This is a genomic window from Nocardiopsis akebiae, assembly GCF_018316795.1.
Lineage (GTDB): Bacteria > Actinomycetota > Actinomycetes > Streptosporangiales > Streptosporangiaceae > Nocardiopsis > Nocardiopsis dassonvillei.
Genome location: NZ_CP074132.1, coordinates 6,314,604 through 6,369,236, shown reverse-complemented (window position 1 = coordinate 6,369,236; position 54,633 = coordinate 6,314,604). Strand labels below are relative to the sequence as shown.

General features: G+C 73.4%; 57 protein-coding genes and 1 pseudogene (2 of these 58 running past the window's edge). 27 read left to right on the top strand and 31 right to left on the bottom strand.

Annotated features, from left to right (window positions below; all coding sequences use genetic code 11):
• Positions 1–242 carry the 3' end of a DUF418 domain-containing protein gene (locus KGD83_RS27335; protein ID WP_249352044.1) on the top strand. 1,060 nt of this gene lie to the left of the window's left edge, so the window shows 242 of its 1,302 coding nt (coding positions 1,061–1,302); its start codon lies off the left edge, out of view; its stop codon occupies positions 240–242.
• A 71-nt stretch (positions 243–313) separates the two neighbouring features.
• Here KGD83_RS27335 and KGD83_RS27330 read toward each other — a convergent pair whose 3' ends face one another.
• Both KGD83_RS27330 and KGD83_RS27325 read right to left on the bottom strand, forming a co-directional pair.
• Positions 314–598 (bottom strand): MoaD/ThiS family protein, encoded by a 285-nt coding sequence (locus tag KGD83_RS27330; RefSeq protein ID WP_212641777.1) that lies wholly within the window; start codon positions 596–598, stop codon positions 314–316.
• A gap of 1 nt (position 599) precedes the next feature.
• Positions 600–1,703, bottom strand: a complete 1,104-nt coding sequence (locus tag KGD83_RS27325; RefSeq protein ID WP_212641776.1) for a WD40/YVTN/BNR-like repeat-containing protein — start codon at positions 1,701–1,703, stop codon at positions 600–602.
• Between the two features lie 446 nt (positions 1,704–2,149).
• On the opposite strand from KGD83_RS27325, the gene KGD83_RS27320 reads away from it, so the two are divergent.
• Positions 2,150–2,755: a TetR/AcrR family transcriptional regulator gene (locus KGD83_RS27320; protein WP_212641775.1), complete on the top strand. Its 606-nt coding sequence runs from the start codon at positions 2,150–2,152 to the stop codon at positions 2,753–2,755.
• A gap of 109 nt (positions 2,756–2,864) precedes the next feature.
• Here the strand turns inward: KGD83_RS27320 and KGD83_RS27315 are convergent, their stop codons facing one another.
• Complete coding sequence (locus KGD83_RS27315) at positions 2,865–3,257, bottom strand: nuclear transport factor 2 family protein (RefSeq protein ID WP_249352043.1); 393 nt, start codon at positions 3,255–3,257, stop codon at positions 2,865–2,867.
• A gap of 689 nt (positions 3,258–3,946) precedes the next feature.
• Positions 3,947–4,435: a GreA/GreB family elongation factor gene (locus KGD83_RS27310; RefSeq protein ID WP_094800571.1), complete on the bottom strand. Its 489-nt coding sequence runs from the start codon at positions 4,433–4,435 to the stop codon at positions 3,947–3,949.
• 197 nt (positions 4,436–4,632) lie between these two features.
• Between KGD83_RS27310 and KGD83_RS27305 the strand changes: the two genes are divergently transcribed.
• From KGD83_RS27305 to KGD83_RS27285, 6 genes are all read left to right on the top strand, one after another.
• Complete coding sequence (locus tag KGD83_RS27305; RefSeq protein WP_212641773.1) at positions 4,633–6,201, top strand: PucR family transcriptional regulator; 1,569 nt, start codon at positions 4,633–4,635, stop codon at positions 6,199–6,201.
• 197 nt (positions 6,202–6,398) lie between these two features.
• Positions 6,399–6,728 carry a hypothetical protein gene (locus tag KGD83_RS27300; RefSeq protein WP_212641772.1) on the top strand — a complete coding sequence of 110 codons (330 nt, stop codon included), beginning with the start codon at positions 6,399–6,401 and terminating at the stop codon, positions 6,726–6,728.
• 168 nt (positions 6,729–6,896) lie between these two features.
• Positions 6,897–7,733 carry a GAF domain-containing protein gene (locus KGD83_RS28895; protein ID WP_249352042.1) on the top strand — a complete coding sequence of 279 codons (837 nt, stop codon included), beginning with the start codon at positions 6,897–6,899 and terminating at the stop codon, positions 7,731–7,733.
• A gap of 119 nt (positions 7,734–7,852) precedes the next feature.
• On the top strand, positions 7,853–8,233 hold the full coding sequence (locus KGD83_RS28890) for a hypothetical protein (RefSeq protein WP_249352041.1): 381 nt from the start codon (positions 7,853–7,855) through the stop codon (positions 8,231–8,233).
• 110 nt (positions 8,234–8,343) lie between these two features.
• Entirely contained in the window at positions 8,344–9,867 is a 1,524-nt protein-coding gene (exaC, locus tag KGD83_RS27290) for an acetaldehyde dehydrogenase ExaC (RefSeq protein WP_212641771.1), read from the top strand.
• Positions 9,867–10,256 (top strand): DUF779 domain-containing protein, encoded by a 390-nt coding sequence (locus tag KGD83_RS27285; RefSeq protein ID WP_212641770.1) that lies wholly within the window; start codon positions 9,867–9,869, stop codon positions 10,254–10,256. Before exaC ends, KGD83_RS27285 begins: the two co-directional genes overlap by 1 nt.
• A gap of 69 nt (positions 10,257–10,325) precedes the next feature.
• Here KGD83_RS27285 and KGD83_RS27280 read toward each other — a convergent pair whose 3' ends face one another.
• From KGD83_RS27280 to KGD83_RS27270, 3 genes are all read right to left on the bottom strand, one after another.
• Entirely contained in the window at positions 10,326–10,679 is a 354-nt protein-coding gene (locus tag KGD83_RS27280; RefSeq protein WP_212641769.1) for a MerR family transcriptional regulator, read from the bottom strand.
• A gap of 709 nt (positions 10,680–11,388) precedes the next feature.
• Positions 11,389–11,712, bottom strand: coding sequence for a hypothetical protein (locus KGD83_RS27275; RefSeq protein ID WP_212641768.1), 324 nt, complete (start codon positions 11,710–11,712; stop codon positions 11,389–11,391).
• 77 nt (positions 11,713–11,789) lie between these two features.
• Positions 11,790–12,218: an Hsp20/alpha crystallin family protein gene (locus tag KGD83_RS27270; RefSeq protein WP_274975958.1), complete on the bottom strand. Its 429-nt coding sequence runs from the start codon at positions 12,216–12,218 to the stop codon at positions 11,790–11,792.
• Between the two features lie 145 nt (positions 12,219–12,363).
• On the opposite strand from KGD83_RS27270, the gene KGD83_RS27265 reads away from it, so the two are divergent.
• Positions 12,364–12,648 (top strand): MerR family transcriptional regulator, encoded by a 285-nt coding sequence (locus KGD83_RS27265; protein WP_212641767.1) that lies wholly within the window; start codon positions 12,364–12,366, stop codon positions 12,646–12,648.
• A 105-nt stretch (positions 12,649–12,753) separates the two neighbouring features.
• On the opposite strand, the gene mnhG is transcribed toward KGD83_RS27265, so the two are convergent.
• The 6 genes from mnhG to KGD83_RS27235 are packed head-to-tail and all read right to left on the bottom strand — an operon-like array spanning position 12,754 to position 19,570.
• Positions 12,754–13,158: a monovalent cation/H(+) antiporter subunit G gene (mnhG, locus tag KGD83_RS27260; protein ID WP_212641766.1), complete on the bottom strand. Its 405-nt coding sequence runs from the start codon at positions 13,156–13,158 to the stop codon at positions 12,754–12,756.
• The gene (locus KGD83_RS27255) at positions 13,155–13,520 is read right to left on the bottom strand and encodes a monovalent cation/H+ antiporter complex subunit F (RefSeq protein ID WP_212641765.1); all 366 of its coding nucleotides are present in this window, start codon (positions 13,518–13,520) and stop codon (positions 13,155–13,157) included. Before KGD83_RS27255 ends, mnhG begins: the two co-directional genes overlap by 4 nt.
• A complete protein-coding gene (locus tag KGD83_RS27250; protein WP_212641764.1) occupies positions 13,517–14,134 on the bottom strand; it encodes a Na+/H+ antiporter subunit E in 618 nt (205 codons plus the stop codon). The genes KGD83_RS27255 and KGD83_RS27250 overlap by 4 nt, the downstream gene beginning before the upstream one ends.
• A complete protein-coding gene (locus KGD83_RS27245; protein WP_212644630.1) occupies positions 14,131–15,789 on the bottom strand; it encodes a Na+/H+ antiporter subunit D in 1,659 nt (552 codons plus the stop codon). The genes KGD83_RS27250 and KGD83_RS27245 overlap by 4 nt, the downstream gene beginning before the upstream one ends.
• 2 nt (positions 15,790–15,791) lie before the next feature.
• Complete coding sequence (locus tag KGD83_RS27240; protein WP_130396182.1) at positions 15,792–16,622, bottom strand: Na(+)/H(+) antiporter subunit C; 831 nt, start codon at positions 16,620–16,622, stop codon at positions 15,792–15,794.
• Positions 16,619–19,570, bottom strand: coding sequence for a Na+/H+ antiporter subunit A (locus KGD83_RS27235; protein WP_212644629.1), 2,952 nt, complete (start codon positions 19,568–19,570; stop codon positions 16,619–16,621). Before KGD83_RS27235 ends, KGD83_RS27240 begins: the two co-directional genes overlap by 4 nt.
• A 239-nt stretch (positions 19,571–19,809) precedes the next feature.
• Between KGD83_RS27235 and KGD83_RS27230 the strand changes: the two genes are divergently transcribed.
• From KGD83_RS27230 to KGD83_RS27220, 3 genes are all read left to right on the top strand, one after another.
• Complete coding sequence (locus KGD83_RS27230) at positions 19,810–20,286, top strand: MarR family winged helix-turn-helix transcriptional regulator (protein ID WP_212641763.1); 477 nt, start codon at positions 19,810–19,812, stop codon at positions 20,284–20,286.
• 162 nt (positions 20,287–20,448) lie between these two features.
• Positions 20,449–21,108: a ClpP family protease gene (locus KGD83_RS27225; protein ID WP_212641762.1), complete on the top strand. Its 660-nt coding sequence runs from the start codon at positions 20,449–20,451 to the stop codon at positions 21,106–21,108.
• Positions 21,105–21,728 carry an ATP-dependent Clp protease proteolytic subunit gene (locus KGD83_RS27220; RefSeq protein ID WP_212641761.1) on the top strand — a complete coding sequence of 208 codons (624 nt, stop codon included), beginning with the start codon at positions 21,105–21,107 and terminating at the stop codon, positions 21,726–21,728. The genes KGD83_RS27225 and KGD83_RS27220 overlap by 4 nt, the downstream gene beginning before the upstream one ends.
• Positions 21,729–21,946: 218 nt before the next feature.
• Here KGD83_RS27220 and KGD83_RS27215 read toward each other — a convergent pair whose 3' ends face one another.
• On the bottom strand, positions 21,947–22,330 hold the full coding sequence (locus KGD83_RS27215) for a helix-turn-helix domain-containing protein (protein ID WP_212641760.1): 384 nt from the start codon (positions 22,328–22,330) through the stop codon (positions 21,947–21,949).
• Positions 22,331–22,518: 188 nt separating this feature from the next.
• On the opposite strand from KGD83_RS27215, the gene KGD83_RS27210 reads away from it, so the two are divergent.
• Positions 22,519–23,118: a hypothetical protein gene (locus tag KGD83_RS27210; protein ID WP_212641759.1), complete on the top strand. Its 600-nt coding sequence runs from the start codon at positions 22,519–22,521 to the stop codon at positions 23,116–23,118.
• Positions 23,119–23,238: 120 nt separating this feature from the next.
• Entirely contained in the window at positions 23,239–23,508 is a 270-nt protein-coding gene (locus KGD83_RS27205) for a GlsB/YeaQ/YmgE family stress response membrane protein (protein ID WP_019609367.1), read from the top strand.
• A 275-nt stretch (positions 23,509–23,783) separates the two neighbouring features.
• On the opposite strand, the gene KGD83_RS27200 is transcribed toward KGD83_RS27205, so the two are convergent.
• The 5 genes from KGD83_RS27200 to KGD83_RS27180 form a co-directional block, all read right to left on the bottom strand.
• Positions 23,784–24,698: a Gfo/Idh/MocA family protein gene (locus tag KGD83_RS27200; protein ID WP_212641758.1), complete on the bottom strand. Its 915-nt coding sequence runs from the start codon at positions 24,696–24,698 to the stop codon at positions 23,784–23,786.
• 103 nt (positions 24,699–24,801) lie between these two features.
• The gene (gene galK / locus KGD83_RS27195) at positions 24,802–25,941 is read right to left on the bottom strand and encodes a galactokinase (RefSeq protein ID WP_212641757.1); all 1,140 of its coding nucleotides are present in this window, start codon (positions 25,939–25,941) and stop codon (positions 24,802–24,804) included.
• A gap of 31 nt (positions 25,942–25,972) precedes the next feature.
• Complete coding sequence (gene galE / locus KGD83_RS27190) at positions 25,973–26,935, bottom strand: UDP-glucose 4-epimerase GalE (RefSeq protein WP_212641756.1); 963 nt, start codon at positions 26,933–26,935, stop codon at positions 25,973–25,975.
• Entirely contained in the window at positions 26,932–28,014 is a 1,083-nt protein-coding gene (gene galT, locus KGD83_RS27185) for a galactose-1-phosphate uridylyltransferase (RefSeq protein ID WP_212641755.1), read from the bottom strand. The genes galE and galT overlap by 4 nt, the downstream gene beginning before the upstream one ends.
• Positions 28,011–28,808 (bottom strand): DeoR/GlpR family DNA-binding transcription regulator, encoded by a 798-nt coding sequence (locus KGD83_RS27180; protein WP_212641754.1) that lies wholly within the window; start codon positions 28,806–28,808, stop codon positions 28,011–28,013. Before KGD83_RS27180 ends, galT begins: the two co-directional genes overlap by 4 nt.
• A gap of 388 nt (positions 28,809–29,196) precedes the next feature.
• Here KGD83_RS27180 and KGD83_RS27175 point away from each other — a divergent pair, with 388 nt between their 5' ends.
• Positions 29,197–30,240, top strand: coding sequence for a ferric reductase-like transmembrane domain-containing protein (locus KGD83_RS27175; RefSeq protein ID WP_212641753.1), 1,044 nt, complete (start codon positions 29,197–29,199; stop codon positions 30,238–30,240).
• A gap of 123 nt (positions 30,241–30,363) precedes the next feature.
• Here the strand turns inward: KGD83_RS27175 and KGD83_RS27170 are convergent, their stop codons facing one another.
• Both KGD83_RS27170 and thiD read right to left on the bottom strand, forming a co-directional pair.
• Entirely contained in the window at positions 30,364–30,555 is a 192-nt protein-coding gene (locus KGD83_RS27170) for a CsbD family protein (protein ID WP_212641752.1), read from the bottom strand.
• A 228-nt stretch (positions 30,556–30,783) separates the two neighbouring features.
• Positions 30,784–31,584, bottom strand: a complete 801-nt coding sequence (gene thiD / locus KGD83_RS27165) for a bifunctional hydroxymethylpyrimidine kinase/phosphomethylpyrimidine kinase (RefSeq protein ID WP_212641751.1) — start codon at positions 31,582–31,584, stop codon at positions 30,784–30,786.
• A gap of 256 nt (positions 31,585–31,840) precedes the next feature.
• Here thiD and KGD83_RS27160 point away from each other — a divergent pair, with 256 nt between their 5' ends.
• Both KGD83_RS27160 and KGD83_RS27155 read left to right on the top strand, forming a co-directional pair.
• Positions 31,841–32,461 (top strand): TetR/AcrR family transcriptional regulator, encoded by a 621-nt coding sequence (locus KGD83_RS27160; protein ID WP_212641750.1) that lies wholly within the window; start codon positions 31,841–31,843, stop codon positions 32,459–32,461.
• 32 nt (positions 32,462–32,493) lie between these two features.
• On the top strand, positions 32,494–33,699 hold the full coding sequence (locus KGD83_RS27155; protein ID WP_212641749.1) for a DUF418 domain-containing protein: 1,206 nt from the start codon (positions 32,494–32,496) through the stop codon (positions 33,697–33,699).
• 91 nt (positions 33,700–33,790) lie between these two features.
• On the opposite strand, the gene KGD83_RS27150 is transcribed toward KGD83_RS27155, so the two are convergent.
• Positions 33,791–34,441 carry a pyridoxamine 5'-phosphate oxidase family protein gene (locus tag KGD83_RS27150; RefSeq protein ID WP_212641748.1) on the bottom strand — a complete coding sequence of 217 codons (651 nt, stop codon included), beginning with the start codon at positions 34,439–34,441 and terminating at the stop codon, positions 33,791–33,793.
• 168 nt (positions 34,442–34,609) lie between these two features.
• On the bottom strand, positions 34,610–35,203 hold the full coding sequence (locus tag KGD83_RS27145) for a globin domain-containing protein (RefSeq protein ID WP_212641747.1): 594 nt from the start codon (positions 35,201–35,203) through the stop codon (positions 34,610–34,612).
• Positions 35,204–35,909: 706 nt separating this feature from the next.
• On the opposite strand from KGD83_RS27145, the gene KGD83_RS29055 reads away from it, so the two are divergent.
• The 6 genes from KGD83_RS29055 to KGD83_RS27120 all read left to right on the top strand — a co-directional run bounded on the left by KGD83_RS29055 (position 35,910) and on the right by KGD83_RS27120 (position 41,730).
• Positions 35,910–36,350, top strand: coding sequence for an ATP-binding cassette domain-containing protein (locus tag KGD83_RS29055; RefSeq protein ID WP_275956938.1), 441 nt, complete (start codon positions 35,910–35,912; stop codon positions 36,348–36,350).
• Entirely contained in the window at positions 36,239–36,871 is a 633-nt protein-coding gene (locus tag KGD83_RS29050) for an ATP-binding cassette domain-containing protein (protein ID WP_275956937.1), read from the top strand. The genes KGD83_RS29055 and KGD83_RS29050 overlap by 112 nt, the downstream gene beginning before the upstream one ends.
• A 114-nt stretch (positions 36,872–36,985) precedes the next feature.
• The gene (locus KGD83_RS27135; RefSeq protein ID WP_212641746.1) at positions 36,986–39,298 is read left to right on the top strand and encodes a polyprenyl synthetase family protein; all 2,313 of its coding nucleotides are present in this window, start codon (positions 36,986–36,988) and stop codon (positions 39,296–39,298) included.
• Positions 39,299–39,334: 36 nt separating this feature from the next.
• Positions 39,335–40,003: an ATP-binding cassette domain-containing protein gene (locus KGD83_RS27130; RefSeq protein WP_212641745.1), complete on the top strand. Its 669-nt coding sequence runs from the start codon at positions 39,335–39,337 to the stop codon at positions 40,001–40,003.
• Positions 40,003–40,812: an ABC transporter permease gene (locus KGD83_RS27125; RefSeq protein WP_212641744.1), complete on the top strand. Its 810-nt coding sequence runs from the start codon at positions 40,003–40,005 to the stop codon at positions 40,810–40,812. The genes KGD83_RS27130 and KGD83_RS27125 overlap by 1 nt, the downstream gene beginning before the upstream one ends.
• A 420-nt stretch (positions 40,813–41,232) precedes the next feature.
• Positions 41,233–41,730, top strand: coding sequence for a phage antirepressor KilAC domain-containing protein (locus KGD83_RS27120; RefSeq protein ID WP_212641743.1), 498 nt, complete (start codon positions 41,233–41,235; stop codon positions 41,728–41,730).
• A 222-nt stretch (positions 41,731–41,952) separates the two neighbouring features.
• Here KGD83_RS27120 and yicI read toward each other — a convergent pair whose 3' ends face one another.
• The 5 genes from yicI to KGD83_RS27095 all read right to left on the bottom strand — a co-directional run bounded on the left by yicI (position 41,953) and on the right by KGD83_RS27095 (position 48,576).
• Entirely contained in the window at positions 41,953–44,286 is a 2,334-nt protein-coding gene (gene yicI, locus KGD83_RS27115; RefSeq protein WP_212641742.1) for an alpha-xylosidase, read from the bottom strand.
• 55 nt (positions 44,287–44,341) lie between these two features.
• Positions 44,342–45,253, bottom strand: coding sequence for a carbohydrate ABC transporter permease (locus KGD83_RS27110; RefSeq protein ID WP_212641741.1), 912 nt, complete (start codon positions 45,251–45,253; stop codon positions 44,342–44,344).
• Positions 45,250–46,179 carry a carbohydrate ABC transporter permease gene (locus KGD83_RS27105; RefSeq protein ID WP_212641740.1) on the bottom strand — a complete coding sequence of 310 codons (930 nt, stop codon included), beginning with the start codon at positions 46,177–46,179 and terminating at the stop codon, positions 45,250–45,252. The genes KGD83_RS27110 and KGD83_RS27105 overlap by 4 nt, the downstream gene beginning before the upstream one ends.
• The gene (locus KGD83_RS27100; RefSeq protein ID WP_212641739.1) at positions 46,176–47,435 is read right to left on the bottom strand and encodes an ABC transporter substrate-binding protein; all 1,260 of its coding nucleotides are present in this window, start codon (positions 47,433–47,435) and stop codon (positions 46,176–46,178) included. Before KGD83_RS27100 ends, KGD83_RS27105 begins: the two co-directional genes overlap by 4 nt.
• Positions 47,436–47,553: 118 nt before the next feature.
• Positions 47,554–48,576: a LacI family DNA-binding transcriptional regulator gene (locus tag KGD83_RS27095; protein WP_212641738.1), complete on the bottom strand. Its 1,023-nt coding sequence runs from the start codon at positions 48,574–48,576 to the stop codon at positions 47,554–47,556.
• A 254-nt stretch (positions 48,577–48,830) separates the two neighbouring features.
• On the opposite strand from KGD83_RS27095, the gene KGD83_RS27090 reads away from it, so the two are divergent.
• Complete coding sequence (locus tag KGD83_RS27090; RefSeq protein WP_212641737.1) at positions 48,831–50,789, top strand: aconitate hydratase; 1,959 nt, start codon at positions 48,831–48,833, stop codon at positions 50,787–50,789.
• Between the two features lie 51 nt (positions 50,790–50,840).
• On the opposite strand, the gene KGD83_RS27085 is transcribed toward KGD83_RS27090, so the two are convergent.
• Positions 50,841–51,800, bottom strand: a complete 960-nt coding sequence (locus KGD83_RS27085) for a sulfite exporter TauE/SafE family protein (RefSeq protein ID WP_212641736.1) — start codon at positions 51,798–51,800, stop codon at positions 50,841–50,843.
• Positions 51,801–51,991: 191 nt separating this feature from the next.
• Between KGD83_RS27085 and KGD83_RS27080 the strand changes: the two genes are divergently transcribed.
• Both KGD83_RS27080 and KGD83_RS27075 read left to right on the top strand, forming a co-directional pair.
• Positions 51,992–52,171 (top strand): hypothetical protein, encoded by a 180-nt coding sequence (locus KGD83_RS27080; RefSeq protein WP_212644647.1) that lies wholly within the window; start codon positions 51,992–51,994, stop codon positions 52,169–52,171.
• Positions 52,105–52,394, top strand: a pseudogene (locus KGD83_RS27075) (cytochrome P450); the annotation flags it as partial. The gene KGD83_RS27080 and the pseudogene KGD83_RS27075, both read left to right, overlap by 67 nt.
• Before the next feature lie 81 nt (positions 52,395–52,475).
• On the opposite strand, the gene KGD83_RS27070 reads toward KGD83_RS27075, so the two are convergent.
• Entirely contained in the window at positions 52,476–53,612 is a 1,137-nt protein-coding gene (locus tag KGD83_RS27070) for a sensor histidine kinase (protein WP_212641735.1), read from the bottom strand.
• Entirely contained in the window at positions 53,609–54,283 is a 675-nt protein-coding gene (locus tag KGD83_RS27065; RefSeq protein ID WP_212641734.1) for a response regulator transcription factor, read from the bottom strand. The genes KGD83_RS27070 and KGD83_RS27065 overlap by 4 nt, the downstream gene beginning before the upstream one ends.
• A gap of 255 nt (positions 54,284–54,538) precedes the next feature.
• Here KGD83_RS27065 and KGD83_RS27060 point away from each other — a divergent pair, with 255 nt between their 5' ends.
• Positions 54,539–54,633, top strand: the beginning of a protein-coding gene (locus tag KGD83_RS27060; RefSeq protein ID WP_212641733.1) for a trypsin-like serine protease. It continues 1,450 nt past the right edge of the window; 95 of the gene's 1,545 nt are visible here — the first part of the coding sequence; it begins with the start codon at positions 54,539–54,541; the stop codon falls past the right edge of the window.

The window sequence follows — 54,633 nt, the reverse complement described above, 5'->3', positions numbered from 1 at the left end:
GCAGCACGGCGGTGTTCCTGGCGGTCATGGGTCCGTTCGAGGGGACGATCCCCACCCTGGCCCAGTACGCCCTGGCCGCCGCCTACTTCGCCGCGACCGCCGTACTCGCCCACCTGTGGGCGCGCCGGTTCCGGCTCGGCCCGCTGGAGTGGGTGTGGCGGAGCCTGACCCACCTGCGCCCGGTGCCCCTGCGCGCCGGTAGCTCCGGCCCCCCGGCCGCCGACGGGGGCACGGCCCGGTAACGGAACCCGGCCGCCTCCGACGGCGGTGGCGCCCGCCCGCCGACCGCCCGCGTCCCCTCCGCGCGGGTTCCTCAGCCCCCGGCGACCGAGGGCAGCACGCGCACGTCCGCGCCGTCGCGGACCGGCGCCGCCAGTCCGCCTACCCCGCGGCACTCGTCATCGTCCACGAACACGTTGACGTAGCGGCGCAGCCGCCCCTGCTCGTCGCGGATACGCCGGTCCAGCCCCGGATACCGGGCGGCGAGCGCGTCCAGCACCCCGCCCAGCGCGGTCCCGTCCCCGACCTCCACCGGGACGTGGGCCGCGCCGTCGGCGTCGGCCCTCAGCAGCCCCGGCAGGTGTACCGTCACCCGCATCTCACACCTCCACGGCGCGTACGCACAGGACGTCGGGCAGGTGCCGCACCACCGGGTGCCAGCCGTCACCGTCGTCGGTGGCGGCGTAGACGTCGCCCGAACGGGTGCCGAAGTAGAACCCGGGCACGTCCGCCCCGTCGGTGCAGGCGCCGTCGCGCAGCACGATCCCGAAGTAGGGCTCCCGCGGCAGGCCCTCCGTGAACGGCCGCCAGCCGCCGCCCCCGTCGTCGGTCCGGTACACGCCCAGCCGGTGGTCGGGCGGCAGGTGCACCTCCTGGCTCACCACCGGGAAGTTGAGCGCGGTCTCCGGCCGGTGCGGGTGGGCGACCACCGCGAACCCGAAGTCGGTGGGCAGGCCGGTCTCCACGGCCGTCCACCCCTTCCCCGCGGGGTCCGAGCTGCGGTACACCCCGTGGTGGTTCTGCGCGTAGAGGACGCCGCCCGGCCCGGCGGCCACCTTGTGCACGCACTGGCCGTACTCGGGCTCCTCGTCGGGCAGGAACACCGCCGAGATCCCCCGGTTGGCCGGAGCCCAGCTGGCACCGTCGTCGCGGGTCTGGTAGACACCACCGGTGGACATGGCCACCGTCACGGCTCCGGGTACGCGCCCGCCCGCGCCGAGGACGCCGGGCAGGATCGTGTGGACCGCGCCGCCGCCCGCCCCGGGGAACCAGTCGGCGCGGTGGGGGTGGTCCCACAGGGCGCGGACGAGTTCGAAGCTCAGCCCGCCGTCGGAGGACCGGAACAGGGCGTGCGGCTCCACCCCCGCGTACACGGTGTCGGCGTCGTCGCCGAAGGCGAACTGCCAGGCCCGGACGAGGGAGGCGTCGGTGTCCCCGGGGAAGGCGATGGGCGCCGCCCCGGGCTCGTGCCAGGTGGCGCCCCCGTCGTCGCTGTACCAGACGCTCGGTCCGAAGTGCGAGCTCTCCGCTCCGGCGAGGACGCGGCCGCTGTGCGGGTTGACGCCGACCGCGTACACCGCGCTCATGCTGGCGTAGTCCGCGGAGTCGAGCCGGTGCGGGCCGCTCACCTCCCACGCCCGCCGATCCTCGCTGCGGGCGGTGAAGAGCCCCTTGCGTGTGCCGATGACCAGGAGATATGCCATGACCAGCTCCAGAATGGGATCGAGGTCTCCACTGTGGCACAGGTCACTGACAATCGGCGGTCGCGCGTTCCGGCGGACCCCGTACCCCGGCCGGGAAACAGTAAGGAAACCGAACGTTTTCCCGGAAGAGGTTCAATGGGGGTCGATCCGGAATGGCACCCGCTCCGGCCGCTCGGAAGGCGAAATCCGGTGGGAGGGGAACCGCTTTCCGGGTAGATGTTCCGCACGGTCCGGAAGGCGGTTGTCAGACGAACCCCGCTCTGCAATAAAATTCCGGGCCAACCAGTGCGCCCGCGTGGGTTTCGGCCTGTGCCCACCGGATGCGTTTCCGCTACAACAGGACAGACGACTTCCCGCTCCCCGATCTCGCGGTGCGTTTCAGGACTACCGTCCCAATGGTCCCGCGTACCAAAGAGAACCGGGTTCCCACTCGATAGGGTCGCCTCATGCACCACCCCCCCGACACGCTCCACGCCCGCAAACGGCGTAAGGCCCGGGCCATGATCGTGTCAGCAGCCTTCCAGCTCTTCGCGGAGCACGGATTCGACAACGTCACGGTCGCCGCGATCGCCGAACGCGCGGAAGTCGGCCGGACCACCTTCTTCAGGTACTTCGGCGACAAACAACAGGTGCTGTTCGCCGACGACGGCGCCGAAGCCGACCGCATGTGCGCCTACGTGCTGGAGAAGGCCCCCCGGCCGCTGGGCGAGGACCTCGGCGCCGCCGTCGAACTGCTCAGGGAGGCCGACGCCGCCGTCAGGCCGCACACCGCGCTCTCCCCGGCCCACTCCGCCGTCCTGGCGCGCCTGCTCCGGGAGAGCGGTGAGCTGCGCTCGCGCTACCTGCTCACCCGCCAGCAGCGCGCCCACCGGTTCGCCGGAGCCCTGGTGGAGGCGGGCGCGACCGAGAAGGCCGCCGTGCTCGCCGCCCACACCGCCATGGCCTGCGAGCTGACCGCCATGCGGCTGGCGGAGAACCCGGAGGCCTTCCCCGGCCGCCTCGACGAGGCGCACGTCCTCCTCCGCACCATCGGCAGACCGGCGGCCCCCTGACCCGGGCCCCCACCCCACACCGACCCGGGGCGCACCGATACCGGCACCGGCCGCCCCGGGCCGTGTCGCGAGGCCGGCGTGCCTGCGGCGCCCCGGCACGTACGCGGCGTCAGGAGGTGAGCCGGGCCGCGTCGAGGGCCGCCTCCAAGCCCTCGTCGTAGCGGAGCGCGGCGGTGATCAGGCCGTGGCGCACCTCGAACAGGGTCGCGGTGCGCACCGGGGCCGCCTCGGGGCCCGAGTCGGCGCGACCGGGCCAGGCGGCGTCCTGCTCGACCACGACGCGGTGCTCGTCCACGGTGTGCCAGCCGACCGGTTCGACGCGGATGCCCGAGTCGCGGACCCAGTCCAGGAAGGCCTCCACTCCATGCGCGGAGCCCCGGGGGCCGCCGATCCTGATGTCGGGGTCCACGACCGCCTTCGCCGCCGTCAGGTCCCGTGCGCTCACCGCCGCGTGCCAGTCCCTGACCGGCGCCCAGCGCGCGTCGTCGGTGTCCGCGCTCATGTGCATCGCCCTCTCCGCTTCGGGGTGTCCGTTCCTTACGCCCGCGTGTCCCCGCGGGGTCCCCCTCCCCGCTACCCGGAACCGGGCGGTCGTGACCGTCCCCCTCCGGAAACGGTGCGCGCGGGCGGCGGGGAAAACCCTCGGGCCTTCGGGGCGGTCCGCTTCTCCGGTCGGAGGGAAACGGCGTTTCCCGGGAGAAGAGGAAGCCGGGATCCTTTCCACCCTCTCCGGTATGACCGTTCCACCGGGGTCCGGATGCGCCGGGAACGCCGTTCGGAAGCCGTGCGCGACGGGTGGCGCCCCGGCAGGTCGCGCGCCCCGGCCGCGCACGGGCGGCCGGGACGCGGGCGCCGACGGGGAAGGGAGCCCCGGAACCGGCGCTACGCGTGTCCGGCGCGCCCCCGGAGGGAGCCCGGGACGGAACCTCCCCCGTGTCATCCGCCGACGGCCCCCGGCGCGGAACCGGGCGCGGCGAGGACGCGCGGGAAAGCGCGTCGAAAGGAGCGCGGGAAGACGAGGGGAAAAGCCCGGGAACACGCTGCGGGAAAATCCCGCGGTGAATTCCCGGGCCGAAACCGGAAGGCGCGCGGCGGGCCCCTCCCCGGTCCCCGCCCTCCCCGCGCCTCTCCGCCCCCTGCGGTCCGTCCCGACCGGGGCCCGCCCCCCACTGCGGGCCCCCGAGACCGGGGTCAGTGCACGACGGCGGCCCGGTACGGCTCGGCCCTGAGCAGGGTGACCCCGATGACCGTGCCCCGGGGCGCGGTGAACGTGCGCCGCTCGCCCTGGCGGGCGCCCACGAGCGCCGCGCCCAGCGGGGACTCCGGGGAGTACACCGTCATCCGGTCCGCCACGGACGCGTCCCGGACGCCGAGGAGGAACACCTCGTCCTCCTCCTCGCCGTCGTAGCGGATGGTGAGCACCTTGCCGGGCGCGGCGATCCCGTCGTCGGGCGCGGCCTCGTCCACGACGGCCTCGCTGAGCAGCCGCTCGATGGTGTGCACGCGCGCCTGCCGCACGGCGGGGTCGTGAATGTAGCGGGGCGCGGGGAGTACGTCCCCCGCGCCCCGGTCCGCCCCGGTGCCGGGGTCGTCGTCGGGGAGCGCGCGCAGCGTCCGGAGCTCCTCCCGGAGCCGCTCGTAGGCCTCCCGGGTCATCCATCGGTCGGTGGTCCTGGCCATGAACGTTCCTTGTCTTCAGGGCCCGCGCCGCGAAAGCGGGTCCGCGGACGGGGCGAGCACAGCGGTGGCCGACGCGGGGGCCGTCGCCTACCACGAGTGTGTCCACCGGGACGGGACCCGGCGTTATCCTCGGGCGACAATCAGATGAGGTCCCTTTGTGGCCGCGGAACAACTCCGCCGCCGGGAAAGGAGCGGGCGTGATCCACCTCGACCGTCTCGTCAACGTCCTGGGCGGCTACGGAGCCCGGCTCGTCGGCCCCGAGCCGCCGCGCCGCAGGGAGCTGCGCAGCGTCGCCATGCACGACCCCACCGACGACGTGCCGCAGCTGGGCGACGCATTCCTCGCCGTCGGCGTGGACTCGGCCGCCGAGGCGGTGCGCCTGGCGGAGCAGGCCCGCGCGACCGTCGTCATCGTCCGGTCCGCGACCGAACCGGGCGACGACGTGCGCGCACGCCTGGGAGAAGGCGGCCCGGCCCTCCTGGTCGTGGAGCCCGCCGTGTCGTGGAGCCAGGTCTCCGGGGTCGTCTACGGGCTGGTCCTGGAGGGGCGCGAGACCGAGGCCGGGCGCGGCCCCAGCGACCTGTTCACCCTGGCCGACACCGTCGCCGCCGAGGTCGGCGGACCCGTCACCATCGAGGACCGCGCCTCGCGCGTGGTGGCCTACTCGGCCTCCCAGGGCGGCACCGACCGGGTGCGGCGCGACACCCTCGTCGACCGGCGGGTCCCCGAACGGGTCCGCGAACGCCTCGACGCCGACGGGGTGCTCACCCGGCTGGCCGCCGCGACCGGGCCCCGGTTCGTGCCGGGGATACCCGAGCTCGGCATGGGCGGACGCACCGCCGCGCCGATCCGGGTGGGCCGCGAACTCCTGGGCACGCTGTGGGTGGTGTGCGACGCCCCCCTGGACGCGGACCGCTCCCGGGCACTGAGCGAGGGGGCGCACACGGTCGGGCTGCACATGCTGCGCGCCAGGGTCAGCAGCGACCTGGAGCGGCAGGTGGAGTCGGAGTCGGTGATCGACCTGCTGGAGGGCTCCGCCGACCCGGCGCAGACGGCCGGGCGGATCGGCCTGCTCGGGGCGGGGCTGCGGGTGATCGCCTTCCAGGCGCGCGCCCGCACCGAGCCGGAGGCCGCGATCCTGCACCTGTTCGAGCAGGTCACCACCGGGTTCGGCTGGTCGCGTCCGGGGCGCAGCACCCTGCTCGGAACCACCGTGTACACCGTGCTGCCGTGCGGGGACGACCCCGCGCCGGCGGTGGAGTGGGTCCGCTCCACGCTGCGCGGCCTGCCCGGCCGGCTGGGCGTGGTGGCCGGGGTGGGCGGCACCGCCGACGCCGCGGGCCTGCCCGCCAGCAGGCAGGAGGCGGACGAGTGCCTGACGCTGCACGGTCAGGCGCCCGAGGGCGCCGACGCGGTCGTCTACGACGACGCCTGGGACTCCGTGCTGCTGCGCCGTCTGCGCCTGGTGGCCGAGGCCGGGCGCATGCCCGTCCGCAACCCGGTGGCGGACCTGGTCCGGTACGACGCCGAGCACGGCACCGACCACGCGCGCACGCTCCGCGCCTGGCTGTACGTGCACGGGGACCTGGGGCGGGCGGCGGAGCTGCTGGGCCTGCACCCCAACACGGTGCGGTACCGGCTGCGCCGGATGGGCCGGGTCGCGGACCTGCCGCTGCACGACCCGCGGGCCCGGGTGGCGATGACGGTCGCGCTCGCCGCGCTCGTGGCGGACCCGCCCGGCGGGGAGGGGTGGCGGCCGGTCTGAGCCGGAACCCGGCCCGCCCGCGTCCGCGTGCCGCGCGGGCCTGCCCGGGGGCGCGGCCGGTCGGGGGCCTCGGCCGCGCGTGCCGCGCGGGACGACCGCGCACCCGCCCCGAACCGGCGCTCGTGTGTGTTCCGGCGCACTCTCCCGAGTTCGGCAATGCCCGGGTGCGCGGGTCCGCGGATCGCTACCGTTTGCGCATGAGCACACTGATCAAGGACCTGACAGCGTTGTTGGGGACCGCGGCGACGACCACCCGGTGGGACGGGCGGGTGGAGGAGGAGCTGGCCCGGCCCCTGGTGGAGGCGGGCCTGGCCCGCAGGACCCCGGCCGGGACCTACCTGACCCCCGCCGGGCGCGACGCCCTCCCCGACGGCGCCACCGCGCGCGAACTGCGCCCGCGCTTCGACTGGGGCAGCGACCCCTACCCGGCCGCGCCTCCTGCCGTACCGACCGTGGAGGACGTGCGGGCCTACCCCGCCTACTGGCTCTGCGGCCCCGGCAGGGAGCGCGTCCGCGAGGAGTTCTGAGGCGGGCGCAGCGGAGGACCCGTCCGTCCGGGGCGGGTCCGCGCGTACGGGACGGGGCGCGTCCGGTTCGCCCCTGCCCCTTGTCAGAAGGGGCGGACGCGGCTTCAATCGGGGTGTCGGGCGGTCCGTCGGCACGGCCCGCCGTCGCCTCGGCGGAGGGAAGCGCGCATGCCGGGACCGTGGAACGCGTGGCCGTGGGAGGCCGACCCCGAGGCCGTGCGCCGGGACGTGGCTGTCGCGCACACGCGCTTCACCGACTCCGGACGGGTCAGCGGCCCGGTCCGCCCCGTCGTCGGCGCCTCCTGGCGGCGCAGCGCCCAGCACGGCGTGGACCCCGACACCGCCCTGCCCCGAGTCGAACTCACCGGCCCCGACCTGCTCGACCACCGCGAGGCGCACCCCCTGGCCGCCGTCATGCCCCTGCTGCGGCACCTGCTCGTCGACACCGCGCCCGGCCCCCAGATCCTCGCGGTGGGCGACGCCTCGGGCCGCCTGCTGTGGGTGGAGGGCGACCACCGGCTCCGCCGCCGCGCCGAGGACATGTACTTCGTCGAGGGCGCCAACTGGCACGAGCACGCGGTCGGCACCAACGCGCCCGGCGTCGCCCTCGCCCTCGACCACGAGGTCCAGGTCTTCGCCAGCGAGCACTTCGCCCGGGACGTGCAGCACTGGAGCTGCTCCGCCGCGCCCCTGCACGACCCCGGCACCGGCGCCCTCCTGGGCGTCCTCGACCTCACCGGGGACAGCCACCTCGCCTCGCCGCAGGCCCTGGCCCTGGTCCGCGCCGCCGCCACCGCGGCGGAGGCGGAGCTGCGCGCCCTGCGCGCCGGGGCCCGGGGCCCGCGCCGGGACGGCGGCGGGCGGTCCGGACGGGCCTCGCGCCCACCGGCCCGCGCGCGGGCGCCGCCACCGACGGGGACCACGGACCCGGCGGGGACGACCGGCTCCGCGTCCTTGGGCGTGACGGTGCCCGGCTCACCCTGGACGGCCGCGACCTGGCCCTGAGCGCCCGCCACTCCGAGATCCTGCTCCTGCTCGCCCGCAGTCCGCGCGGGCTGACCGGCGACGAGCTCGGCGCCCGGCTGCACGAGCGGGACGCCTCCCCGATCACCGTCCGCGCCGAGGTGTCGCGCCTGCGCCGCCTCCTCGGCCCCGGCCTGCTCGCCTCCCGCCCCTACCGGCTGTGCCGTCCGCTGGCCACCGACGTGGACGAGGTGCGCCGCCACCTGGCCGGGGGCGCCTACCGGCGGGCCCTGGACTCCTACGCCGGGCCGGTCCTGCCCCGCTCTGAGGCGCCCGGCGTGGCCGAGGTCCGCGACGGCCTCCAGGCCGAGGTGTGCGAGGCCCTGGGCGCCAACGCCGCACCGGACGTGCTCCTGGACTGGGCCGAGCACCCCGAGTGGCGCGACGACCCCCGCGTCCTGGCCGCCGTGCTGCGCGCCCTCGACCCCGCCTCCCCGCGCCACGCCGCCCTGCGCGGCAGGCTGCGCTGGCTCGGCGGCTGACCCGACCGCAACGTGGTCGCAACGTGGCGGTGACTAGCGTCACCCTCCCGACCTCCCCGGAAGCGGCTGCCGGTCCCACGGCCGGAGCCCGGCGAAGCAAGGAGACCTCCATGGCGATCTACACACCCCCGGGACGGCCCGGAAGCGTCGTCGAGTACGCCGCCCGCTACGACAACTGGATCGGGGGCGAGTGGGTCCGGCCGGTCCGGGGCCGCTACTTCGAGAACCCCAGCCCCGTCAACGGCCGCGTCTTCACCGAGGTCGCCCGCAGCGGCGCGGAGGACGTGGAACTGGCCCTGGACGCGGCCCACGGCGCCGCCCCCGCCTGGGGCCGCGCCTCCGCCGCCGAGCGGGCCCTGGTACTCAACCGGATCGCCGACCGCGTCGAGGAGAACCTGGAGCGGCTCGCCGTCGCCGAGTCCTGGGAGAACGGCAAGCCCGTCCGCGAGTGCCTGGCCGCCGACCTGCCGCTGGCCGTCGACCACTTCCGCTACTTCGCCGGGGCGATCCGCGCGCAGGAGGGGCACACCTCCCAGATCGACGGCGACACCGTCGCCTACCACTTCCAGGAGCCCCTGGGCGTGGTCGGCCAGATCATCCCGTGGAACTTCCCGCTGCTCATGGCCACCTGGAAGCTCGCGCCCGCGCTGGCCGCGGGGAACGCGGTGGTGCTCAAGCCCGCCGAGCAGACCCCCGCCTCGATCCTGCTGCTCATGGAGCTCGTCGCCGACCTGCTGCCGCCCGGCGTGGTCAACGTCGTCAACGGCTTCGGCGCGGAGGCGGGCAGGCCGCTGGCCAGCAGCCCCCGCGTCGGCAAGGTCGCCTTCACCGGCGAGACCACCACCGGCCGCCTCATCATGCAGTACGCGTCGGAGAACCTCATCCCGGTCACCCTGGAGCTGGGCGGCAAGAGCCCCAACATCTTCTTCGCCGACGTGGCCGCGGCCGACGACGCCTTCTACGACAAGGCCCTGGAGGGATTCGCCCTCTTCGCCCTCAACCAGGGCGAGGTCTGCACCTGCCCCTCGCGGGCCCTGGTGCAGGACGCCGTCTACGACCGCTTCATGGGCGACGCCCTGGCCCGCGTCGGCCGGATCCGGCAGGGGAACCCGCTGGACACCGAGACCATGGTCGGCGCGCAGGCCAGCAACGACCAGTTGGAGAAGATCCTGTCCTACATCGACATCGGCCGCCAAGAGGGGGCCGCGGTGCTCGCCGGAGGGGAGCGGGTGGACCCCGGCGGCGACCTGTCCGGCGGCTACTACGTCGCGCCGACCGTCTTCGAGGGCCACAACGGCATGCGGATCTTCCAGGAGGAGATCTTCGGCCCGGTGGTGTCGGTGGCCCGCTTCGACGACTACGACGACGCCCTCAAGACCGCCAACGACACCCTCTACGGGCTGGGGGCGGGGGTGTGGTCGCGCGACGGCAACACCGCCTACCGGGCGGGCCGCGACATCCAGGCGGGCCGCGTGTGGGTGAACAACTACCACGCCTACCCGGCGCACGCGGCGTTCGGCGGGTACAAGCAGTCCGGCATCGGCCGCGAGAACCACAAGATGATGCTCGACCACTACCAGCAGACCAAGAACCTGCTGGTCAGCTACTCCGACAAGGCGATGGGGCTGTTCTGATGGACCCCCGCGCCGACGGCGCGGCCGTGGAGAGGGTGGCCGTCACCGACGCGGCGGCCGCCCTGCTCCGCGAGCTGCGCGACGAACACGGGCCGCTCATGTTCCACCAGTCCGGCGGGTGCTGCGACGGAAGCTCCCCGATGTGCTATCCGGCGGGGGAGTTCCGCACCGGGGCCTCCGACGTGCGCCTGGGCGACCTCGACGTGGGCGCGCCCGAGCCGGTGCCGGTGTGGATGTCGCGGGCGCAGTTCGAGCTGTGGAGCCACACCCACCTGACCATCGACGTCGTCCGGGGCAGGGGAGCGGGCTTCTCCCTGGAGGCGCCGACGGGCAACCGGTTCCTCATCCGCTCCCGGCTGATGACCGACGACGAGGCCGACCGCCTCTGAGCCCGCGCGGACGCGGCGGGGCGGAGGACGCGGCGGGACCGCCGTCAGTCCACGCCGCCCCGTCCTCCGTCAGGCGTTTCCGGGGTCCGGGCGCCCGGCGGCCCGCGCGTCGGCCTCGGAGGCGCGCAGCGCCTCGTTGATCCGCTGGGCCTCCTCCAGTTGGTCCTCCAGGATGATGATCCTGCACGCGGCCTCGACCGGAGTGCCCTCGTCCACGAGTTCGCGGGCGCGGGAGGCGATCCTGAGCTGGTAACGGGAGTAGCGGCGGTGCCCGCCCGCCGAGCGCAGGGGCTCGATCAGCCGGGCTTCGCCCAGAGCGCGCAGGAAGGCCGGTGTGGCACCGATCATCTCCGCCGCGCGGCCCATGGTGTAGGCGGGGTAGTCGTCATCGTCGAACCGGTCTTCGGTTTCGGGACGGGACAAGCGTTTCTCTTTCTCTCCTCATCGCACGCCGAGGGCCCCAGCGCCGAACAGCGCTGGGGCCCGAGAGTTCAACACCATCTACCGGCTGCTGCCGGTCTTCCGCTTCCCGAGGTCGAACTGGGACGGGATCGCGGGGATCGCGGTTGTGTGACCGTGGACCACCTCTTCCGAACCGGGGCCTGCGGTACCCGAGCGGGACGTCCCCACACCCGGGCGATCCTCGATGGCATCTACTCCTCTCGATCTCACTGCGTACACTTCACACCTGCCGCGGCGTCCCCCGTGCCGGCGGGGCGCCGGTCCTGCGGTACTGCCTCAACTCTTCCGTACTGCGGTCCTACCGGCTCCCGGCGTCTTGAAGCACGTGCACACCGGTCGAGCCGACCTGCTCTTTCACTGCGCGGCCCTTCCCGTGCGGGCGAAGAACCGGTCCTGCGGTACTGCTCTACCTCTGTACTGCGGTCCTACCGGCTCCCGACGCCGTATGAAAACCTCCGCGTCGGTCGAGCCCTACCGCGTTCTCCCTGTTGCCGCGGCGTCCCCCGTGCGGGCGGAACGCCGATCCTGCTCCCCACCGGCGTATCCGGTGGTCCACCTCGTGGATCTCTGTGGCTACGACAGGAAATGTATCAGCGCTTCAGGCGGATGTCTACTCTGGCCGATGTAGATTTCGGCGAGTCCCGCGTGCAGGTCCTCCGAGAGCGCCGCCTCAGCCCGCTCCGGCGGGCACGGGAGCCTCCAGGGAGGCCCGCAGTTGCTCGGCCAGCGGTTCGTCGAGGCTGTGCGGCAGGCCCCCGTGACGGGGGTCCCGGCACGCCCGGCGGAAGGCGTCCGGGTCGCCGGTCAGCTCCGCGGTGGCGCTCCGGAGGTCCTCCAGCGCCCGGCGGAGGCGGTCGGGGGCGCTTCCCCACGCGGTCTCGTAGGCCCGGAGGGCGCGGAAGAAGCGGACGCACGCGAAATGGGTCGTCTCCCGGTGGTCGTGGCGCTGGATGTGCTCGGCCACCGCGCGGGTCCTGCGGAGTGTGGAAGGCATCGGATCACTGCTTCCTGAGGGGAGGGGCACGGACACTGCTCGGGGGTGGCGGCCCGGCCTGAGCCGGGCCGCCGGGCTCAGGCCCGGATGCTGCGGGGCCGGCCCTCGCCCGTGCCGACGCTGATCTTGCGCGGCTTGGCCTGCTCGGCGACCGGGATGCGCAGGGTCAGGACGCCGTCGGCGTAGTCGGCCCGGATGGCGTCGGTCTCCAGCGTCTCGCCGAGGAACAGCTGCCGCGAGAAGGTGCCGGTGGGCCGCTCGGCGACCACCACCGACTCGCGGTCGCGCACGGTGTCGGGGCGCTCGGCGGTCACCGTGAGCACGTTGCGCTCCACCTCCAGGTCGATGGAGTCGGCGCGCACGCCGGGCAGATCGAAGCAGACGACGAAGACATCGCCGTCGCGGTAGGCGTCGATCGGCATCGCGGCCGGTCGGGACGCCTCGCCCAGGATCCGCTGTGTCAGGCGGTCGACGTCCCGGAAGGGGTCGGTACGCATCAGCATCATGGAAACCTCCCTTGGCTCTGCTAGAAAACCTGATGCGAGCTGACGCAAGTTTTATACCTCAGTCTAGAGAGGTAAACAACTATGCCGGACAAAGATTTTCTCAAGCCGTGGGTAAGATGACGCTCCCGAAGGGAAGGACGCGCTGATGAGGGAACCGCGGCCGGATCCCGTCCGGGGCCTGTACACGATCTCCGTGGCCGCGGAGCTGTCGGGCGTCGCGCCGCGGAGCATGCGCGCCTACGAGGAGCGGGGCCTGGTCGCCCCGGCGCGCACCGAGGGCGGCACGCGGCTGTACAGCGACGACGACATCACCCGCCTGCGGCGGGTGGCCGAGCTGGCCGCCCAGGGGGTGAACCTCGCGGGGATCGGCCGGATCCTGGAACTGGAGGAGGAGAACACCCGGCTGCGCGGCGGCCCCGGGGGCGGGTGAGGCGGACGGGGACCGGCTCCGCCCGGACCCGGCCCGGACACGGCGAGGGCCCCGGGAGCGGGTTCAGCCGCCCCCGGGGCCCTCGCGCGGACTCCCGCCCGCCGTCTACCGGGAAGCGCCGTCCGCTTCGCCGCCGCCGTTCCCGCGCCTGGCCTCCAGGCGCTCGGCCAGCTCGTCACGGGTGATGAGCTCCTCGTCGATGCGCCCGGTCCGGTAGCCCACGCGGGCGGCGATGTGGCCCGCGACCGGGACGGTCACGATCTGGAACAGCGCCACCAGCAGCAGCGTTCCGACGCTGAAGACGTTGGTCTCCACGGGGATCAGCCGGATGCCGATCCCCACCAGCACCAGCAGCAGCCCCAGGATCTGCGGCTTGGCGGCGGTGTGCATGCGCGAGAGCAGGTCGGGGAAGCGCAGCAGCCCCACGCCCGCCACGAACGAGAGCATGGCCCCGGCCAGGATGCACAGGATCGCCACCCAGTCCAGGACGGTGATGAGCTGGTCGCTCACGAGGTCTCCCCCTTCTCCGGCCGCTCCGAGCCGGGGACAGCGTCGGTGGGCGTCGCGGAGGTCGGGTGGGCCTCGGTCGGCGTGGCGATGTGCTCCTGGTCCTCGTGCGCCCGCCGCGCGACGAACTTGGCGATGCTGACCGAGCCGACGAAGCCCAGCAGGGACAGGACCAGAAGCGTCGGCAGCACCGTGGGGTCGCGGGTGAAGGCCGAGTAGGCGCCCACGCCGGCCAGCGCGGAGGCGAGCAGCACGTCCACGGAGATGGCCCGGTCCAGGATGCCCGGGCCGATGAGCATCCGGGTCACGCTCAGCAGCGCGGCCAGGCCGAGCAGGACGCCGATGACGATCCACAGGGCGTTCACGGTCTCCCCCTCTCCCCACCCTGCGCGGACTCCCCGGTCCGCAGCGCGGCGATGTCCTCGCGGGTGCCCAGTGCCATCACGATCCGCTCCTCCAGGTGCAGGACGTCCTCGCGCCCCTGCTCGATCGAGCTGTCGTCGTCCGCGCCCAGCACGTGCACGTACAGGGTCCGGTCGGGCTGGCCCACCTCGACGATCACCGAACCCGGGATGATCGAGCTGGCGATCGACACGCACACCTGCATCAGGTCGGAGTCGGTGCGCAGCCGCACCTCCACCACCGAGCTGTGCACGCGTCCGGGCGTGAAGGTCTGCACGGTCACCCGGAAGCTGGCCCAGACCATCCGGGCGAGCATGTACACCAGCAGCCGGAGCAGGTACAGCGGCCGGAACCGGAACCCCGGGGAGATCGGCGGCAGCGGGAACACCAGCATGATCACCACCGACACCAGGAAGCCCAGGACCAGCAGGCCCAGCGACTCCGGGCGCAGCCGGAAGGCGTCGAAGAGCAGCATCCACACCAGCGTCATGCCGAGCGCCACCGGGATCTGCACCTTGCCCAGGCGCCTGCGCAGCGCGGTCAGGCCGATCCGCTTCTTCTCCTGCAGGCCGTTCACCGGTCGCCTCCCAGAACCGCCTCGATGTAGGGGCCGCGCGCCTGGAGTTCGACCGCCGCGTCCGAGGAGTACTCGATCAGCGGCCCGGCCAGCACCGTCAAAGCGATGCTGAACACCACCAGCGCCACCGTGGCGCCGACCATACTCCTGGGCAGGACGACGGACGTGACCACGGGTGTGGCCGCGGTCGAGGTGTCGCCCAGGCGGGAGGACGGGCCGACCGCCTCGCCGGGGCCCAGGGCCGCGGTGGAGGGGTCGTCGGTCTCGGTGTCCTCCAGCACGGTGCCGGGCTCGGCCACCATGCCCTCGGAGGGCGTGCGCCAGAACGCGTAGTTCCACACCCGGGCGATGACGTACAGGGTCAGCAGGCTCGTCAGCACCGACGCGCCCACCAGGGTGTAGGCCAGCGGCGTGCCCGCCTCCACCCCCGCCTGGATCAGGCCGAGCTTGCCGAGGAAGCCCGACAGCGGCGGGATGCCGCCCAGGTTCATCGCCGGGACGAAGAACAGGACCGCGAGTATCGGCGCGATCCGCACCAGCCCGCCCAGGTGGTCCAGCGAGGTGGAGCCGCCCCGGCGCTCGATCAGACCCGTGATGAGGAACAGCGTGGTCTGCACCGTGATGTGGTGCGCGACGTAGAACACCGCGCCCGCCATGCCCTGCTCGCTGCCCAGGGCCACGCCGAACACCATGTACCCGATATGGCTGATCAGCGTGAACGACAGCAGACGCTTGATGTCGGTCTGCGCGACCGCGCCCAGGATGCCCATGATCATCGTCGCCAGGGCCACGACCATCAGCAGGTCGTTGAGCTGCTCGCCCGGGAACAGCAGGGTCTGGGTGCGGATGATCGCGTACACGCCCACCTTGGTGAGCAGGCCCGCGAACACCGCCGTGACCGGCGCGGGCGCGGTCGGATAGGAGTCTGGCAGCCACGCGGCCAGCGGGAAGACCGCGGCCTTGATGCCGAAGGCGAACAGCAGCACGACCTGGAGGACCGCCCGCAGGTCCGAGGACAGCTCGGGCAGCCGCTCGCCGAGCTGGGCCATGTTCACCGTGCCGGTCGCGCCGAAGACCAGCGCGATGGCGATGAGGAACAGCACCGACGACACCAGGGACACCACGACGTAGATGGCGCCCGCCCGCATCCGGGACTGCGTGCCGCCCAGGGTCAGCAGCACGTAGCTGGCGGTCAGCAGGATCTCGAACCCGACGTACAGGTTGAACAGGTCACCGGCCAGGAAGGCGTTGGAGACGCCCGCCACCAGGATCAGGTAGGTCGGTTGGTACACCGACAGCGGCGCCACCTCGGCCTTGCCCGCCATGCCCTGGCCGATGGAGTACACCAGCACGGCCAGCGTGATCGCCGCCGACACCGTGACCATCAGCGCGGAGAGCCGGTCGGCGACCAGTGTGATGCCGATCGGCGCCTCCCAGCCGCCCACCTGTACGACCTGCGGGCCGTAGGCGTGGGAGCCGAGCATCAGCACGAGGCCGATGACCAGCACCAGGGCCAGCGAGATGACGCTGAGCGCCTGCTGGAGCCGGGGCCAGCGGATGCCGAGAGCCAGCTTCACCCCGGCCGCGAACAGCGGGAGCACCACCGGCAGCGGGATGAAGTAGTGCAGCAGACCGACGAAGTAGTCCGTCCCCATGGTCACTCGCTCCCTTGCAGGTCGCTGTCCTCGGCGCGGGCCAGGCGCTCGCGTTCGGCCCGCATGGTCTGGCGCGCCTGCCTGCGCTGCGAACGGATGCGGCGGCGCAGCTCGCGCCACAGCTCGCGCTCGGCGGCGCGGTCGGCCCGCCTGTGCTCGCGCAGGCGCCTGCGCCCCTGGCGGATGCGCCCGCGCAGCTCCTGGACCTGGGCGGTCATCGACTCCGCGCGGTCGCTCAGGCGGCGCATGGTCTCGCGTGACTGCTCGTCCGGATCGTTCTCCTCCGCCTCCAGCTCGTAGCGGGCCAGTTCGGCCTGCGCCCGCGCGATCTCGGCCTTGATGCGGGCCTGCTCGGCCAGCTCCCGGGCGTCGGCGGTGGCGATGGTCGCCTGGAGTTCGGCCCGCTGGCGGCGGATGTCGGCCTGGAGCCTGCGGCGCTCCTTGAGGAAGCGCTGGCGCACCGCGCGGCGGCCCTCGCCCTGGACGATGCGCAGGTCCTCCGCGTCGTCCTGGACCTCGTCGTTGCCCTCCAACTGCCAGTTCCGGTAGGCCATGGCCAGCAGGAACGCGGTGATGCCGAGGGTGATGACGATCGCCGTCAGGATCATCGCCTGCGGCAGCGGGTCGGTCATCTCCTCCGGTTCGGTGAGCCACAGGACCGGCGGCCCGCCGGGCTCGCCCGCCATGGACAGGATCATCAGGTTGACCCCGTTGCTCATGACGATGAAGCCGAGCAGCACGCGGGTGAGGCTGCGCTCCAGCAGGAGCACGACGCCCACCGCGACGAGGACGCCGACGATGACGACCAGGAGCAGGCTGGGGGACTCGTTCACGAGATGACCTCCTCGGCGCGTTCGGGGCCCCCGGTCCCGGCATCGGCCTCCGAGTGCGCGGCGTCCCGCTCGATCTGCTCGTCGATGCGGGCGCCGAGGCTGCGCAGGATGTCCAGGATGAGCCCGATCACCAGCAGGTACACGCCGATGTCGAAGAGCAGGGACACCGTGACGTGGGCCTCGCCCAGGATCCAGAAGTCGATGTAGGCGTCGCCTCCCGCCAGGACGTCGGTACCGAAGACGGCCCCGCCCAGCGCGGTGCCGGTGGCCACGGCCAGGCCCGCGCCGATCAGCGCGCCCGGCTGCACCCACGCGGTGGCGTACAGCTCGAAGCGGCCTCCGGCCAGGTAGCGGACGATGAACGCCAGACCCGCGACGATGCCGCCAGCGAAGCCGCCGCCGATGGCGGTGTGGCCGGTCAGCAGCAGGTACACCGAGATCACCATGATCACCGGGAACAGGAAGCGCGAGACGACCTCGAAGATGACCGACCGGCGCTCGGTGGGCAGGGCGTCGGCGCCCGGCAGCCAGGTGCGCGCCCACCGGGGCTCGATGTGCATCCTGCGGGGGGCGAACCGCAGGCCGCCGAGGTCGAGGCCGCGCTGGCCGTCCGCGGGCGGCGGCGGTTCGGTGACCGACAGGGCCATCACCCCGCCCGGAGTCTTGCGCGGCTGGGCACGGCGGCGCACGAACATCAGGCTGGCCACACCGGCGGCCGCGGCGGCTAGCACCGAGATCTCGCCCATGGTGTCCCAGGCGCGGACGTCGACCAGCAGGACCGAGATGATGTTGTAGCCGCCGGCCTCCTCGGCCGCGGCCGGGTAGCCCGCCGAGACGGAGGGCTCCTGGCGGCCCGCGAGGGCGAACCAGGTCATCGCGGCCACCAGGACTCCGGTGGCCGCGCCCAGGGCCAGGTTCCACACCCTGCGCCCGCGCAGCGCGGGCGCCGAGAAGCGGGCCGGGAAGCGGCGCAGCACCAGCACGAAGACCACCAGGCTGACGGTCTCCACGAGGAACTGGGTGAGCGCGATGTCGGGGGCGCCCATCAGGTAGAACAGGGCGGCGACGCCGTAGCCGCCGGTGCCCACGAGGATCACCGCGAACAGGCGGCGGCGCACGAACAGCGTCAGCAGGGCGGACGCGCCGATGATCACGACCGGGATGATCTGGACGGGGTTGTCCCACAGGCGCACCGCGGGGTAGTCCCCCTCCCAGATCCGGCCGCTGACCATCCACCATCCGGCGGCGATGACCAGGGCGACCAGGATCGTGCCGAGGTAGACCGGCAGCGAACCGCGCTGGGTGCCGCCGGTGACCTGGAGGGCCAGGTTCTCCAGCGCGGCCAGCATCCGGCGGTAGACCCGGTCCGCGTCGGGCAGCGCGGTCCGCGTTCCCGCCCACACGATCTCGTGCCGGAACCGGAACAGCGCCAGGCCGCCCGCGACGCACACCGCCGACAGCAGCAGGGGCAGTCCCGGGCCGTGCCACAGGGCCAGGTGCTTGACGTAGTCGCCCTCGGCGACGGGGACGGTGTCGGCGTACACGGCCAGGAAGGGGTCCACGAGGGTGGAGAGCAGGCCGCCGAGCAGGCCGAGCCCGGCCAGGACCGCGGCGGGCGCCTGGAGGAGCGGGCCGGGGGCGTGGAGCGGGGTGGGCGGGACGTTCTCCTTGTCCCAGAAGGCGCCCCACAGGAAGCGCAGGCTGTACGCGACGGTGAAGGTGGAGCCGATCACGACGCCCGCCAGGACGGCGATGTCGGCGCCTCCGCCGTGCTCGAAGGCGCCGAAGGCCAGTTCCTTGGCGGCGAACCCGAGGGTGGGCGGCAGACCCGCCATGGAGGCCAGAGCCACGACCGAGGTCCAGAAGGTCACGGGCATGGAGGAGCGCAGGCCGGACAGCTCGCGCAGGTCGCGGGTGCCTGTGCTGTGGTCGATGACGCCGACCACCAGGAACAGCGGCGCCTTGAACAGCGAGTGCGCGATGAGCATCGAGATCCCGGCCAGGGCGCCGGCCTGCGTTCCGGCGCCCAGCAGGGTGATGAGGAAGCCCAGCTGGCTGATGGTGCCGTAGGCCAGCACCAGCTTGAGGTCGTACTGGCGCAGCGCCTTCCAGCCCGCGAGGACCATGGTGAGCGTGCCGAAGAACAGGGCCGTGTACTTCCACACGGCGACGTCGTGGAAGGCGGGGGTGAGGCGGGCCACCAGGTAGACGCCCGCCTTGACCATCGCCGCGGCGTGCAGGTAGCCGGAGACCGGCGTGGGGGCGCGCATGGCGGCGGGGAGCCACAGGCTGAACGGCAGCAGGGCCGACTTGGACATCGCGCCGACCATGATGAGCACGAGCGCGACGTTGACCAGGGCGCCGCTCGGCGGCGAGGCGACGATCTCGGAGACCACGTAGGTCCCGGCGGCCTCGCCGAGCATGATCATGCCCACGAGCATCGCCAGTCCGCCGAACGTGGTGACGGTCAGGGCCGTCATCGCCGCCCGGCGGCTCTCCTTCAGCTCCGTGCTGTGCCCGATCAGCAGGTAGGAGAAGACCGTGGTCAGCTCCCAGTAGACGAAGAGCTGGATGAGGTCGTCGGCCAGCACCAGGCCCAGCATGGCCCCGGCGAAGGCGACGAACACCCCGGCGAAGCGCGCCAGACCGGGCTCGGAGTCGTCGAAGTAGCGGGCGCAGTAGACCAGGATCAGCGCGCCCACGCCCGCGGCGATGAGCGTCATGACCAGGCCGAGGGAGTCCATGTACAGGCCGAGCCGGAGGGAGAACTCCGGCGCCCAGGGGACGGAGGCGGCGAGGGTCTCGCCGCGCATGATCGCGGGGATCTGGAAGAGGGCCCAGAGGGTGGACACACCCGGGACGACGGCGAGCGCGAGGAAGGCGTTACGGCCCCACTGGCGCACCAGTAACGGCGCGATCGCAGCTGCGATGAAATGCGCGATCAGCACTGTTGTCAATGCGCCCCTCCCGGACCTGTCCGGGCCCGCCCTGGTGTCGGACGGACGTCCACTGCCCCGCGCCGTGTCCACAACCGGTCAGTGGACGAGAGGTGTCGCTACGGTTTGTGGGGGCATGGATGTATGTGAACTTGCGTGCTTTAGCTATTTAATAGCTAGACTACACAAACGTCAAACCACCGCGCGGATTGTGGACCCGCGGTGCCCGCCCAGCATGCGAGGACCGTTTCGTGCCCGACGAGACCCACGAACCCCGTGCCGAGCAGCACGGTTCCGAGCTCGAGGAGTTCCAGCGCGCCTGGACCGAACTCATCAACGCGGCGCTCCACGCCCGCTCGCGCAGCGGCCACGGCCACCGGGGTGCCGAAGATCTCACTCTGACGCAGGCACTCCTGATGGAGGCGGTGCGCGGCATGGACGCCCCCAGCGTCGGCGCCGTCGCGCACATCGTCGGTGTCTCGTCCCCCTCCGCCACCCGCATGATCCAACAGCTGGAGCGCAAGGGCATGATGGCGCGCCGCCGCTCCGAGCGGGACGAGCGCAGCACCGTGGTGACCCTCACCGAGGAGGGCGAGCGGGTGCTCGCGATCCGCCGCAGGGACATGGAGCGCAAGCAGCGCCAGGTGTTCGACGCCATAAGGCCGTCGCTGCGCCCGATGGTGCTCACCCTGCTGCGCGACCTGCGCGAGGCCCTCGACGAGACCTGAGGTGCCCTGGGCCCGCGGGGTCCCCGGTAGGGGCCCGGAGCCCCTGTCCGCGGGGCCTCTGCCGTCGGCAGATCTGCCCCGGGCCGAAACGGTGGAAGTCTCCCTCCCCGCCGCCGCAGGCTGGGATCACCGGCCCACGGGGGCCGGGGAAGGGAGAGTGCCATGCCGACCCATGTCGCCGCCTCGGACGAGGCCTCCGGCGGTGCCTTCGACGACCAGCTGGCCGCGCGCCTGATGCGCAGCCGCGTCGTGCTGCTGGGCACGCAGGTGGACGAGGCCAGCGCCAACCGCGTGTGCGCGCAGATCCTGCTGCTCGCCGACGAGGACCCACGCAAGGACATCACGCTGGCCGTCAACAGCCCCGGGGGCTCGGTGTCCGCCGGGCTGGCCATCTACGACGTGATGAACTTCGTGCCCAACGACGTGTCCACCCTGGTCATGGGGTTCGCGGCCAGCATGGGCCAGTTCCTGGCCTGCGTCGGCACACCGGGCAAGCGCTACAGCCTGCCGCACGCGCGGATCATGATGCACCAGCCGTCCGGGGGGCTGGGCGGGACGGCCGCCGACATCGCCATCCAGGCCGAGAACCTCGCGCACACCAAGCAGACCATGGTGCGGCTCATCGCCGAGCACACCGGCCAGACCGAGGAGGCCATCTCCCGGGACCAGCACCGCGACGCCTGGTTCACCGCCCAGGAGGCCAGGGAGTACGGGTTCGTCGACCACGTGGTCGCGTCGGTCGCGGAGATGGACGGCGGCGGTGTCCGGCTGGGCGCCGGAGCGCCCGGGTTCGCCACGTACGTGAAGGGGGAGGACCGGTGAGCGGTCGTTACACGGTGCCGATGGTGGTGGAGCGCACGCCCCACGGCGAGAGGTCCTTCGACGTGTTCAGTCGACTGCTGTCGGAGCGGATCGTCTTCCTGGGCACGCCGATCGACGACGACGTCGCCAACGTGGTGATGGCGCAGATGCTCCACCTCGACTACGAGTCGAGCGAGACCGACATCCAGCTCTACATCAACTCGCCGGGCGGCTCGAACACCGCGCTGACCGCCATCTACGACACCATGCGGTTCGTGCGCGCGGACGTGGCCACGGTGTGCATGGGCCAGGCGGCCTCCGCCGCGGCGGTGCTGCTGGCGGCGGGCACGGCGGGCAAGCGAACGGCCCTGGAGCACGCGCGGGTGCTGCTGCACCAGCCCTCCGGGGAGGGGCAGGGCGTGGCCGCCGACCTGGAGATCCAGGCCGAGGAGATCCTGCGGGTCCGCTCGCAGGTGGAGGAGATCCTGGCCCGGCACACCGGGCAGACGCAGGAGCGGCTGCGCGCCGACACCGACCGGGACAAGATCTTCACCGCGCAGCAGGCCAAGGAGTACGGCCTGGTGGACGGGATCATCACCACCCGCCAGGCGCACCCGGCGGCGGGGAGGGCCGCCGCCTAGGGGACCGCCCGGAGCCGGGGGCGGTACCTCCTTGGGCCTGCCCTTCGCTCCGGCCCGTGTTCGGGCGCCCGAGGAGCGGGAACCGGGTTGAAGCAGGCACAGCGGTACCGGACGTGCGATGGCTCGTTCCTCGCGATCGCACGTCCGGTACCTCCAGAACCCCGCGGGCGCCCGGACGCTACCTCCTTGGGCCTGCGCTTCGCTTGGGCCCGCCGCCCTCAGGCGGCCAGCGACAGGACCCGGGCCTGGTGGGCGGGCGCGGCGGCGGGCCGGTAGTCGCCCAGACCGGTGCCCGTCCGGGTCAGCCGGGCTGGCACGGTGCGCTCGTACAGCTCGCCCAGCACGTCGGACAGGCTCAGCCCCAGGGAGCGGTAGACGGCGGCGAGCACCTCGGAGGAGGCCTCCTTGCGCCCGCGCTCGATCTCGGACAGGTAGGGCAGCGAGACCTGGGCGTCCTCGGCCACGTCGCGCAGCGTGCGGCCCTGTTCGGTCCGGACGCGCCGCAGCAGGTCGCCGATGAGGTCGCGCATGAGGGGTTCCGGCGGCTCCTCGGCGCGCCTGCCCGCACGGGCCTCGTCCAGGGAACTCAGGACGTCGGTCATCGGGCCTCCACGGTTGTCGTGCGCGACGGTCTCACCCGACGAGCCTACGCCGAGGCGGACCCGCGGGGGAGTGCGTCCGCGGGCCTTCTGCGAAGGGCAGAACCGTCCGGGCCGCGCGTGCGTCGCATCCGCTGTCGGGCACCCCCGGCCCCGCGCCGCGGGGCCGGAGCCTCGGCCGAGGAGAGCCGGTGCCCCCGAGGAGAGAGGCCAGGGTTGTGGACGCGACCGCCAGGAGAGCCGGAACGGTGTGCCCGCCCCGGGAGGAGTTCTCGACCGCGCGCAGGCGCGTGCTGCGCGCGCGCAGCCTCATCGCGCTCGGCTTCTACGCGCTGGCCTGGGCCCTGGTGTTCGTGGTGCTGGCGACCGCGCACTCCATGGGCGCGCTCGCGGTCTCCCGGGACGGCATGGCCTCCGTGCTGCTCGCGAGCCTCCTGCTCGCACCGGTGCTGCTGTGGCTCGTGGTCAAACCGCTGCACGTGCTCGGCCGCGCGCTGACCCGCCGACTCGGCGGCCACCGGGTGCTCTGGACGGCGGCGCTGGTCGTGGCGGCCCTGACGCTCGGGATCACCGCCCTGACCGCGCTCACGGCCGACCCCGCGCTCGGTGTGATCGCCGCGGGGGACCTCGTCGCGCCGCTGGCCGAGGGCGTGGCGCTCCTGTCCGTCGCCGCCCTGGCGGCCCTGCCCATGACCGTCCTCTACGCCGCTCTGCGCGTGGACCGGCCGATGCCCGAGTCCATCACGCGCGGCCTCCTCGCCCTGGCCCTCCAGGCGGTCACGAGCTGGTAGCCGACCAGGCCATGACCGGGCACGGAACACGCAAAGCCTTGGTTCCGGGCGCGTGTCCAGCGTGTTTTCGCCGTCACCGAGCGGGCAGGGGTTGAGGGCGTCAACATCCGGGAGGAACAGATGGAGATCACCGGAATCATCAGTGCGATCATCGTCGGCCTGATCGTCGGCGCACTGGGACGCCTCATCGTCCCCGGCAAACAGCACCTGCCGATCTGGCTGACCCTGGTCCTGGGCATCGTGGCCGCCTTCATCGGCGGTTGGATCGCCGCGGCGCTCTTCGGCGCCGGATGGATCATCACGCTGATCATCCAGGTGCTGGTGGCCGCGGCGATCGTCTACCTCGCCGACGGCTTCTACTCCAGGGGGGCTAGGGGCCGCACCGCCTAGTGGTCCGGCCGGAACCGTCGCTGATGTGTCACGAGGGTTCCGACATGCGGTGATCTTGTACTTATAGCCAATGTCGGCGCTCGAACCTCGCTATAAGTACAAGATCACGGCGGAGGTGGCGCTCCCGGCGAACCCTTGTGGCCACGGCACCAGCCCTGCGGCCGACGCGGACGCCCGAACACGGACCTAAGCGCAGCGGAGGTCCGGGGAGGCACCGACGCCGCACCGGATGCCGACCCGTGAGGTCCGCCTCCGGGCGGCGCAGTCCCGTGCCGCTAACCGAGGGCCTCGTCCACGCCCACGGACCGGCCCAGACGCACGGAGGCCTCGGCGGCCTCCAGCACGGCCACCACCTCCCGGCCGAAGCGCACGTCGCAGGGGTCGCCGACCTCACCTTCGACCTGCGCCAGCAGCCGGTCGACCGCCGTGCCGAAGGCCTGCACCGGGCTCCGGTCGCCGCCGGGCACCGGCACCCAGCCCCGCTCGCCGTGCAGCACGACCTCGAAGGCCTTGGCCCCGGGCGCGGCGTCCACGGTCACAGCGAAGGAGCCGACCGCGCCGTTCTCGTGCCGTGTGAGCATGTGCACGGTGTCGCGCGGCCCGGCCATCGCCATCACCTGCGTGACCGGGCCGAGCACGGGCAGCACCAGCGACAGCACGTGCGGGCCCACGTCCCACAGCCCGCCCTTCTGGCGACGCCAGCGCGAACCGCCGTAGGGGTTGCCGGGCTCGAAGATCGAGGCGAACAGCGTCGCCCGCACGCCGTGCCAGCCGCCCTCCGCCGCGGCCGACTCGACGAACTCCACCACGTTGTCCGAGAAACGGCTGGTGAAGAAGACCACGGACGCCAGCCCGCGCGCCTCGGCCTCGGCGACCACCGCGTCCGCCGCCAGGCTCGACAGCGCCAGCGGCTTGTCCAGCAGCAGGTGCTTGCCCGCCCGGGCGGCGCGCAGGGCCAGGTCGCCCTGGACGTGGGGCGGCAGCGCGATCGCCACGGCGTCCACGTCGTCCAGCAGCGCCTCGAAGTCCTCGTACGCCCGGGTCCCGTAGCGCTCGGCGAGGGCCGCCGCCTTGGCCGCGTCGCGCCCCCACACCCCCGCCAGAACGGCGCCGGGGTGGGCGTCCAGCGCCGCGGCGTGCGTCTCCGCGGCCCAGTAGCCGGTGCCCAGCAGACCGAACCTGAGTCCCATGCGTGCTCCCTCGTCCCTAGTGTCCACCGTCTCACCATTGTCCATGGAAGCGCTCCCACAACCCCGGGCGGGGCCGACCGCCCGCGGCTCCCCGACCGGCGCCTCAGGGGTGCAGGCGGCGCGCACCCGCGGACGGCAGGGCACCGAACGCGGTCGGCTCCTCGAAGCCCCGTTCCCGGTAGGCCTCCAGCACCGCCTTCCCGCAGGCCTCCACGCGCTCGGTCTCCACCAGGGCGACCACGCACCCGCCGAAGCCGCCGCCGGTGATCCTGGCGCCCAGCGCGCCCGCGGCCAGCAGCGCCTCCACCGCGGTGTCCACCTCGGGCACGCTCACCTCGTAGTCGTCGCGCAGCGAGGCGTGGGAGGCGGTGAGCAGCGGTCCCACATCCCGGACGCGACCGGACCGGAGCAGGTCCACGGCCCGCAGCACCCGCTCGTTCTCGGTCACCACGTGGCGCACCCGGCGCCTGGACACGTCGTCGGGCAGCGCGGCCAGGGCGCCCGGCAGGTCGGTGACGTCGCGCAGGGCCGCCACCCCCAGGACGCGCGCGGCCTCCTCGCACGAGCGGCGGCGCTCGGCGTAGGCGCCGTCCACGTGCCGGTGCGGGGCGCGGGTGTCCACCGCCAGCACGGTCAGCCCGTCCGAGGAGGGGTCGAAGGGCACCTGCTCGGTCTCCAGGGTGCGCGTGTCCATGAACAGGGCGTGCCCCTCGGTGGAGAGCATGGACGCGGACTGGTCCAGGATCCCGCAGGGCATCCCCACGAAGTCGTTCTCCACCCGCTGGGCCAGCCGGGCCACCTCGTCCGGCGCTAGGTCGGCCCCGTACAGGGAGGCCGCAGCCATGACGGCCGCGCACGACAGCGCGGCCGACGAGGACAGGCCCGCCCCGCTCGGGACCGTGCTGTCCACCAGCAGGTCCAGCCCGTCCACCGCGCGGCCCTCGTCACGCAGGACCCACAGCGCCCCGGCGGGGTAGGCGGCCCACCCCTCCACCGCGCCGGGGACCAGGTCGTCCACCGGGGCCGCGTACTCCTGCGGCGACTGCCGGGAGACCAGCCGCACCCGGCCGTCCGTCCGCCGCGCGGCCGAGGCCGTCAGCGCGTGGGGCAGGGCGAAGGGCAGCACGAACCCGTCGTTGTAGTCGGTGTGCTCGCCGATGAGGTTGATCCGCCCCGGCGCGGTCCACACGCCCTCGGGCCCGTACCCGAACGCCGAGTGGAACGCGGTCGTCACGTCGTCCACGAGGTCCTGCCTTCCTGCTGTGCGATGGGGGTCAGGCCGTGCCGCGCCGCGCCAGGACGAACTCCCAGGCGTCGGCGACGGTCTCGTCCAGCGTGCGCCCCGGCGTCCAGCCCAGCTCATCGCGGGCCCGGTCGTTGGCCGCGACCAGGACGGCCGGGTCGCCCGCCCGGCGCGGGCCGTCCGCCACGGGCACCGGGCGGCCGGTCACCCGCCGGACCGCCTCGATCACCTCGCGCACGCTGTGCCCGCCGCCGGTGCCCAGGTTGTGGACGCGGAAGACGCCCGGGCGCACGCTCTCCAGGGCGCGCAGGTGCGCGTCGGCCAGGTCGGCGACGTGCAGGTAGTCGCGCACCGCCGTCCCGTCCCGGGTCGGGTAGTCGGTGCCGAACACGCTGGCGTGCCCGTCCCCCTCGGCGGCCACCCGCAGCAGGTTCGGCACCAGGTGCGTCTCGGTCTCGTGCCGCTCCCCGAAGCCCAGGTGCGCCCCGGCCACGTTGAAGTAGCGCAGGCTCACGGCGCCGACACCGTGCGCCGCGGCCCACGACTCCAGCATGTGGTCGACGGCGAGCTTGCTCGCGCCGTAGGGGCTGGTGGGCACCGCCGGATCGGTCTCGCGGATCGGCGCGTCGCCCGCGGGGTCGCCGTAGACGGCGGCGCTGGAGGAGAACACCACGCGCCCCACGCCGTGGCGCCGCACGGCCTCCAGCAGCGCCAGCGTCCCCGACACGTTGGTGCGCCAGTACTTGCCCGGGTCCGCCACCGACTCGCCCACCAGGGACTTGGCGGCGAAGTGCAGCACGGCGTCCACGGACGGGTCCAGCACGTCGGCGGCCTCGCGCACGTCGGCCACCACCAGACGTGCCCCCGCGGGGACGGCGTCCGCGTGCCCGGTGGACAGGTCGTCCAGTACGGTCACCGCGTGGCCCGCCCGCAGCAGCAGGGCGGTCACCACGCTTCCGACGTACCCGGCGCCCCCGGTGACGAGCAGTTTCACGGCGCGACCTCCCTCAGCCGCTCGGCGACGGTCTCGGGCGCGACGTCGCTGATGAACGCGCCCATCCCGGACTCGGTTCCGGCCAGGTACTTGAGCTTGCCCGGCGCGCGCCGCACCGAGAACAGCTCCAGGTGCAGGTGGGCCAGGTCGCGCCGGTCGCGCACGGGCGCCTGGTGCCAGGCGGAGATGTAGGGCAGGGGCGCGTCGTAGAGCGCGTCGAAGCGGCGCAGCACGTCCAGATAGAGGCGGCCGAAGTCCTCGCGCTCCTCCTCCGACAGCGCGGGCAGGTCGGGCACCTGCCGGTGCGGGTACAGGTGCACCTCCACGGGCCAGCGGGCCGCGGCCGGGACGAAGGCCGTCCAGTGCTCGGTCCCGGCCACCACCCGGATTCCGGCCTCCTGCTCGGCGCGCAGCACGTCGGCGAACAGCGAGCCGCCGGTGCGCCCCCGGTACTCCTCGGCGGAGTCGAGCATCCGCCGGGTGCGCGGGGTGACGAAGGGGAACGCGTAGATCTGCCCGTGCGGGTGGTGCAGGGTCACCCCGATCTCGGGCCCCCGGTTCTCGAAGCAGTACACCTGTTCCACGCCCGGCAGCGCCGACAGCGCCTCGGTCCGGTCGATCCAGGCGGCCATGACCGTGCGGGCCCGCTCGGGGCCCAGGTCGGCGAAGGACGCGTCGTGGTCGGAGCCGAAAACGAGGACCTCGCAGCGGCCCGCGGCCACGCGCCGGGACGGCTCCAGCTCCCCGACCCCCTCCAGTACGCGGCCGTCGTCGCGCACCAACGAGGGGAAGCGGTTCTCGAAGGCGACCACGTCGTATGAGGCGGCCGGGACCTCGGTCAGGCGCCCTTCCTCGGAGGGGCACAGCGGGCAGTCGTGGCTGGACGGCAGGTGGGTGCGGCCCTGCCGGTGGGAGGCCACCACCACCCACTCCCGCAGCAGCGGGTCGAAGCGCATCTCCGCGCCGGCCGCGGACGGGGGCAGCTCGCGCCGGTCGGGCGCGGGTTCGCGGGCGGTGTCGCCCTCGTCGAAGTAGACGATCTCGCGGCCGTCGGCCAGCCGGGCCGAGGTCCTCCTCATCCGTCCTCCCTCTTCCTCGGTCGCACGTCGGCGACCACCAGGCGGCCCACGTGCTCGGTCAGCGCGGCCCGGACGGCCGGGTCGGTTCCGGAGTCGGTGACCAGCACGTCGCAGCGGTCCAGCGGAGCGATGGTGCTGATCCCGACCGTGCCCCACTTGCTGTGGTCGGCGGCGACCACGAGTGAGGCGGCGGCCTCCACCAGGGCGCGGTTGGTCTCGGACTCCATGAGGTTGGGCGTGGTGAACCCGGCGCGCTCCTGCATGCCGTGCACGCCCAGGACGAGGACGTCCAGGTTGAGGCCGCGCACGGAGGCGAGCGCGAGCGGGCCCACGAGCGCGTCGGAGGGCGTGCGGAAGCCGCCGGTGAGGGCCACGGTCTGGTCGGGCCGCGCGGCCCGGTGGAACACCTCGGCCACGCGCAGCGAGTTGGTCACGACCGTCAGGCCCGGTGTGTCGGCCAGGTACTCGGCGACGGTGGCGGTCGTGGTGCCCGCGGACAGGCCCACGGCGCTGTGCGGCTCGACCAACTCGGCCACGGCCCGCGCGATGGCGTGCTTCTCGTCCTCCTGGCGGGTGGACTTGGCCTCGAAGCCGGGCTCCTCGGTGCGCGCGCCCTCCGGCGCGACGGCCCCGCCGTGCACCTTGCGCACCTCGCCCCGGCTCTCCAGGGCGTCGAGGTCGCGGCGCACGGTCATGTCCGACACCGAGAGGCTCTCGACCAGGTCGGCCACCCGCACCGCACCGCTGCGCCGCACCTGTTCGAGGATCAGCTCCTGCCGTTGCGCAGCCAGCATCCGCCCCCCAGGCATGATTGAAAATGTGGGAATCTGTTGAATCCAGTGTTCCAGGTTCCCCTCTGGTGTCAATGGTATCCGGCTTTCCGCCGGAAAACTGTTGGAAAACGTTGGTACTTGTTGGCAGCGGCACAGACCCGGTCGGGTCCGAGGCGCCGCGCCCTGCCGCGCGGCGGCGGTCTGGACCTGCGCCGCCGCGACCGCCGCCGGGGCTCGACCGGGCGCAGGCAGGCGGCCCGAGCGCGGGCGGTGCGGTGAGGAGGCCTCGCGGCCGGTTCCGCCCGGGGCGGGGAAGCCGCGTCCCGGGCAGGGAGACCGCGGAGGAGGGGTGGCCGCGGCCCCGGGGGGCTGCTGCGATGGAACCCCAGCCACGAAAGGGGTTCCGCCCATGGCAGAGCCGACCGGACCCGCCGCCTCCCCCGCCCGGGGAGCCCCCCGCCTCGACCGCAGGTCCCTGCGCGCCGACCTGCGCCGTCTGGTGCCCGACACCGCCGCAGCCCTCGCCGTCACCTCCGCCCTCTTCGTGCTCCTCTACTCCCGCATCGATGCGGGCACCTCGCAGACCCTCGTGGTCATGCCCTTCCTCGCCGACGCCGGCGAGTACTGGCTGTACTGGCTGTGCCAGGCCTTCGGCTGGTCCGGGCTGCTGTGGGCCTGGATCACCGTCATGCTGGGCCTGCTGCGCTCGACCGCCCCCCTGCCGGGGGCGCCGGTCTCCCACGCCCGGATCGAACGCTGGCACCGCGTCACGAGCCTGACCACCATCGGGCTCGTGTTCGCGCACGCCCTCGCGTTCTTCCTCGAACTCGTCCGGGACAACGAGTACGGACTGGGCTGGGGCGGGCGCCTGTCCTCCGCGTTCGTGGACACCTTCGTGCCCGGCGGCTACTCCTCCGGGACGGGGCAGGTCGCCATCCTCATCGGCCTCATCGCCCTCTACCTGGCGATCCCGCTCGGCCTCGCCTACTACGTGCGCTCCTGGACCGGGACGCGCGTGTGGCGGGCCCTGCACCGGTTCGTCATCGTCGTCTACGCGCTCAGCGTGTGGCACACCCTGCTCTACGGAACGAACGTGTGGTTCGACGGCTGGTTCCGCACAGCGGTGTGGGCGCTCCAGCTCCCCGTGGCCCTCCTGCTGCTGGCCCGGCTCCTGGCGCCGCTGCGCGCGGACGAGCGCCCCACCCGGGACGACCTCGCGGGAGGGCGCGGGCTCGGGGGGCTCGCCCGCGCGGGTGCGCGCCTGGGCGTCGCGGCCGCCGTCGTCGTCCTGCTCGCCGTGACCGTCACCGGTCGCGACGGTGGCAGGACGCCGGGGGCCGGGAGCGGGGAGGTGCTGGTGACCCAGGGCATGGTCTGGGGCGGGCTCGCCCTCCTGCTCACGGTGATCGGCGCGGTCGTCCTCGCGCTGCGCGGGCGCCCCGCGCGGGAGTGACGAGAACGCACGCGCGGGCGGGGGGAGCGTGACGGCGCGTTCGCGCGCCATGGGGGCGGACGGGCGCGCACGCGGGCGGGGAGGCACCCACCGGTGCCTCCCCGCCCGGGATCGCGTGGACCCCTACCTCCCGGGCTTGTCGTCCCGGGTCAGGGCGTCCTTGACCTTCTCGCCCGCCTGCTTGAACTTCGAGGTGTTCTTCTCGGCCTTGCCCTCGGCCTGCCACTGCTGGTTGTCCGTGGCCTCGCCGAGCTTCTCCTTGGCCTTGCCCTTCAACTCGTCGGCCTTGTTCCTGGCCTGGTCGCCCGCGGACATACGCGCCTCCCGATCGGTTCTCGCTCCTCTGGGCAGAACTGACCGCCGGACGGGGGTGCGAACCGTGCTCACGGTAAAAAATCCGGCAAAGACGACAGGAGAGGGGTGCCGTCTGGGTTCTGTTCCTGAACCGGCCGTAGGCGCCGAAGGTTCCTATTCCCCGGACGCCCGAACACGAGAAGGACCGCGCGCAGCGTCCGTGCTAAGCGGAGGTCCAAAGAACACCGTCTAGGCTCCTGGGGCGACCGTGGCCACGGAGTCGAACGGGGCGTGCGTTCCCACCCGGTCGCTGATGCCCCGGCGCACCATCTCCTTGGCCACGTCGGCGGCCGGCCCCACGTCGCCGCCCTTGGCCAGCTCGGCGGTGATCGCGGCGGCGAAGGTGCAGCCCGCGCCGCTCACCCTGGCGTTCCCGATCTTGGGAGCGCTCAGGACGGTCGTCTCCTCGCCGTCGAAGTACACGTCCACCGCGTCCGGGCCCGGCAGCTCCACGCCGCCCTTGACGATGACGTGCCGCGGCCCCAGCTCGTGGATGCGGTGGGCGGCCTCTACCAGGTCGTCCACCGTCTCCAGCGCCTCCATCCCCGCGAGGGTGCGCGCCTCGAAGAGGTTGGGCGTGATGACGGTGGCCAGAGGCAGGATCCGCGCGGTGAGCGCCTTGTCGGTGTCCAGGGCCGCGCCCGGCTCCTGGCCCTTGCAGATCAGCACGGGATCCAGGACCACGTGCCGCCACGGCTGGCGCCGGAGCCCCTCGGCGACCACGTCGATGGTGTCCGGGGTCCCCAGCATCCCGATCTTGACCACGTCCAGGTCGTGGCAGGAGGTGGCCGCCTCGATCTGGTCGGCGATGACCTCGGGGGCCACGGGGACGAAGCGGTGGCCCCAGCCGTTCTCCGGGTCGAAGGACACGATGCAGGTGATCGTCCCCATGCCGTAGACGCCCAGCTCCTGGAAGGCCTTGAGGTCGGCCTGGATACCGGCGCCTCCTGTGGCCTCCGACCCTGCGATCACGTACGCGCGGTTGGTCATCGGGGAACCCCCTCGTCTCGGTGTGCTGTTGCGGAGTCCGCGGCCCCCACCTGCCCGCGAACCCCCGAACAATTGCACCACAGCGGACAGGCCGGACGTTCCCCCAGGTCGCGGCGCTCCGTCCACGACGCCCCGCCCGCGGACCGCCGCCGGGGGAGCGGGGGCGCCGAAGAGCGGCGGGGCCGGTCGCCGCCGCGCCCGCCCGAGTCCTCCCCGGGACCTGGACGGTAGAAAAATATTACCGTATTATTTTTTCATGGCACGGACAGCGGACCACGAGGAGCGCAGGCGGCAGGTCGCCCGCGCGCTCCTGAGCACGGTGGGGGAGCGGGGACTGGCGCGGACCACCCTCGCCGACGTCGCCGACCGGGCGGGCGTCTCGGTCGGCCTGGTGCAGCGCTACTTCCGCACCAAGTCGCAGCTGCTGCGCTTCGGCGTGGAGTACCTCTACGGGCAGGGCGCCGACCGGCTGACGGCGGTGCACACCGACGGTCCGCCTGTCGCCTCGGCCCGCGACTGGATCTCCCGCGCGGCGCGGACCCTGCTGCCGCTCGACGACGAACGCCGCGCCGAGCTGACCGTGTGGCTGGAGTTCCTGCCGACCACGATGACCGACCCGGAGATGTCGCGGCTGCACAAGGACACCACCGCCGACCTGGTGGGCGTGTTCACGCAGGCGATGGACGAGGCGGTGCGCCGGGGAGAGCTCGCGCCCGGCACGGACACGGCGGCCGAGGCCGCAAGACTCGTCGCCCTCGTGGACGGCCTGACCGTGCACCACCTCGTCACCGGCGGCGACGCCTTCTCCGAGAACGCGGTCCGCGCCGCGCTCACCGCCCACCTGGACCGGCTCCTCCCCGTCCCCGAGAGCCCGTGAACACGTACGAGCCAGAGCCCGAGGGGGCCGGTATGACCAGTACGACACCGCAGGGCACGGCCCCGGCCCGCCCGGCCGCCCGGCTGCCCCTGCTCGACGTCCTGCGCGGCGTCGCCATCATGGGCACCCTGGGTACCAACGTGTGGCTGTTCGCCGCACCCGGCGCCGAGGCGGGCATCATCTTCTTCCCGGACGCGATCGGCCCGATGGCGGCCTTCCGCGAGGACCCGTCGGCGGCGACCCTGGCGCAGGGCCTGTTCGCCTTCGCCGCCAACGGCAAGTTCCTGGCCCTGCTCACCCTGCTCTTCGGCGTGGGCCTGGCCATCCAGTTCCGCTCCGCGGCCGGACGCGGCGGGCGCTGGCCCGGCCCCTACAAGTGGCGCGCGCTGTTCCTGTTCGCCGAGGGGCTCGTGCACTTCACGCTGGTCTTCGCCGCGGACGTGCTCATGGGCTACGCGGCGGCCTCGATCGCGGTGGCCTGGCTGCTCACCCGGTCGGAACGGGCGCAGAACGCCGTGATGTGGACGTGCGCCGCCCTCCACCTCGCCTTCGTCGGCCTGGTCACGGCCGCGCTCCTGTCCGAACCGGATCCGCGGGGCGCCGGGGTCCCGCCCGAGGCCGTGGAGCTGTACGCCGAGGGCGGCTACCTGGAGCAGGTCGCCTTCCGGCTCGACAACGCGCTGCTGTTCCGGGCCGAACCGGTCATCACCTTCGCCCTGATGGTGTTCATGTTCCTGCTGGGCGTGCGTCTCTTCCGCGCCGGGGCCTTCGGCGGCGACGACACCGGCCGCCGGATCCGGGGCCGCCTGCTCGTCTGGGGCCTGGGGATCGGGCTGCCGGTCAACCTGGCCACGTCCCTGGCCGGACCCGACCTGTTCATGCTGGACCGCTACGCCGCCGCGCCCGTCGTGGCGCTCGGCCTGGTCGGCGCGGTCGGCTGGGTCGTGGACCGGGCGAACCCCTCCGGACGGGGGATCACCGCCGTGTCCTCCTTGGGGCGGATGGCGATGAGCGGCTACGTCGCGCAGAACGTCGTCTGCGTGCTGGTCTGCTACGGCTTCGGCCTGGGGCTGGCCGCCCGCCTGGCCGACACCGGCCCGTGGTGGGTGATGGGCCTGTGGGCGTCGGTGTGCGCCCTGCTCATGACCGTGTCGGTGCTCTGGCTGCGCCGCTTCCGGGCGGGGCCGCTGGAGGCGTTGCAGAAGGCCGTGCTGGCGCGGGTGCCCGAACGCCGCTGAGCACCCCGCAGCGGGACCCCGCACGCCGTGTCCGCCGGGGGCGGACGCCCCGGTGCCGGAAGCGCCGGGCGGCGCGCGGGGGCCGAGCAGGTCAGATCTGGTAGACGGGGGGCTGGGGAGTGTCCCACCGCGTGGGGGTGTCCTTGGACCCGAAGAAGTCGCCGCCCTTGCGCAGGGTGTCGTCGGTGCCCCAGGCCTCGTCGCGGCCGACCTTGCGCAGGTGCGGGATGTGCTTGCGGCAGTGGATGTAGGCCTCCTCCACGTGCACCACCGTCCACAGCACCGCCTTCTGCCCCGGTACCTCGGGCTCGGGCAGACCGCGGACGTGGCGCCGCAGCTCCACGTCCTCCAACAGGGACGCCCGGCCGTTGACGTGCAGTCCGATGCGGTCGTGCGTGAAGTCCAGGAACATCAGGCCCACGTGCGGGTTCTCCAGGATGTTGCCCGCGCTGGCGAAGACGCCGTTGCCCCGGAACTCGGGGTAGGTCAGGGTGTGCTCGTCGATCACGTGGACGAAGCCGGGCGGTCCCGCGCGGAAGCTGGAGTCGCACTCGCCGCGCCGGTCGGAGGTGGCGATGAACATCATCTCCTGCCGGGCGACGAACTCGCGCATGAGCGGGTTCAGGTGGTCGAGCATCTGGTCTCGGTAGAAGCGTTCGGCGCGTTCGCTCGTGCCGTTCAGCGCCTGGACGCGGTGCTCACCCTCGCTGCCGGGAACGTGCCGTGGGGAGGTCTCGCGCATCACTGCCTCTCGATGGGGCTGGTGGGGCTGGTGTGAATAGTCAGGGACGCAGGGGCCGCTGCTGTCGGGGAGGAAGGGGTGTTGGGAAGGTGAGTGCGGACGCGTCGCCCGCCGCGCCGGGGCGTCACCCGGAGCCTTCGGGGTCCGGCCACCGCGCCGCGGCGCGGGTCAGCGTGTCGGGGCGTCGGCCCGCCGGTAGGAGGAGGACGCCTCGGCGGAGGGCCCTGGCTGGGGCGACGCGGGCGGCGCCGGGCGCTCCCCGGCCGGGGACGCGGCGGTCCCGCCGTGCCCGGCCGTCCGGGATCCACCCGACCCGCCCTCGGCCTCGCGTGCTCCCGCGAGCATGTTGGCGGTGATCCACTCGTAGACCACGACCCAGGCCGAGCTCATGGAGGAGGACCAGGTGGGCGAGACCTCGCTGACCGCGCGCACCAGGGCGCGGCCCACGAAGGGGTAGTGCTCGGGCTTGATGTCCATGTCCCGTTTGTGCTGGGCGCCCAGCCGCCTCAGGTACCCGGCGACCTCCTCGGGCTCGTCGAGGTAGCGGACGACCTCCAGCAGGGCGAAGGCCATGCGCTCCTTCTGCGTCTGCATGTTCGCGGGGAACATGTCGCGGACGGCGGGCGCCATCTCGAACAGGTTCTGGTAGAAGCGGTCGGCCAGACGGGTGGAACCGGGCGGTAACGCCGAGCACGACTGCCGTACCGCCTCGATGACGGCGGGGGCGGGGAGCGGTACCTCTTCGATGGAGCGGGGAGACAAGGAAGCCTCCAATCGGGTCGCGGAAAGGGCTGTGCCACGGAGGCGCACGTGCCTCCGTGGTGACGGAGCGTAGTCAGGCCGGGGTTGCGGACACGCGTTCCCCACCGGTTCGCCGACCGGGGGACGCGAGCGGGCTCCGTGCGCGCGGAGCCGGACGGCGGGACGCGCGGGTGAGGGCCTCAGCTCACCGCTGGCCCGGCTGAGTCCCGGGGGAACGGGTGGGCCGACCCGGCGGCCGGTCCCGCCCTTCGGGTCCTCCCAGCCTCCGGCGCTCCTGACGGGGCCGTGTGCGCGGGCTGGGACGAAGGGAACGGGCCTAGCGCTCCTTCGGCAGTAGCGGGGGTGTCGGGAACCCTCATCGCTGCCTCGTCTTCTTCCGGATTCAGCGCTCATCCGAGGTTCGGATGGCACCAAATGCCACGTGAGGGGTGAGCGACGATCGTTTCAATGCTCGCTACCCCCTTTACTGTGCCTGTTGTGGCAATGTAACAGAAATGTCGACGTTTGAGGATATTACCCTCTGGTAGTGCATGAGGCCACAGTGCTACCTCAGTTCTCTGGGATAACTTTCGTCCTTCGTGTGACAGACGGCCTCCGTGCACCGTCCGGAGGGAGCGCATCAACCGATCGGTTGACTCCGCGATCCGCCGATCCCGTGGCCGGGCGGGCGATCCGCGGCGCACCCGCCGCGGGCGATGCTCGGGACATGCCGATCATCGACGTCGGGAACCTGCACAAGCGCTACGGGGACAAGGTCGTCGTCGACGACGTGTCCTTCTCCGTCGAGGGGGGCGAGATCTTCGCGATCCTCGGCTCCAACGGGGCCGGGAAGACCACCACCGTCGGTGCGTCGCGGGGACGCGGCCCACCGGCGCGGGGGGCGATCACCGTGCTCGTCCGGGACCCGGGGCGGGAACGGGACGGGGGCCGCCAGCGCCTCGGTATCCAGCTCCAGGAAGCACGGCTGCCCGACCGGCTCAGGGTCGGGGAGGCCCTCGACCCCTACGCCTCCTTCTGCCGATCCCCGGCCAGCTCATGGAGCGTCTGGGCATCGCCGACAAGCGCGGCACCCAGTACCGCAGGCCGTCCGGGTGGCAGAAGCAGAGGGTGTCCATCGCCCCGGCCCTCGTGGGCCGGCCCTCGGTGACCGTCCTCGACGAGCTGACCACGGGACTGGACCCCCAGGCGCGCAGGGACACCTGGGAGCTCATCGAGGACGTGCGCGACTCCGGGGCCGCGGTCGTGCACGTCACCCACTTCATGGACGAGGCCGAGCGGCCCCGCGACCGGCTCGCGCTGATCGACTCGGGCCGCGTCGCCGCCCTGGACACGCCGGACGGGCTCGTCACGCGGGCGAGCCCGGAACAGCGGGTGACCTTCCGGGCGCCCCCCGAGTTCGGCGTGCGACTGCTCACCGCGCGGCCCGAGGTGGTCTCCGCGCACCGCAGGGGACGCCAGGTCCGGGCGGCGGGGCGGGGCGACCTGCTCCACGCAGTGACCTCCGTCCTGGCGCCGACGGCGGTCCGGCACCTGACGGGGCGGGTCCGCAGACCCGCGGGCCGGAGCCTGAGCGACCGTGGGCTGCAGGTGCTGGGTCTCGTGGCGGACGGCGCGTCCAACCGGGCCGCGGCGGCCGCCGAGGCCTACCGCCGCGGCCTCCTCGGGTAGTCCCGGCCCCCGGACCGCTCCCGCCTCCGGTTACCCCGTTGGGTGATTGGTCAGATACTCTCCGTTTGCGCCCGGGGTGGTGGCCCCGGGCCGTACGAGCGGGAAGTGGGCGCGATGGACGCGTGGGGACATGGCGGGGACCCGGGGGCACGGGACGGTTCCGAGGGGCGGCGGGGAGGGGGAACGGCGCGTCCCGGTGCCGAGCCGGACGCGCCGGACCCGAGGGGCGGGCCCGAACGGCTGCGGTTCGCGTTCCGTCTGGTCGACGGCGCGGACGAGTACGGCCTGGTGTTCTCCTTCGCCCGCCTCGGCGGGGCGGCGGCCGGGGTTCCGGAAGCCCACCAGGCGGTCTGGTACGCGGCCGACCGGCGCGCACGCGCGCACGGCGGCGAGTCGTGGATGGACCAGGGGTGCGTCGACGCGGTCCGCGTCCTCGTCGGCGCCGACCGGGTCACCGACCCGCGGATGCGCCGGGCGCTTCTCGACGCCCTCTCCCAGGGGCGCCTGCCGGAACCCGACCGCCTGCTCCCGCGCGCGGCGCTGTGGCGGGAGGAGCCCCTGGACCTGGACGCCGGGGGCGTGGCGTGTGTGCGCGGGGACGGGAGCGGCGGTTTCCTCGTCGAGGCGCGGGGGGAGGAGTCCGGTTTCCGGCTGCGGCTGTCCCCGGCCGGGGACAGCGCGTCCGAGGACGGCGGCCATCCGCGCGACCACGCAGTCACGTCCCGCGCCCGCACCGCCCACGGCTCCACGGCCCCCGATCGGGGGTCCCGGGACCCGGAGGCCGTGAGCCTGGAGGCCACGGGCGTCCTTCGCCTGCGGGACCGCTCCGTGCGGGTCACGGGCCGGGGCTGGCACGAGCGCGCGTCCGGCGGGGGCCTCCTCCCGGCGCGGGACGGCCGCGACGCCTCCCGGTCCCGTGCCCGCGTCCGCCTGGACAACGGGTGGGAGCTGACCGTCCACCGCACCGGCGGGGCCGACACCCCCGACGAAACCCCGACCGCGTGCGGGGCGACGGCCGTGCTGTCCTCCCCGGACGGGGAACGCGTCGAGGCGCCCGCGACCCTGCGCGGCCTGCTCCCCTGGACGTCCCTGGCCACACTCAACACCTATCCCACGGCCTGTGACGTGGAGGTCCCGCTGCTGGACCTGCGGCTCCGGGCCACGGCGTGGTTCCCGCGCCAGGAGGCGGCCTCGGTCACCGACCCCTCCGGCAGGCTGGAGGCCCACGCCGACGCCGAGGGCACGATGGGCGGCCGCCCGGTCCGCGGCCACGGACTGTGGGAGGTCTTCCCCGACACCCGGATCGAGGACTTCGAGCGCCACGTCACCCGCGTCCGCGCGATCACCCGCCAGGAGATCGACAGCCTCTACCCGGCGGAGCCGGACGCGCGCTCCCTGGCGGAGCTGGCCGGGACCGAGCACCGTCCCGAACGGCTCGACGGCGCGGTACTGGAGGACCTGCACGCGTCGCTCGTGAGCCCGGTCCGGCACGCCACCGCGGGCCTGGGCAGGAGCTGGCGCTCCTACGTCTCGATGGCGGCCATCGAGCTGTTCGGCGTCGACAGCGAGCCCTACCGGCCCCTGGTGGCCGCCGCCGAGCTCCTGCACACCGGCTGCCTCATGATCGACGACGTCGAGGACCGCTCACCGCTGCGGCGGGGCCGACCGGCCGCCCACGTCGTCTTCGGCGACGCGGTCGTCGTCAACGCCGGGACGGCGGCCTACTTCGCGCTGGACCGCGTCCTGAACCGGGTCCTGCCCGACGACGCCGCCCTGAGGCTGCGCGTCTACCAGATCTACCTCCGGGCTCTGCGGGCCGGACACGGCGGCCAGGCGATCGACATCGCGGGCCACCGGGCCGCGATGGACGAGGCCGTGGAGACGGGCGACGCCGAGGCGCTCCTGCGGCGCGTGCGCTCGGGCCACTGGCTCAAGACCGCGGCGCCCGTGCGGGGGCTGGCCGAGATCGGCGCGCTCGTCGCCGGCGCCCAAGAGGAGCAGTTCCGTGCGCTGGGCGAGTACTTCGACGCCGTGGGACTGGCCTACCAGATCTCCGACGACGTCATGGACCTGCGCGGCCTCACCGCGCCCGCCGAGGGCGGCGGGCGCTCGGCGACCAAGCACACCGCCGAGGACCTGCGCGCGGGCAAGGTCACGATGCCGCTGGCCCACGCCGTGGCCCTGCTCCCGCCCCGCCGGACGCGCGAGCTCTGGTACTCGGTGCGCGACGGAGACGCCGACGAGGCGACCGTGGCCGCCGCAGCGGCGTCCCTGGAGGAGTGCGGCGCTGTCGCCGCCTGCACCGGGGAGGCCCAGGGCCTGGTCGAGCGGACGTGGAAGCCCCTGCGGGACCTGGTGCCCTGCACGTGGACCTCCGTCATGATGGGCGCCCTCGGCGCCTACGCCGCCCGCCGGGAACGCGAGTAGCGGCCCCCGACCCCCTCCACACGAGTGAGCAGACCGATGACACACGCACCCGCCCCCACGCCCGCGCTGCGGGTCCGCGGCGTCCACAAGTCCTACGGCCGCCACCACGTGCTGCGCGGCGCCGAACTCGAACTCCCCGGGGCCTGCCTGGCCGGACTGGTCGGGGAGAACGGCTCCGGCAAGTCCACCCTGCTGCGCGTCCTCTCCGGCGTCCTCGCGCCCGACCGCGGCACCGTGGACCACCCCGGCAGCCTGGGCTACTGCCCCCAGCACACGGTGCTCAACCCGGCCTTCACCGTCGCCCAGCACCTGCGCCTCTTCCAGGTCGCGCACGACCTGCCCGACCTGTCCCGCGCCCGCGAACTCCTCGACGTCCTCGGGTTCGCCGAGTACCTCGACCACCGGGTCTGCACCCTCAGCGGCGGCACCCGGCAGAAGCTCAACCTCACCCTCGCGCTGATGCACGACCCGCACCTGCTGCTCCTGGACGAGCCCTACCAGGGGTTCGACTGGGACACCTACGAGCGGTTCTGGCGGCTGGCGGCCGACCTGCGCGACCGGGGGCGCTCCGTGCTGGTGGTCTCCCACATCGCCTTCGACACGGTGCGCTTCGACCGCCTGTGGCGGCTGGAGGGCGGACGCCTGGTGGAGGCGGCGTCCTCGCCGGTCCCCCCGGCTTCCGCGGCGGCGACTGGGGGCCGGTGATGCGCCGCGCCTGGGCCCGTTACGCCACCGCCACCCGCATGGCCCTGCTGGAGCACCTGCGCAACCGGCTGGCGCTGGCCCTGGTAGTGCTCTTCATCCCCACCTGGATCACCCTGGTCTACCTGGTGATCGCCGAGGCCGACGTGCGGTTCCTGCTGCGCGCCACCGGCGAGACCGTCACCGTGCACGGCAACCACGTCAGCAAGATCTCCGGGGCCGTCAACGCCGTCACGCTGATCGTCGGGTTCATGATGTTCATCGTCACCTACCGCTCCTTCGGGTTCGACCAGCGGCTGGCGATGGCCGGGTACCCGCGCCTGCACCTGCTCGCGGCCAAGCTCACGGCGCTGGTCACGGCCTCGGCGCTGGTCTGCGCCTACGCGGTGGCGGTGATCTGCTGGTACTGGGTCCCCGAGCAGCCGTTCATGCTCTGGCTCTCCCTGCTGGGGTCCGCGCTGGCCTTCGGCGGGATCGGGGTGATGCTGGCGGCCCTGCTCCGGGGGGAGCTGGAGGGCATGTTCTGCATCGTCATGCTGTCCATCATCGACATGGGGTTGCAGAACCCGGTGTCCAACCCGTCCTCGGACAGCGACGTCGTGCGCTACCTGCCCGCCTACGGGACCATGCAGACCGGGGTGGCCGCGGGCTTCCAGGACACGGTGCCGCTCGCGTACCTGCTGCTGGGGCCCGCGTGGTTCCTGGCCACGGTGGCGGTGGCGGGGGCGGCCTTCCGCCTGCGCACCCGGGACCGCCGCCGCGCCTTCGGCCGCCCGGGTGCCCTCCGGTCGGGCCCGGTCAGCGCGGGCTGAGTGACGGCGCCGCGCCCGCCGGGCCCCGGGCGGCGGTGCGGCGCGGGACGGCCCCGGCGCGCCGCGCCGGGGCCGTCCCGCCCCGGAAAAGACGGGGAAAGGTTTTCGGCACCGCCGTGGAAGCGCCGGAGAATGGTTTTTCCGGCGGCTCCTGTTCCGTTCTTTTGGGTGGTCGGAAACGTTTTGCCGGGCCGTGCGCCGGTGACGCGCAAAGCCCGTGTGGGCGGGCGTTCCTGCCTGATCCGACGGGCTGCTCCAACCCTCTTCCCGCCAGGGTCGGCGGAGTGTTTTGCGGGAATACACCGAGGCGCGTTCGCGTTGGAATGCACAACAGGAGTGCGGGCCGGTGGTGAGGGTCCGCCGCAACGCCGCTCCGGTGCCCGAGGCAGCGGACGGGAGCGGAGGCCGTGGGGAGGAGCGGTGCAGCACATCGAACACATGCCGTACGACGAGGTCCTGGCCGACGCCGACCTCGGCGCGCTGACCCCGGAGGCGCTCGCCTCCCTCGACCGCTTCGGCCGGGAGGTCTCCGCGGCCGCGCGCCGGGCCCTGCGGGCGCACGCCGAGGCGGGGGAGACCGCGTCCGCCGCCCGAGCGTGGAACGTCCTGGCCTCGGCCGACGGGGACTACTCCGTACGCGAGGCGGCGCACGTCCTCAACCGGGATCCCGCCGTCTCCACCGGACAGCGCCGCCTGTTCTCCTTCATCCGCGACAGCGGGATGGTCTCCCCGGACGACGACGTGCCCAAGGCCCGCCACGAACGCCACCTGCGCCTGCGGCCCACGTCCTACGACCACCCCCGCACGGGCAGGCGCACGCCGGGGAGGCCGCAGCTGCGGGTCACCGCCGAGGGGCTGCGGTACCTGCACCGGAGGCTGGCCGGACACACCGCCCCGGCCCTGGACGAGGCGGCGTAGGGCCCGCGGGGGACGCGCCGCGGCCGGGAACCGTCGGCGGGGACGCCGAGCCGGAGGGCCCGTCATCCCCGCCGCGGAGGGGCGCCGGTCAGGGGCGGCCCACGACGCGGCGCGGCTCCTCCCCTATCCCGACACCGGCGTCCGGGACCGCCGCGGGGGTCCGGCCCCTGCGGCGCGCCCTACCCCGTACGCTCCCGGTCCCGGCCCGGAACCGGGCCCGTCTCAGGACAGGCGCAGGCCCACGCGGGCGGTACCCGCCGGGACCGACACCAGGGCGCCCTCGTCGGTCACGGTGACCTCCGCACCGGGACCGTCGGCCTCGGCCGCGCCCGCGCCGACCAGCAGCACCCGCCACCCGTGGGCCGGAGGGGCCTGGGCCTCCACGGCGACCCCGCCCTCCGAGCGCTCGGTCCGGAAGACCGCAGCGGCCGAGCCGTCGGCGGACGGCACGGCCGTGGTGGACGCCGGGGCCGCCTCCCCCGCCCCGTAGACGCGCAGGGTCAGCCCGTCCGTGTAGTCGTAGTCGGGCCGGTCGTCCACCGCGCCGACCGGCAGGACCGCGTTCGGCCGCACCAGCAGGGGCAGGGAGTCGAACCCGTGGACCTCGCGGCGCCAGGCCGGGCCCCGCACCGTCTCGCCCGTGAGCAGGTGGGTCCACGCGCCCTCGGGGACGTAGTACTCCACGGAGCCGTCCGCGCTCAGCACGGGGGCGACCAGCAGGTCCTCACCCAGCATGTACTGGGTGTCCAGGTGGTGGCAGGCCGGGTCGTCGGGGAACTCCAGCAGCATCGCGCGCATCACGGGCGTCCCCTCCCGGTGGGCCTGCACGGCCGCGCCGAACAGGTAGGGCATGAGCGTGCACTTGAGCCGGGTGAACACGCGGGCCACCTCGGTGGACTCCTCGTCGAAGTCCCACGGCACCCGGTAGGAGCGGCTGCCGTGCAGCCTGCTGTGCGAGGAGAGCAGGCCGAACGCGAGCCAGCGCTTGAACACCGCGGCGTCGGGTGTGCCCTCGAAGCCGCCGATGTCGTGGCTCCAGAAGCCGAACCCCGACAGCCCCAGGGACAGGCCGCCGCGCAGGCTCTCCGCCATCGCCTCGAACGTCGAGGCGCAGTCGCCGCCCCAGTGCACCGGGAAGCTCTGTCCGCCCGCCGTGGCCGAGCGCGCGAACAGGACGGCCTCGCCCTCACCGCGCTCGCGCGTCAGCAGGTCGAACACCGTCTCGTTGTACAGGTGCGTGTAGTAGTTGTGCATGGCCTGCGGGTCGGAGCCGTCCGACCACACCACGTCGGTCGGCACCCGCTCGCCGAAGTCGGTCTTGAAGCAGTCCACACCCATGTCGAGCAGGGCCTTGAGCTTCCCGGCGTACCACGCGCGGGCGTCGGCGGACGTGAAGTCCACCAGCGCCATCCCCGCCTGCCACATGTCCCACTGCCACACGGTCCCGTCCGGCCGCCGGACCAGGTGCCCCAGTCGGGAGCCCTCCTCGAACAGCGCCGACCGCTGGGCGATGTAGGGGTTGATCCACACGCAGGTCCGCAGTCCGCGCCCCTTGAGCCGGGAGAGCATGCCCACGGGATCGGGGAACAGCTCCGGGTCCCACTCGAAGTCGCACCAGTGGAACTCGCGCATCCAGAAGCAGTCGAAGTGGAACACGCTGAGCGGCACGCCCCGCTCCGCCATGCCGTCGATGAAGCGGTTGACCGTGTCCTCGTCGTAGGAGGTGGTGAACGACGTCGACAGCCACAGCCCGAACGACCACCGCGGCGGCAGCGCTGGGCGTCCGGTGAGCGCGGTGTAGCGGGCCAGGATCTCCTTGGGGCTCTCCCCGTGGATCACGTAGTAGGTCAGGGCGTGGTCCTCCACGCTGAACTGCACGCGGCCCACCGACTCCGAGCCGACCTCGAACGACACCGGTCCCGAGTGCGCCACGAACACCCCGTAGCCCCGGTTGGTCAGGTAGAACGGCACGTTCTTGTAGGCCTGCTCGCTGCTCGTGCCGCCGTCGGCCTGCCAGATGTCCACGGTCTGGCCGTTGCGCGTGAACGGCGTGAACCGCTCGCCCATGCCGTACACCAGCTCGCGTATGCCCAGCGACAGCTGACCGAGCATGTGGTGGGAGCCGTCCGCGTCCTCCATGAAGGCGGTGCCCTTGGCGTCGGAGCCGGTCAGCACGGTGCCGCCCGCGCGGAACTCCATCCGCCAGGGGCCCTCGGTGGCCACCCGCAGCGACAGGTCCCCGCTGGTCAGCTCCACCGAGGAACCGTCCCGCTGCACGGAGGGCGCGGCGCCGGGGTCGCTGCGCACGTCGAACTCCGGCGCGCGCCGGACCGAACCCGCCAGGTGCGTGCTCCGCACACCGATCACACCGGGCGCGGGCGACCAGCAGTCCACCGTGATCAGCGGTGTGTTGAGGGTGTCCCCCCGGTGCCCGATCGGGCGCACCGGGGCGTAGAGGGTGAACCGGTCGTCGAGCACCCGCACGTCGCGGGCCTCGCGCGCGCGGTTGGCGCGCACGCCCTCCCTCATCTGCCAGAAACCGTCGGTGAACTTCATGGGCGTCCCTTCCCTGTCGTCGTGGTCTCGGTTCGCCGGTGGCGCGGGCGGCGGGTCACTTGATCGACCCCCCGGAGATCCCGGCCGCCACGTATTTCTGCGCGACGACGAGGAGCACCGCCGCGGGGATCGAGGAGAGGACGGCCACCGCCATGACGGCGCCCCAGTCGCCGACGTGCGCGCCGATGTACTCGTAGATGCCTAGCGTCACGGGCTTGACCGCGTCGGTCGTGTTCAGCGTCAGCGCGAACAGGAAGTCCGACCACGCGAACAGGAAGGTGAACAGGCTGCCCGTGATCAGCGCGTTGCGGCTCATCGGCAGCACGATCGAGACCAGCACGCGCAGGCGTCCGCCGCCGTCGAGCATCCCGGCCTCCAGCACCTCCTCGGGGATGGACACCATGAACGCGCGCAGCAGGACGATCGTGAAGGGGACGCCCAGGGACGCGTCGGCCAGGATCAGCCCAAGGTAGGAGTTGACCAGGTCCAGTTCGACGTAGGCGTTGTACAGCGCGTTGGCCACGACGATGCCCGGGACCATCTGGGTGATCAGGGTGGCGAACACGACCGTCTCCGCGCCGCGCAGCCGGAACCGGGCCAGGGCGTAGGCGGCCGGGGCGGCCACCACCAGGCAGACCGCGACCGCGCCGAGCGCCACCAGGATCGAGGTGAGCAGGTTGCCCGCCTGCGACTCCCAGGCCCGCTGGAAGTTGCCGAGGTCGAGCGTGCGCGGGAACCACCGCAGCTCCACCATCGCGGCGCCCGGTTGCAGCGCCGTGTTGACCATCCAGTACAGCGGGAACAGCAGCACGGCCAGGACCAGGACGCCGAACACCACGCTCACGGCGTCGCCCCGCGCCCCGCGCGTCATGCGCGGGCGCCGGGGCCGCGCGGCGGCCGGTGCCCCGCCGCTCCGGGGCGGGCCCGCCGGTGCGGGGGCGGCGGTGCTCTCGGGTGCGGCGCTCATCGGGTGACACCTCCACGGTTGGCGCGCAGGTAGATGACCGCGAACACCATGCTGACGAGGATCAGGACGTTGCCGACCACGGCCCCCTGGCCGAAGTCGAGCTGGAGGAAGGACAGCTGGTAGGTGAGGGTGCCCAGGGTCTCCGTGGAGTGCGCCGGACCGCCGTTGGTCAGCGCCAGGATCAGGTCCAGGATCTTCACGGTCGACATGAAGCCCAGCACCAGCACCACGGTCACCACGGGCCGCAGCAGGGGCAGGGTCACCCCGAAGAAGGTGCGCAGCGGTCCCGCGCCGTCGAGCACGGCCGCCTCGCGCAGCTCCGCGGGGATCTCCTGGAGACCGCCGTAGAGGATCACCATGTTGAAGGGGATGCCGATCCAGATGTTGACCAGCACCACCGACAGCAGCGCGAAGTCGGGGCTGCTCAGCCAGGGCACGGCCGAGGACGTGATCTGGAGCGCCTGGAGCGACTCGTTCAGCACGCCGGTCTCCTGGTCCAGGACCCGGCGCCAGACGGTTCCGGCCACCACCATCGGGATCAGCCACGGCAGCAGGAGCAGGGACCGCATGATCCCCGACAGCGGGAAGCGGCGGCTGAAGAAGACCGCCAGCGCCATGCCGATGCAGAACTGGCCCGCCAGCGATCCCAGCGTGAACAGCAGGGTGTGCCACAGGGACGCGCCGAACAGCTCGTTGGCGAAGACCGCCCGCCAGTTGTCCAGCCCGTTGAACGGCGCCTCCCCCGTGAAGTACGTGGCGAAGGTGTAGTCCTGGAAGCTCATCACCACGTTGCGGACCAGGGGGTACCCGAAGAACAGCAGCATGTACAGCAGCGCCGGGGCGACGAACAGCCACTTCGTCAGGTTCTGGTTCGAGGGGTTCCGGCGCCCGCGCGCCGCGGCCGCCGCCGTTTCCGCCGCCGTCATGACCGGGCCTCCAGCTCCGCCTCGACCCGCGCCTGGGCGCGTTCCATGGCCTCCCGCGGACCCGCCTCGCCGGTGAGCGACGCCTGGAGCGCGGTGCCGATGGCCTGGGAGTAGGCGTTCCACTCGGTGCCGGCGTACTCGGTCCGGCTGCGCGCCGTGCGCACCTGGTCCACGAACGGGGCCAGCTCCGGGACCAGGCCGCGGTACCGCTCGGCCGCCTCGGTGTCGACGGGCACGTTGCTGCCCTTGGTCGACCAGTCCAGCTGCGCCTCGGCCGTGGTCAGGCAGGCCACGAGTTCGGCGGCCACGCGTTCGCGGTCGGGGTCCTCGGCGTTGACCGGCACGGTGAAGGTGGTTCCGCCGATCGGCGCGACCGAGGTGTCCCCGGCCTCGGGCACGGGGATCTCCGCCACGGCCCACTCCAGGTCGGGGTGCTCCCGCAGGACCGGCAGCTGCCAGGGGCCGTTCACCATCATGGCCGCGTTGCCCGCGATGAACTGGTCGTTGACGTCGGCCTGGGTCCAGTTGACCACCGAGGGCGAGACCGACCCCGCCTCGACCAGCGAGGTGACGTACTCCAGCGCCTCCACCGACTCCGGCGAGGCCAGCTCCCTCTCGTCGCCGCCGTTGGACCACAGCCACGGCAGGAACTGGTAGACGCCGTCCTCGGTGGCCAGGGCGCTGATCGCCAGGCCGTAGCGCTCGCCCCCGGTCAGATCGGCGGCGGCCTCCTCCAGCTCCGCCCAGGTCCCGGGCGGGTCGATGCCCGCCTCCTCCAGGGCGGCCGTGTCGTAGAAGAGCCCGAGGGAGTTCACCGACCGGGCGGCGCCGTAGTACACGCCCTCGTAGCTGCCGATGGACAGGGCGCCCTCGGAGAGGCCGTCCGTGGGTATGCCGAGTTCCTCCAGCGGTACCAGGCCCCCGGCCGCCGCGAACTGCGGCAGGTCCGAGCCGTCGAGGTTGAGCACGTCGGGGAGCGAGTCGGAGGAGGCCATCCGCAGGGCCTTGGGCACGAGCTGGTCGGCGGGCACGCTGATGTGGCGCACCTCCACGCCCACCTGGTCCCCGCAGGCGTCCATGGCCTCCTGGTCCCAGGTGTGGTAGGGCTCGTCGGTGCTGGAGTCCATGATGGTGTACACGCTCGGGTCGCGTTCGGCCGCGCAGCCGACTCCGGTCAGGGCGAGCGCCGCGGCGCAGGCGGCCGCCGACGCCGTTCGTAGTGGGCGGTACGGGTGTCGGTGCAGGTGTTCGTGCATCTCGGGGGCCTTCTCGGCGGGGGCGGGTGTCGACGCGCCGGTCGCGTCGGGGGCTGGCGCCACCGGGGCCGCGACCGGCCGTCGGGTCCGGCGAGCGGGTCGCCGGGGCCGTTTGGGGTCAGTGCGGGGGAGCGGAGACCGTCCCCCCGGGGGTGATCTCGGGCGGGATGAGCTCGCGCCGTCCTCCCGGGAACGGCGGACTGCCGCGCGCGGCCTCGGCGGCCAGCCGGGTCACGGCGGCCGACATCCGTTCGACGGGCAGTTCGATCCGGGTCACGTCCAGCCCCGCGAGGTCCTCGGGGAAGCTGCCGACGGCCACCAGGGAGACGTCCCCCGGCACGTCGGCGCCGCGCGCGGCGAGGTGGCGCAGGACGCCGGGCACGGCGGCGGGGTGCTGGAGGGCGAGCGCGGTGGGCGGTCGCTCCCCGTCGAGGAGCGCGTCCAGCCGTCGGTACAGCTCGGCGGGGTCCTTCGCCGAGGGCAGGACGCGCACGGGGACGCCGAGTTCGGCGGCGGCGCGTTCGGCCCCGCGCAGACCGCGCACGGAGTAGCTGCGGCCCGAGGCGATGTCCTCCTCCACCGTCGAGACGAAGCACAGGTCGCGGTGCCCGGCCCCGTGCAGCAGGCGCAGCGAGGCGACCGCGGCCTCCTCCCAGTCGAGGTCGGCCCAGGGCGCGGCGTCCTCGTCGGAGGGGCGGCCGAGGACCACCACGGGGAACCCCAGGGCGTCCATCGCGCCGATGCGGGGGTCCTCCATCTCCACGCCCATGATCACCGCGACGTCGGCGAGCCTGCTGCGCGCGGCGCGCTCCAGCCCGTGCGCCCCCGCGTCGTCGTCGCGCACGGTCAGGAGCAGCAGGTCGTAGCCCAGCTCCCCGGCGGCGCGGCTCAGCCCGTACATGAACCGCCCGCCGACCGGCAGGTAGCCGGACGAGGCCAGCGGCAGGGCCAGCGCGATCACGCGGGTGCGGGCGCTGCGCAGGGAGCGCGCGCCCGCGTTGGGGTGGTAGCCCAGTTCGTCGATGGCCGTCCGCACCGCGGACCGGGTCCGTTCGGAGACGCGGCGGGAGCCGCTGAGCACGTAGGACACCGTGCTCGGGGCCACGCCCGCCGCCGCGGCGACGTCCTTGATGGTCACCATCGCGGCCTCCCCCCACGCACCTTTGTCGAAGCGATTCGACAATCCGCCGCGCGGATCCGTCGAATCGATTCGATGAACGGGCACCATGGTAGGAACCACACTCCTGTGTGACAACCCCCTCATGGTGGCGTTCCCCCGCGGAGCCCGAGGGACGGGCCTTCCCGTCCGTCCCGCCGCGCGCCGAACCGGCGGCGCCCCGTTTGCGGCGCGCCCGCGCGGTCAGGGGCGGAGGAGGCGGACGAGGGGAGATCGCCATGGGACGCGGAGTCGCGCGCAAACTGATCGACGCGCACCTGGTCGAGGGGGAGATGGTGCCCGGAGGGGTCATCGGGCTCTCCGTCGACCAGACCCTCACCCAGGACGCCACCGGCACCCTGGTCATGCAGGAGCTGGAGGCCCTCGGCCTGGACCGCACCCGGGCCGGGGTCAGCGTGCAGTACGTGGACCACAACCTGCTCCAGACCGACGAGAAGAACGCGGAGGACCACGCGTTCCTGCACTCGGCGGCGCGCCGGTACGGCATGTGGTACTCCAAGCCCGGCAACGGCGTCTCCCACCCCACGCACATGCAGCGCTTCGGGGTGCCCGGCGCGACGATGGTCGGCTCGGACTCCCACACCTGCGCCGCCGGTTCGCTGGGCATGCTGGCGGTCGGCGTCGGCGGCCTGGAGGTGGCCATGGCCATCGCCGGGCGCCCGCTGCGCGTCCGGGCGCCGCTGATCTGGGGCGTGCGCCTGACCGGCGAGCTGCCCCCGTGGACCTCGGCCAAGGACGTCATCCTGGAGATGCTGCGGAGGCACGGGGTCAAGGGCGGGCTCAACCGGATCATCGAGTACCACGGCCCCGGGGTCGCCGCGCTCACCGCCATGGACCGCCACGTCATCGCGAACATGGGCGCCGAGCTGGGCGCCACCACCACGGTCTTCCCCTCCGACGGCGCGGTGCGCGACTTCCTGCGCGCCGAGGGGCGAGAGGACGACTTCACCGAGCTGCTGCCCGACGACGACGCCGACTACGACGTGACCGACGAGATCGACCTGTCCGGCGTGGAGCCGCTCATCGCCCGGCCCTCCTCGCCCGGCGACGTCGTCCCCGTCCGCGAGGTGGCGGGCACCGACGTCAGCCAGGTCGTCATCGGCTCCTCCGCCAACCCGGGGCTGCGCGACTACGCGGTCGCCGCCGCCATGGTCAGGGGCCGCCAGACCGACAGCGCGGTCAGCTTCGACGTCAATCCGTCCTCACGCCAGATCCTCTCCGACCTGACCCGCACGGGAGCCACCCTCGACCTCATCCAGGCCGGGGCCCGCATCCACCAGGCCGGATGCCTGGGCTGCATCGGCATGGGCCAGGCGCCCGCCGTCGGCCGCAACTCGCTGCGCACCTTCCCGCGCAACTTCCCGGGCCGCTCGGGCACCGAGGAGGACGCGGTGTGGCTGTGCTCCCCGGAGACGGCCGCCGCCTCCGCGCTCACCGGCGTCATCACCGACCCGCGCGACCTGGCCGGGGAACTGGACCTGGACCGTCCCGACCTGCGGCCGCCGGAGCGGTCGTCGGTCAACACCGCGATGCTGGTCCCGCCGCTGCCGCCGGAGGAGGCCGAGCGGGTCGAACTCGTCAAGGGGCCCAACATCTCCGCGCTGCCGGACTTCCCGCCCCTGCCCGACCGGATCGAGGCGCCGGTGCTGCTCAAGGTCGGCGACGACGTCTCCACCGACGAGATCTCCCCGGCGGGCGCCCTCGCGCTGCCCTTCCGCTCCAACGTGCCCCGGCTGGCCGAGTTCACCTTCACCCGGATCGACGAGGACTATCCGAGCCGGGCCAAGGAGACCGCCGAGGGGGCCGGGCACATCGTGGTCGGCGGGGAGAACTACGGGCAGGGCTCCTCCCGCGAGCACGCGGCGATCACCCCCCGCTACCTGGGTCTGCGGGCGGTGATCGCCAAGTCCTTCGCCCGCATCCACTGGCAGAACCTCGCCAACTTCGGGGTGCTGGCCCTGCGCTTCGCCGAACCCGGCGACTACGACCGCGTCGGCTCCGGCGACGTCCTCGTCCTGGACGGCCTGGAGGAGGCCCTGTCCTCCGGCTCGGAGCTGACCGTGCGCAACACGACGAGGGACGAGGAGTACCGGCTGGACCACCAGCTCTCCCCGGCGCAGGCCGAGGCGGTGCTGGCGGGCGGCCAGATCCCGCTGCTGGCCCGGGAACTTCACTGACCCGTCCGCCGCCCGGGCCGGAGGCCGCGGCACCCCGCGCCGGGGCTCCCCTCAGGAGGCGGTGTCGGAGGAGCGCTGCCTCTCCCGCTCGGCGCCGCTCCGCGCGGTCGGCTCCGGGCCCTCCTCCGGTGCGGCGGGGGCGGTGCGGCGCTCGATCAGGTGGGCGCGCAGCGACCAGACCACGGCGCCGGTCCACGCCGCCCACACGAGCACGTAGACGGCCGTCCGGGCCGCCGGGGGAAGGGCCAGCAACTCGGTGCCGAGCAGCGTCCGGGTGTTGGTCAGCACGATCAGCCCGCCGACCAGCGAACCGAGGATGCGGGGCGGGATGTAGCGCACGATCCAGGCGGCGATCGGCGCCGCGACGATGCCGCTGATCAGCAGCGCGAGCACCCAGCCGACGTTGATCCCGGCCGCGCCCAGACCGACGAGGAAGCCGAGGCTGGCGGCGAGGGCGACGATGAACTCGCTGGTGTCGATGGTGCCGATGACCTTGCGCGGCTCCATGCGCCCGCTGGCCAGCAGGGCGGGGGTGCCGACCGGGCCCCATCCGCCGCCTCCGGTGGCGTCGACGAACCCGCCCAACAGGCCGAGCGGGGTCAGGAAGCGCCTGCGCAGGGGCTTGTCCAGGTTCCGGGTCGGCGTGCCCCACGCGGTGAAGCGGATGAGGATGTAGAGGCCGAGCGCGAGCAGGATGCCGGACATGATCGGCGCCGCGGCCTCGGTGGACAGCCAGCTCAGGAAGGTCGCCCCGGCGAACGAGCCGATCGCGCCGGGCAGGGCGATGCGCCGGACGACCTTCCAGTCGACGTTGCCCAGCTTCCAGTGCGAGACGCCCGAGGCCAGCGTGGTGCCGATCTCGGCGAGGTGGACCGTGGCCGAGGCCGCGGCCGGATTGGTGCCGAAGAGCAGGAGCAGCGTGGTGGAGGTGACGCCGTAGGCCATGCCGAGACTGCCGTCGACGAGCTGGGCGAAGAATCCCGCGACGGCGAGGAGGACGAGAGTGCGCATGTGGGCCTTCCGTTAGGGAGGGATACGCGGGGCGGTGGAGGTCTGCGCGGTGTCCGGCCCGGACGCGGCGCCCGGTCCCGGTCCGCCGCGGGCGCCGGACCGGGCGCCGTTGTGGCGATGGAGGTAAAGCTACCATGTTGGTAGGAATAGTGGCCAAGTAGGCCGCCGGAGGGTCGCGGGGATTTACGGCCATGCCGACTTCCGACTCCCCCGAACCCGTCACCGCCGACATCACCCTGGTCGCCGGAACCCTCCGGATCAGCGCCGGAGGCCGCGCCGAGACCACCGTCGAGGTCCACCCGCGCGACGCCGCCAAACCCACGACGTGCTCAGCGGACTCACCGGCGGCGACCTGGCCGGCGAGGAGCTGAAGGGGGTCAGCCTGGTCCTGCTGGCGGCCGGGTTCGACACCACCGCGAACACCCTGGCGCTGGACGCCTTCGCCCTGCTGCGCGACCCGGAGCGGCCGGCCGCCTGCGCGCCGCCCCCGCGTTCGCCGACCGTGCCGTGGAGGAGCTGCTGCGGTACCTGATGAGCACGGCCAAGACGTTCGTGGGGACGGCGCTGGAGGACGTCGAGCCGGGCGGCCGGACCGCGTCCGGAGACCGCGGACCTGTACGGGCTAGACCGCGGACCTGCACGGGCTGAAGGGCCTCCCGGTCACCTGGGACGCGCCTACGGTGACGGCGTGAGGTCACCGCTCAGGCGGGGGAGCGTGACCGTCACGGTCAGCCCACCGCCCTCGCGCGGACGCAGGTCCAGCGCGCCGCCGTGGACCTCGACCACCCGCGCGACCAGGGCCAGGCCCAGCCCGTGACCCGAGTCGGGCCCGAACCTGCCCCGTCCGCGCAGGAAGGGTTCGTGCAGTCGGGCCACCGTCTCTGGCGTGTGGTGCGGACCGGTGTTGTCGACCCGCAGGACGGCCCCGGCGCCGGGGGAGCGGCCGGTGCTGACCGAAGCCGTCCCGCCCCGCCCCGCGTTGTGGCGAAGCGCGTTCTGCACCAGGTTCTGCGTGAGCTGGGTGAGCAGCGCGGGGTCGCCGAGCGTCGGCGCCGGAGCCGACGCGAGGTGCAGCCGCACCCCGCGGCGCTCGGCCTCCGCCGAGTTCTCGGCCACGACGCCCCGGACGATGTCAGCCAGGTCGACCGGCGCGGATACGGCGGTCACGGCGTTCGCGTCGGCCAGCCGCAGGAGGGCCTCGGTGAGCTCGACCGCCCGGGCGTTGGTGGCGCTGAGCCGCTCGACCAGGCGCGGGACGTCCTGCCCCTCCGGGTCGCGTCGGGCCACGTCCAGGAGGGTGGCCGTCACGGCCAGCGGGGTCCGCAGCTCGTGGGAGGCGTTGGCGGCGAAGCGCTCCTGGGTCTCGAAGGCGTTCTCCAGGCGGTCGAGCATGTGGTCGAAGGCGTCGGCGAGCTGCCGGAACTCGTCGTCGCGCTCGTACAGCCGGATGCGGTGCTCCAGCCGTCCAGAGGCCGCGATGCGCACGGCCTCGTTGATCCGGTGCAGCGGGCGCAGCACCCACCCGGCGAGGAACCACCCCCCGACGAGCCCGATCACGGCCAACACCACCAGGACGACCCCGGAGACCACGATGACGGCGTCGAGGATCTGCCCGCGGGCGGGGACGACCAGGCCGCCGGAGTCGCGCGGGTTGGCCGCGGTGAGCGGGTAGTCGGGGACGTAGCGCAGGACCACGTAGACCCCGGCCATCACCGCCAGGCCCGCCGCCACGAGGAACCCGGCGTAGCTCAGGGTCAGGCGAAGGCGTGCGCTGCCCCTCCTCCCGGACGGGCCGGGGACGTGCGCGTTCACCTCGCGTCCCCGGGGTCGGCGAGACGGTAGCCGGCCCCGGGGACGGTGACGATCGGGTCCGGCCTGCCCAGGGACCTGCGCAGCTGCGACATCGTCACCCGGGGCGCGCTGGTGAACGGATCGGCGTTCTCGTCCCAGACCTTCTCCAGCAGCGTCTCGGAGCTGACCACGCCCCCTTCCGCCCTGATGAGCAGCTCCAGGACGGCGAACTGTTTGCGGGGCAGCCTCAGCCGGCGCCCGTCCCGGTCGGCCTCCCTGCGGTACGGGTCCAGACGCAGGCCGCCCCATTCCAGCACCGGCGGAACGGACGAGGAGGGCCTCCTGGCGAGTGCGCGCAGGCGCACGACCAGTTCCTCCAGTGCGAAGGGCTTGGTGAGGTAGTCGTCGGCGCCCAGCGCGAACCCGCCCACCTTGTCCCGCAGCCGGGTCGCGGCGGTGAGCATCAGGACCCTGGTCCCGGGGTGGTCGCGCACCACCGCCGCGCACACGTCGTCACCGTGGACCCCCGGGATGTCCCGGTCCAGGACGATCGCGTCGTAGTCGTTGACCGAGGCGCGCTCCAACGCCTGGTCGCCGTCGAGGGCGATGTCGGCGGCGATGGCCTCCTGGCGCAGCCCCGCTTGGAGCGCCTCGGCCATGAAGACCTCGTCCTCGACGATCAGCACACGCATGGCGTCCCCTCCCGCTCCGATCGCTGCCGCGTCCCGGCACGCCCCGCCGACGGCGCCGGTGTCCCCGCGACCCGGCTCCGTGGCCGTTCAGCATAGGCGGGAGCCTGTTGCGAAAACGTTGGGCGCCGCGCACGCGCCCGTGCCACCCCTCCCGGCACCCGGCCGTGCCGCGTCCGGGCCTCGGGCCCGGGGCCGCCGGGGAGCGGGGCGGGGACCACACATCCGCGCAACAACCGCCCTCCTACGGTCGGGCGCATGCGAAGTCGTACTCTCCTTGCCGCTCTCGTCCTGGCGGTGACCGCGACCGTGGTCACCACTGCCCCGGCGCACGCCGTCGTGGGCGGCAGACC

Bases quoted from the DNA above. Each gene is read 5' to 3' on its own strand.
- KGD83_RS27265 (WP_212641767.1), top strand. From the start codon at position 12,364: ATGAGGGAACCGCGGCCGGATCCCGTCCGGGGCCTGTACACGATCTCC.
- KGD83_RS27320 (WP_212641775.1), top strand. From the start codon at position 2,150: ATGCACCACCCCCCCGACACGCTCCACGCCCGCAAACGGCGTAAGGCC.
- KGD83_RS27310 (WP_094800571.1), bottom strand. From the start codon at position 4,435: ATGGCCAGGACCACCGACCGATGGATGACCCGGGAGGCCTACGAGCGG.
- KGD83_RS27330 (WP_212641777.1), bottom strand. From the start codon at position 598: ATGCGGGTGACGGTACACCTGCCGGGGCTGCTGAGGGCCGACGCCGAC.
- KGD83_RS27170 (WP_212641752.1), bottom strand. From the start codon at position 30,555: ATGTCCGCGGGCGACCAGGCCAGGAACAAGGCCGACGAGTTGAAGGGC.
- exaC (WP_212641771.1), top strand. From the start codon at position 8,344: ATGGCGATCTACACACCCCCGGGACGGCCCGGAAGCGTCGTCGAGTAC.
- KGD83_RS27275 (WP_212641768.1), bottom strand. From the start codon at position 11,712: ATGCCTTCCACACTCCGCAGGACCCGCGCGGTGGCCGAGCACATCCAG.
- KGD83_RS27065 (WP_212641734.1), bottom strand. From the start codon at position 54,283: ATGCGTGTGCTGATCGTCGAGGACGAGGTCTTCATGGCCGAGGCGCTC.
- KGD83_RS27150 (WP_212641748.1), bottom strand. From the start codon at position 34,441: ATGCGCGAGACCTCCCCACGGCACGTTCCCGGCAGCGAGGGTGAGCAC.
- KGD83_RS27225 (WP_212641762.1), top strand. From the start codon at position 20,449: ATGCCGACCCATGTCGCCGCCTCGGACGAGGCCTCCGGCGGTGCCTTC.
- KGD83_RS27270 (WP_274975958.1), bottom strand. From the start codon at position 12,218: ATGATGCTGATGCGTACCGACCCCTTCCGGGACGTCGACCGCCTGACA.
- KGD83_RS27110 (WP_212641741.1), bottom strand. From the start codon at position 45,253: ATGAGCGCCGCACCCGAGAGCACCGCCGCCCCCGCACCGGCGGGCCCG.
- KGD83_RS27095 (WP_212641738.1), bottom strand. From the start codon at position 48,576: ATGGTGACCATCAAGGACGTCGCCGCGGCGGCGGGCGTGGCCCCGAGC.
- KGD83_RS27080 (WP_212644647.1), top strand. From the start codon at position 51,992: ATGCCGACTTCCGACTCCCCCGAACCCGTCACCGCCGACATCACCCTG.
- KGD83_RS27245 (WP_212644630.1), bottom strand. From the start codon at position 15,789: ATGGGGACGGACTACTTCGTCGGTCTGCTGCACTACTTCATCCCGCTG.
- thiD (WP_212641751.1), bottom strand. From the start codon at position 31,584: ATGACCAACCGCGCGTACGTGATCGCAGGGTCGGAGGCCACAGGAGGC.
- KGD83_RS27155 (WP_212641749.1), top strand. From the start codon at position 32,494: ATGACCAGTACGACACCGCAGGGCACGGCCCCGGCCCGCCCGGCCGCC.
- KGD83_RS27180 (WP_212641754.1), bottom strand. From the start codon at position 28,808: ATGCTGGCTGCGCAACGGCAGGAGCTGATCCTCGAACAGGTGCGGCGC.
- KGD83_RS29055 (WP_275956938.1), top strand. From the start codon at position 35,910: ATGCCGATCATCGACGTCGGGAACCTGCACAAGCGCTACGGGGACAAG.
- KGD83_RS27160 (WP_212641750.1), top strand. From the start codon at position 31,841: ATGGCACGGACAGCGGACCACGAGGAGCGCAGGCGGCAGGTCGCCCGC.
- KGD83_RS27090 (WP_212641737.1), top strand. From the start codon at position 48,831: ATGGGACGCGGAGTCGCGCGCAAACTGATCGACGCGCACCTGGTCGAG.
- galT (WP_212641755.1), bottom strand. From the start codon at position 28,014: ATGAGGAGGACCTCGGCCCGGCTGGCCGACGGCCGCGAGATCGTCTAC.
- KGD83_RS27085 (WP_212641736.1), bottom strand. From the start codon at position 51,800: ATGCGCACTCTCGTCCTCCTCGCCGTCGCGGGATTCTTCGCCCAGCTC.
- KGD83_RS27130 (WP_212641745.1), top strand. From the start codon at position 39,335: ATGACACACGCACCCGCCCCCACGCCCGCGCTGCGGGTCCGCGGCGTC.
- KGD83_RS27315 (WP_249352043.1), bottom strand. From the start codon at position 3,257: ATGAGCGCGGACACCGACGACGCGCGCTGGGCGCCGGTCAGGGACTGG.
- KGD83_RS27325 (WP_212641776.1), bottom strand. From the start codon at position 1,703: ATGGCATATCTCCTGGTCATCGGCACACGCAAGGGGCTCTTCACCGCC.
- KGD83_RS27200 (WP_212641758.1), bottom strand. From the start codon at position 24,698: ATGGGACTCAGGTTCGGTCTGCTGGGCACCGGCTACTGGGCCGCGGAG.
- KGD83_RS27135 (WP_212641746.1), top strand. From the start codon at position 36,986: ATGGACGCGTGGGGACATGGCGGGGACCCGGGGGCACGGGACGGTTCC.
- KGD83_RS27300 (WP_212641772.1), top strand. From the start codon at position 6,399: ATGAGCACACTGATCAAGGACCTGACAGCGTTGTTGGGGACCGCGGCG.
- KGD83_RS27285 (WP_212641770.1), top strand. From the start codon at position 9,867: ATGGACCCCCGCGCCGACGGCGCGGCCGTGGAGAGGGTGGCCGTCACC.
- KGD83_RS27205 (WP_019609367.1), top strand. From the start codon at position 23,239: ATGGAGATCACCGGAATCATCAGTGCGATCATCGTCGGCCTGATCGTC.
- KGD83_RS27125 (WP_212641744.1), top strand. From the start codon at position 40,003: ATGCGCCGCGCCTGGGCCCGTTACGCCACCGCCACCCGCATGGCCCTG.
- KGD83_RS27105 (WP_212641740.1), bottom strand. From the start codon at position 46,179: ATGACGGCGGCGGAAACGGCGGCGGCCGCGGCGCGCGGGCGCCGGAAC.
- KGD83_RS27100 (WP_212641739.1), bottom strand. From the start codon at position 47,435: ATGCACGAACACCTGCACCGACACCCGTACCGCCCACTACGAACGGCG.
- KGD83_RS29050 (WP_275956937.1), top strand. From the start codon at position 36,239: ATGGAGCGTCTGGGCATCGCCGACAAGCGCGGCACCCAGTACCGCAGG.
- KGD83_RS27175 (WP_212641753.1), top strand. From the start codon at position 29,197: ATGGCAGAGCCGACCGGACCCGCCGCCTCCCCCGCCCGGGGAGCCCCC.
- yicI (WP_212641742.1), bottom strand. From the start codon at position 44,286: ATGAAGTTCACCGACGGTTTCTGGCAGATGAGGGAGGGCGTGCGCGCC.
- KGD83_RS27215 (WP_212641760.1), bottom strand. From the start codon at position 22,330: ATGACCGACGTCCTGAGTTCCCTGGACGAGGCCCGTGCGGGCAGGCGC.
- KGD83_RS28895 (WP_249352042.1), top strand. From the start codon at position 6,897: ATGCCGGGACCGTGGAACGCGTGGCCGTGGGAGGCCGACCCCGAGGCC.